The organism is Bacteroides sp. ET336 (assembly GCF_024733815.1).
Classification (GTDB): Bacteria; Bacteroidota; Bacteroidia; order Bacteroidales; family Bacteroidaceae; genus Phocaeicola; species Phocaeicola cellulolyticus.
This window is the reverse complement of the sequence record NZ_JANRHK010000003.1, coordinates 1-57671: the sequence shown is the minus strand read 5'-3', so window position 1 is coordinate 57671 and position 57671 is coordinate 1. Positions and strand designations below refer to the sequence as shown.

General features: G+C 40.4%; 45 protein-coding genes and 1 pseudogene (1 of these 46 running past the window's edge). 31 read left to right on the top strand and 15 right to left on the bottom strand.

Going from position 1 to position 57671, the window contains the following annotated elements:
• The 4 genes from NW213_RS04500 to NW213_RS04485 form a co-directional block, all read left to right on the top strand.
• Positions 1–336: the 3' end of a phosphoribosylaminoimidazolesuccinocarboxamide synthase gene (locus NW213_RS04500; RefSeq protein ID WP_204391103.1), read on the top strand. Its footprint begins 609 nt before the window's first position; only the last 336 of its 945 coding nucleotides appear in the window; its start codon lies beyond the left edge, outside the window; it ends in the stop codon at positions 334–336.
• Positions 337–404: 68 nt separating this feature from the next.
• Positions 405–1145: a bifunctional demethylmenaquinone methyltransferase/2-methoxy-6-polyprenyl-1,4-benzoquinol methylase UbiE gene (gene ubiE, locus NW213_RS04495; protein WP_204391159.1), complete on the top strand. Its 741-nt coding sequence runs from the start codon at positions 405–407 to the stop codon at positions 1143–1145.
• A gap of 18 nt (positions 1146–1163) precedes the next feature.
• On the top strand, positions 1164–1907 hold the full coding sequence (locus tag NW213_RS04490) for a shikimate dehydrogenase (RefSeq protein ID WP_154043014.1): 744 nt from the start codon (positions 1164–1166) through the stop codon (positions 1905–1907).
• 7 nt (positions 1908–1914) lie between these two features.
• Positions 1915–2865: an alpha/beta hydrolase gene (locus tag NW213_RS04485; RefSeq protein ID WP_258321970.1), complete on the top strand. Its 951-nt coding sequence runs from the start codon at positions 1915–1917 to the stop codon at positions 2863–2865.
• A 143-nt stretch (positions 2866–3008) separates the two neighbouring features.
• Here the strand turns inward: NW213_RS04485 and NW213_RS04480 are convergent, their stop codons facing one another.
• On the bottom strand, positions 3009–4946 hold the full coding sequence (locus NW213_RS04480) for an NAD(+) synthase (RefSeq protein WP_258321969.1): 1938 nt from the start codon (positions 4944–4946) through the stop codon (positions 3009–3011).
• A 176-nt stretch (positions 4947–5122) separates the two neighbouring features.
• Here NW213_RS04480 and NW213_RS04475 point away from each other — a divergent pair, with 176 nt between their 5' ends.
• Positions 5123–5545 (top strand): Fur family transcriptional regulator, encoded by a 423-nt coding sequence (locus NW213_RS04475; RefSeq protein WP_258321968.1) that lies wholly within the window; start codon positions 5123–5125, stop codon positions 5543–5545.
• 48 nt (positions 5546–5593) lie between these two features.
• Positions 5594–6145: an NADH peroxidase gene (locus tag NW213_RS04470; RefSeq protein WP_154043018.1), complete on the top strand. Its 552-nt coding sequence runs from the start codon at positions 5594–5596 to the stop codon at positions 6143–6145.
• A 93-nt stretch (positions 6146–6238) separates the two neighbouring features.
• Here the strand turns inward: NW213_RS04470 and NW213_RS04465 are convergent, their stop codons facing one another.
• The 3 genes from NW213_RS04465 to lepA all read right to left on the bottom strand — a co-directional run bounded on the left by NW213_RS04465 (position 6239) and on the right by lepA (position 10507).
• Positions 6239–6973, bottom strand: coding sequence for a UDP-2,3-diacylglucosamine diphosphatase (locus NW213_RS04465; protein WP_239469579.1), 735 nt, complete (start codon positions 6971–6973; stop codon positions 6239–6241).
• 418 nt (positions 6974–7391) lie between these two features.
• Positions 7392–8471: a type I restriction enzyme HsdR N-terminal domain-containing protein gene (locus tag NW213_RS04460; protein WP_258321967.1), complete on the bottom strand. Its 1080-nt coding sequence runs from the start codon at positions 8469–8471 to the stop codon at positions 7392–7394.
• A 254-nt stretch (positions 8472–8725) separates the two neighbouring features.
• On the bottom strand, positions 8726–10507 hold the full coding sequence (gene lepA / locus NW213_RS04455; RefSeq protein WP_258321966.1) for a translation elongation factor 4: 1782 nt from the start codon (positions 10505–10507) through the stop codon (positions 8726–8728).
• A gap of 228 nt (positions 10508–10735) precedes the next feature.
• On the opposite strand from lepA, the gene NW213_RS04450 reads away from it, so the two are divergent.
• The 10 genes from NW213_RS04450 (at position 10736) to NW213_RS04405 (ending at position 19723) form a co-directional block, all read left to right on the top strand.
• Positions 10736–11200: a hypothetical protein gene (locus NW213_RS04450; protein ID WP_258321965.1), complete on the top strand. Its 465-nt coding sequence runs from the start codon at positions 10736–10738 to the stop codon at positions 11198–11200.
• Position 11201: 1 nt separating this feature from the next.
• The gene (locus NW213_RS04445; protein WP_258321964.1) at positions 11202–12188 is read left to right on the top strand and encodes a DNA/RNA non-specific endonuclease; all 987 of its coding nucleotides are present in this window, start codon (positions 11202–11204) and stop codon (positions 12186–12188) included.
• 123 nt (positions 12189–12311) lie between these two features.
• On the top strand, positions 12312–12902 hold the full coding sequence (gene hisH, locus NW213_RS04440) for an imidazole glycerol phosphate synthase subunit HisH (RefSeq protein WP_154043028.1): 591 nt from the start codon (positions 12312–12314) through the stop codon (positions 12900–12902).
• 15 nt (positions 12903–12917) lie between these two features.
• Complete coding sequence (gene hisA / locus NW213_RS04435; protein WP_204391126.1) at positions 12918–13655, top strand: 1-(5-phosphoribosyl)-5-[(5-phosphoribosylamino)methylideneamino]imidazole-4-carboxamide isomerase; 738 nt, start codon at positions 12918–12920, stop codon at positions 13653–13655.
• Positions 13656–13657: 2 nt separating this feature from the next.
• Positions 13658–14413, top strand: a complete 756-nt coding sequence (gene hisF / locus NW213_RS04430; protein WP_154043030.1) for an imidazole glycerol phosphate synthase subunit HisF — start codon at positions 13658–13660, stop codon at positions 14411–14413.
• 38 nt (positions 14414–14451) lie between these two features.
• The gene (hisIE, locus tag NW213_RS04425; protein ID WP_154043031.1) at positions 14452–15063 is read left to right on the top strand and encodes a bifunctional phosphoribosyl-AMP cyclohydrolase/phosphoribosyl-ATP diphosphatase HisIE; all 612 of its coding nucleotides are present in this window, start codon (positions 14452–14454) and stop codon (positions 15061–15063) included.
• A gap of 3 nt (positions 15064–15066) precedes the next feature.
• Positions 15067–15747 (top strand): cell division ATP-binding protein FtsE, encoded by a 681-nt coding sequence (locus NW213_RS04420; RefSeq protein WP_258321963.1) that lies wholly within the window; start codon positions 15067–15069, stop codon positions 15745–15747.
• A gap of 115 nt (positions 15748–15862) precedes the next feature.
• Positions 15863–17182, top strand: a complete 1320-nt coding sequence (locus NW213_RS04415) for an aspartate kinase (protein WP_204404177.1) — start codon at positions 15863–15865, stop codon at positions 17180–17182.
• 104 nt (positions 17183–17286) lie between these two features.
• Positions 17287–18447 carry a diaminopimelate decarboxylase gene (lysA, locus tag NW213_RS04410; protein WP_154043034.1) on the top strand — a complete coding sequence of 387 codons (1161 nt, stop codon included), beginning with the start codon at positions 17287–17289 and terminating at the stop codon, positions 18445–18447.
• Between the two features lie 115 nt (positions 18448–18562).
• On the top strand, positions 18563–19723 hold the full coding sequence (locus tag NW213_RS04405; protein WP_258321962.1) for a glycosyltransferase: 1161 nt from the start codon (positions 18563–18565) through the stop codon (positions 19721–19723).
• A 15-nt stretch (positions 19724–19738) separates the two neighbouring features.
• Here the strand turns inward: NW213_RS04405 and NW213_RS04400 are convergent, their stop codons facing one another.
• On the bottom strand, positions 19739–21874 hold the full coding sequence (locus NW213_RS04400; protein WP_258321961.1) for a DUF5686 family protein: 2136 nt from the start codon (positions 21872–21874) through the stop codon (positions 19739–19741).
• 181 nt (positions 21875–22055) lie between these two features.
• Between NW213_RS04400 and NW213_RS04395 the strand changes: the two genes are divergently transcribed.
• Positions 22056–22757 (top strand): Crp/Fnr family transcriptional regulator, encoded by a 702-nt coding sequence (locus NW213_RS04395; protein WP_154043037.1) that lies wholly within the window; start codon positions 22056–22058, stop codon positions 22755–22757.
• Between the two features lie 88 nt (positions 22758–22845).
• Here NW213_RS04395 and NW213_RS04390 read toward each other — a convergent pair whose 3' ends face one another.
• On the bottom strand, positions 22846–24090 hold the full coding sequence (locus NW213_RS04390; RefSeq protein WP_258321960.1) for an ABC transporter permease: 1245 nt from the start codon (positions 24088–24090) through the stop codon (positions 22846–22848).
• 3 nt (positions 24091–24093) lie between these two features.
• On the bottom strand, positions 24094–25296 hold the full coding sequence (locus NW213_RS04385) for a pyridoxal phosphate-dependent aminotransferase (RefSeq protein ID WP_258321959.1): 1203 nt from the start codon (positions 25294–25296) through the stop codon (positions 24094–24096).
• A gap of 168 nt (positions 25297–25464) precedes the next feature.
• Here NW213_RS04385 and NW213_RS04380 point away from each other — a divergent pair, with 168 nt between their 5' ends.
• The 5 genes from NW213_RS04380 (at position 25465) to NW213_RS04360 (ending at position 30715) form a co-directional block, all read left to right on the top strand.
• Positions 25465–25944 (top strand): DUF4494 domain-containing protein, encoded by a 480-nt coding sequence (locus NW213_RS04380; RefSeq protein WP_154043040.1) that lies wholly within the window; start codon positions 25465–25467, stop codon positions 25942–25944.
• Positions 25945–25958: 14 nt separating this feature from the next.
• The gene (locus NW213_RS04375) at positions 25959–26627 is read left to right on the top strand and encodes a YggS family pyridoxal phosphate-dependent enzyme (RefSeq protein WP_235340320.1); all 669 of its coding nucleotides are present in this window, start codon (positions 25959–25961) and stop codon (positions 26625–26627) included.
• Positions 26628–26640: 13 nt separating this feature from the next.
• Entirely contained in the window at positions 26641–27615 is a 975-nt protein-coding gene (locus tag NW213_RS04370; RefSeq protein WP_154043042.1) for a dihydroorotate dehydrogenase-like protein, read from the top strand.
• A gap of 187 nt (positions 27616–27802) precedes the next feature.
• Positions 27803–29461, top strand: coding sequence for a long-chain fatty acid--CoA ligase (locus NW213_RS04365; RefSeq protein ID WP_258321958.1), 1659 nt, complete (start codon positions 27803–27805; stop codon positions 29459–29461).
• Positions 29462–29464: 3 nt separating this feature from the next.
• Positions 29465–30715, top strand: coding sequence for a hypothetical protein (locus NW213_RS04360; protein ID WP_258321957.1), 1251 nt, complete (start codon positions 29465–29467; stop codon positions 30713–30715).
• A gap of 214 nt (positions 30716–30929) precedes the next feature.
• Here NW213_RS04360 and bglX read toward each other — a convergent pair whose 3' ends face one another.
• The 7 genes from bglX to NW213_RS04325 all read right to left on the bottom strand — a co-directional run bounded on the left by bglX (position 30930) and on the right by NW213_RS04325 (position 43257).
• Positions 30930–33167, bottom strand: a complete 2238-nt coding sequence (bglX, locus tag NW213_RS04355) for a beta-glucosidase BglX (RefSeq protein ID WP_375338112.1) — start codon at positions 33165–33167, stop codon at positions 30930–30932.
• Between the two features lie 41 nt (positions 33168–33208).
• Positions 33209–34321: a family 16 glycosylhydrolase gene (locus NW213_RS04350; protein WP_258321955.1), complete on the bottom strand. Its 1113-nt coding sequence runs from the start codon at positions 34319–34321 to the stop codon at positions 33209–33211.
• Between the two features lie 8 nt (positions 34322–34329).
• A complete protein-coding gene (locus NW213_RS04345; protein WP_258321954.1) occupies positions 34330–35694 on the bottom strand; it encodes a hypothetical protein in 1365 nt (454 codons plus the stop codon).
• Positions 35695–35711: 17 nt separating this feature from the next.
• On the bottom strand, positions 35712–37229 hold the full coding sequence (locus NW213_RS04340; RefSeq protein ID WP_258321953.1) for a RagB/SusD family nutrient uptake outer membrane protein: 1518 nt from the start codon (positions 37227–37229) through the stop codon (positions 35712–35714).
• Between the two features lie 26 nt (positions 37230–37255).
• Entirely contained in the window at positions 37256–40426 is a 3171-nt protein-coding gene (locus tag NW213_RS04335; protein ID WP_375338110.1) for a SusC/RagA family TonB-linked outer membrane protein, read from the bottom strand.
• A gap of 182 nt (positions 40427–40608) precedes the next feature.
• The gene (locus NW213_RS04330) at positions 40609–42312 is read right to left on the bottom strand and encodes a DUF6377 domain-containing protein (protein WP_258321952.1); all 1704 of its coding nucleotides are present in this window, start codon (positions 42310–42312) and stop codon (positions 40609–40611) included.
• Between the two features lie 93 nt (positions 42313–42405).
• Entirely contained in the window at positions 42406–43257 is an 852-nt protein-coding gene (locus NW213_RS04325; RefSeq protein WP_258321951.1) for a patatin family protein, read from the bottom strand.
• Between the two features lie 139 nt (positions 43258–43396).
• Here NW213_RS04325 and NW213_RS04320 point away from each other — a divergent pair, with 139 nt between their 5' ends.
• From NW213_RS04320 to NW213_RS04280, 9 genes are all read left to right on the top strand, one after another.
• Entirely contained in the window at positions 43397–44788 is a 1392-nt protein-coding gene (locus tag NW213_RS04320) for an aminopeptidase P family protein (protein WP_154045016.1), read from the top strand.
• 22 nt (positions 44789–44810) lie between these two features.
• On the top strand, positions 44811–46010 hold the full coding sequence (locus NW213_RS04315; RefSeq protein ID WP_258321950.1) for an aminopeptidase C: 1200 nt from the start codon (positions 44811–44813) through the stop codon (positions 46008–46010).
• Between the two features lie 194 nt (positions 46011–46204).
• The gene (gene recJ, locus NW213_RS04310; RefSeq protein ID WP_204391519.1) at positions 46205–47926 is read left to right on the top strand and encodes a single-stranded-DNA-specific exonuclease RecJ; all 1722 of its coding nucleotides are present in this window, start codon (positions 46205–46207) and stop codon (positions 47924–47926) included.
• Positions 47927–49834, top strand: a complete 1908-nt coding sequence (locus NW213_RS04305; RefSeq protein ID WP_258321949.1) for an ATP-dependent DNA helicase RecQ — start codon at positions 47927–47929, stop codon at positions 49832–49834. It begins immediately after the preceding gene.
• 106 nt (positions 49835–49940) lie between these two features.
• Positions 49941–50519: a helix-turn-helix domain-containing protein gene (locus NW213_RS04300; RefSeq protein ID WP_235340767.1), complete on the top strand. Its 579-nt coding sequence runs from the start codon at positions 49941–49943 to the stop codon at positions 50517–50519.
• Positions 50520–50535: 16 nt separating this feature from the next.
• A complete protein-coding gene (locus NW213_RS04295; protein WP_258321948.1) occupies positions 50536–52188 on the top strand; it encodes an AMP-binding protein in 1653 nt (550 codons plus the stop codon).
• A gap of 390 nt (positions 52189–52578) precedes the next feature.
• Entirely contained in the window at positions 52579–54492 is a 1914-nt protein-coding gene (gene dnaK / locus NW213_RS04290) for a molecular chaperone DnaK (RefSeq protein ID WP_258321947.1), read from the top strand.
• 213 nt (positions 54493–54705) lie between these two features.
• Positions 54706–55269, top strand: coding sequence for a helix-turn-helix domain-containing protein (locus NW213_RS04285; RefSeq protein ID WP_118939839.1), 564 nt, complete (start codon positions 54706–54708; stop codon positions 55267–55269).
• Positions 55266–56528, top strand: a complete 1263-nt coding sequence (locus NW213_RS04280) for a site-specific integrase (RefSeq protein WP_258321946.1) — start codon at positions 55266–55268, stop codon at positions 56526–56528. The genes NW213_RS04285 and NW213_RS04280 overlap by 4 nt, the downstream gene beginning before the upstream one ends.
• 249 nt (positions 56529–56777) lie before the next feature.
• Here NW213_RS04280 and NW213_RS04275 read toward each other — a convergent pair.
• Positions 56778–57671 (bottom strand): annotated as a pseudogene (locus NW213_RS04275) (helicase); the annotation flags it as partial.

Here is a 57671-nt window from a genome sequence, read left to right as displayed (position 1 = left end):
TTCGGTAAGCACAACGGTCAGATTTATCTGATGGACGAAATCCACACTCCTGACTCAAGCCGTTACTTCTACTCAGAAGGTTACGAAGAACGTTTCGAAAAAGGCGAACCTCAGAAACAGCTTTCTAAGGAATTCGTACGCGAATGGCTGATGGCTAACGGTTTCCAGGGTAAGGAAGGACAGACTGTTCCTGAAATGACTCCGGAAATAGTAAACTCAATCAGCGAACGTTATATCGAACTTTACGAACACATCACTGGTGAAACATTCGTAAAGGCTGATACAGCTGAACTTGCATCACGCATCGAAAAGAACGTTACTGAATACTTGAAATAATTATGACAGGGCGGGATTCTTCCCGCCCATCATATATTCTATCCACAAATCCTACACTAACTCACAACATGTCAAACTATCCTCAAGAAAACATCAAACCTTATAATCAAGACGAAAGCAAAGCTGCACAGGTAGAAAAAATGTTCGACAACATCGCTCCTACTTACGATAATCTGAACCACGTACTTTCGCTTGGCATTGACAAGAGCTGGCGACGCAAAGCCATCAACATGCTCAAGCCATACCGACCGATGCACATGATGGACGTGGCTACAGGAACTGGCGATTTTGCTATACAGGCATGCCGTGTACTTCAGCCTGAAGAACTTATAGGTACAGATATCTCGGAGGGTATGATGAATGTAGGACGTGAAAAAGTAAGACAGTCGGGGCTGGACAAACAGATATCCTTCGCCAAGGAAGACTGTACTTCTCTCACATTTCCCGACAACAGATTCGATGCCATAACAGTGGCATTCGGAGTACGTAACTTCGAGAACCTGGACAAAGGGCTGGCAGAGATGCACCGCGTATTGACCACAGGCGGACATTTGGTCATTCTGGAACTGTCCGAACCGGAAACATTCCCGATGAAACAGCTTTATGCCATCTACTCGAAAGTCGTAATTCCAACAATCGGAAAGTTACTATCGAAAGACAACAGTGCATACACATACCTGCCGCAATCCATCAAGGCTTTCCCGCAAGGAGAAGTTATGCAACAAATTCTTTACAAGGCAGGATTCAGCAAAGTGACATTCAAAAGACTTACATTTGGTATTTGCACTCTTTACTTTGCAACAAAATAACTTAAAATTTTTACTACAATGAAGAAATTTGGTTTAATCGGCTACCCTTTGGGACATTCATTCTCTAAAAATTTTTTCAATGAAAAATTTCATTCAGAAAATATTGATGCCGAGTACGTTAATTTTGAAATACCATCCATAGAGGAATTTAATAAAGTTATAAAATCCAACCCTACCCTCTGCGGACTGAATGTGACTATACCATACAAGGAACAGGTTATCGGATACCTGGATGAACTGGATGCCGACGCTGCTGCAATAGGGGCAGTAAATGTAATAAAAATAGAAAAGAACAAGGGCAAACTGAAACTTATAGGCTATAACTCTGACGTAATGGGATTCACCCAGTCCATTGAATCTCTATTGGAGCCTCACCACAAGAAAGCCCTCATTCTGGGAACAGGAGGAGCATCAAAAGCCATCAACTACGGATTGCACAAACTAGGACTGGAAACAAAATTCGTTTCAAGAGCCAAAAGAAATGAAAATACTATTACTTACGACGACATAACTCCGGAGATTATGAACGAATACAAGGTAATAGTAAATTGTACCCCTACTGGTATGTACCCAAAAGCAGACGAATGCCCTAAAATACCATACGAATATCTCACTCCTGAACATTTACTCTATGATTTGCTGTACAATCCTGATACAACACTATTTATGAAAAACGGTGGAGAGAAAGGTGCAGTAGTAAAAAACGGTCTTGAGATGCTTCTGCTTCAGGCTTTTGGAGCTTGGGAAATTTGGAACAAATAAAACAGACATGAAACATAAGAAATTAATTATCAGCCTCACAGTTATTGTAGTAATAATAGTTGGCGGACTGATAGGTGGAAGTCTTTACATGATAGACTACTCACTTCGTCCTGAAAACAGAGGTAAGGATCTGGCCGGATCTGAAGCGTACATGCGCGAGACCTATCCTCAAATAAATGGATGGTTGGACAGCCTTCAGGGAAATCAACTGCTAAAAGATACATTTATAACCGCTAAGGATGGAGTCAAACTGCATGCTTATTATGCTTATGCATCACACCCGACCAAAAAGACAGCGGTAATTGTACATGGCTATACCGATAGCGCCATAAGAATGTTCCACATCGGATATATGTACAATCAGTCTTTGGATTACAACATTATAGTTCCTGACCTGAGATATACCGGGCTGAGCGGAGGCGATGCCATACAGATGGGATGGCTGGACCGTCTTGACGTAAAGGAATGGATAAACCTGACTCCGGGTATTTTCGGCGACTCTATACAGGCTGTTGTGCACGGAATATCAATGGGGGCAGCAACCACTATGATGACTTCGGGTGAAGTCTTGCCTGAATATATAAGATGTTTTGTAGAGGACTGCGGTTATACCAGCGTTTGGGAACAGTTCAAAAAGGAGCTTAAAGAACAGTTCAACCTGCCGGCATTCCCACTGCTATACACTGCCAGCTGGATTTGCGAACTTCAGAACGGATGGAATTTCCATGAAGCTTCTGCTATAGAACAAGTAAAGAAATGCGACAAACCGATGTTTTTCATACATGGCGACAAGGATGATTTCGTTCCTACATATATGGTGAACGAAGTATATGCCGCGAAATCAGAGCCGAAAGAAATATGGATTGTGCCTGAGACTGACCATGCCACATCGTATAAAAACTATCCTGAAGAATATACAAAGAGGGTAAAAGCGTTTACTGATAAGTATATTGACTAATAAAATCACTAGAAACCCTTATATAAAAAGCGTCACACGTACGTGTAACGATCGGAACACGTTCGTGTGACGAGAGTGACACGTACGTGTAACGCGTGTAACACGAACGTGTCACGATGATTTCATCATTGTATTCTATCAAATCAGCCTACAAGTTCCTCACATTCCTTGAGCCACATTGCCGCACTGGCATCACTAGGCATACGCCAATCGCCTCTAGGGCTGAGTGATACGGAACCTACCTTAGGCCCGTCAGGAAGACATGAGCGCTTGAACTGCTGATTAAAGAAACGGCGGCAGAAATTAGTAAGCCATTTCTTTATAGTAGTACTGTCGTATGTTCCTCTGAAAGCAATCTCTGCAAGATAGAAAATCTTTGCTGGACGCATACCGAATCTGAGGAAATAATACAGGAAGAAGTCATGAAGTTCATACGGGCCAACCAAGTCTTCAGTCTTCTGCTTGATATTTCCGTTTTCGTCGGCAGGAATAAGTTCCGGACTGATAGGAGTATCTATAATGTCAAGCAGAGTGTTACGAGAAATTACATCTACACCGGTCTGAGCCACCCAGTTTACAAGATAGCGTACCAGCGTCTTAGGAATGCTGGCATTCACACCGTACATAGACATGTGGTCGCCATTATAAGTAGCCCAACCGAGAGCAAGTTCAGACAAGTCCCCCGTACCAATCACCAGACCGCCAATCTTGTTGGCATAGTCCATGAGGATTTGTGTACGTTCGCGAGCCTGACCGTTTTCGTATGTGACATCATGAACAGACATATCGTGCTCAATATCCTTGAAGTGCTGTATGCAGGCGTCCTTGATGCTTATTTCTTTGGTAGTGACCTGAAGAGAACTCATCAGAGTAAGGGCATTGTTGTATGTACGGTCTGTTGTTCCGAATCCCGGCATTGTGATACCTACTATACCCTTGCGCGGCAACCCCAGCTTGTCGAAAGTCTTTACACACACAAGAAGAGCCAATGTAGAATCCAGACCTCCGGATATTCCTACTACCACAGTCTTGCAGTTGGTGTGCACAAGTCGTTTTGCAAGTCCTGCCACCTGAATGGAAAAAATCTCCTCGCATCTTTCGTCAAGAAGCTTTCCGCCTGCAGGAACAAACGGATGAGGATCGACATATCTTGTAAGCGAGAGTTCGCGACTGTTTACAAGTTCAGTCTGAATATGCTGTACGTCCGCAGAAGAGTATGCCCTGACACTGGCAGCAAATGTGGTATTTACAAGACGCTCGCCACGCAGACGTTCCACATCTATCTCGCTGGTTACTAACTGCGCATTGAAAGAAAAGCGTTCAGCCTCAGCAAGCAAGGCTCCATTCTCATAAATAAGCGCATTGCCGGCAAACACCACATCAGTGGTAGACTCGCCAAAACCGCTTGAAGCGAAAACATATCCTGCCAGACAGCGTGCAGACTGCTGTGCGAGCAATGAACGCAGATACTGATGCTTTGCAATGTTCTCTGTATCGGCAGACATGTTGAATATTATCTCAGCTCCCTTCAGCACCAGTTCAGAGCTTGGAGGAACCGGAGCCCATACGTCCTCGCATATTTCTATTCCAAAACATGTATCCGACGTATCGAAAAGCAGATTCTTGCCAAACGTCACAACCTGTCCGCATAATCTTATTGAAGAAACTCCGGTATATGTAAGTGATGATGCGAACCATCTCTGCTCATAGAATTCCTTATAATTGGGAAGATAAGTTTTAGGCACTACTCCAAGAATCTTTCCTTTCTGAAAGACTACAGCACAATTTGCCAAAGTTGAGTTAACCACTACCGGCATGCCTACTATAGATATAATATCCAGTTGGCGTGTATTATTCATAACCTGCATCAAAGCCATTTCAGCCTGTTCTATCAGCAGTTTATGCGAAAAGAGATCGCCACATGAATATCCCGTTAAATTCAATTCAGGGAAAATCACTATCTGCACACCTTTACCGTCAGCCACCATAATCTGTGCTTCTGTCTGTTGCGCATTGAATTTACAGTCGGCCACCTTTACCGCCGGTATAGCAGCCGCCACTTTTACAAAACCAAATTTCATATAATTTGTTATATATAATGTATAGTCTGTGCAAAAATACAAATTATTCCTTTGCACAGCGGTTAAGTTAAAAGTAAAAAAAACAAAAAAGTAAGTTTGGAACTTGTAGTTTAGAAAAAAGTTTGTATCTTTGCCATTGAAATAAAATTGTAATAATTACATAATTGAAAGAGAGTATGAACGTTTACGAATATTTGCTTAATTACAACATCAAGCCATCCGTACAACGCATCGCAATTATGGACTATCTCCTAAAGAATCATACTCATCCGTGTATTGATGAGATTTATATGGCTTTGCATGATGATATTCCTACCCTTTCAAAAACAACAGTATATAACACTTTGAAGTTGTTTGTTGAACATGGAGCCGCAAAGATGCTTACGATAGACGAGCGTAATGCTTGTTTCGATGGCGATACATCTGCCCATGCACACTTCCAGTGCAAATGCTGCGGTAGGATTTTCGATATGCCAATGCATATAAACGAAAACGAAATGAACGAAATGACAGAAAAAGGTTTTAGCGTGGAAGAAGTTCACAGCTATTACAAAGGTGTCTGTCCTGAATGTAGAAATAACAACTCCGACAAAAACTAAAGTCGGACTGAAAATATTAATTTAACAACTAACTAACTTATTACTATTATGAAGAAATTTATCTGTACAGTATGTGGTTATATCCACGAAGGTGATTCAGCTCCAGAAAAGTGTCCATTGTGTAAAGCTCCTGCTTCTAAATTCAAAGAAATGGAAGAAACAGAAGGTGGTCTTCAGTTTGCAGACGAACACGTTATCGGTGTAGCTAAAGGTTGCGACGAAGAAATGATTAAAGACCTTAACAACCACTTCATGGGCGAATGTACAGAAGTAGGTATGTACTTGGCTATGAGCCGTCAGGCTGACCGCGAAGGCTATCCAGAAGTAGCTGAAGCTTTCAAACGTTACGCTTGGGAAGAAGCTGAACACGCTGCTAAGTTTGCTGAACTTCTTGGCGACTGCGTATGGGATACTAAGACTAACCTTGAAAAGCGTATGAACGCTGAAAGCGGTGCTTGCGCTGACAAGAAACGTATCGCTACTCGCGCTAAAGCTCTTAACCTTGACGCTATCCACGATACAGTTCACGAAATGGCTAAGGACGAAGCTCGTCACGGAAAAGGTTTCGAAGGTTTGTACAACAGATACTTCAAGAAATAATTTACTATTACAGAATAGGTTTATGCCAGGCATACCGGAAGGTATGTCTGGTATTTTTTTATTATCACATCAAAAAAAAGGAATAAATCAGAATTATGCCATCAGGACTTTCCAGTTCTGATCTTCATCTTCTATCAGAACTGATTTATTCTCAATCCAGTCACCGGAATTAAGATAGCGGATATTTCCAAGATGAGTATCTTCAGGGTGATGTATATGTCCGCATATAATGCCGTCGTAATTATTTTTCACGGCAAAGTCTGTTATCTGTTTCTCAAAATTAGTAAAGTTTGAGACAAGTTTTTTTGTCCATCGCTTAATTACCTGAGCGAAAGAGAACGGCTGTTTATGGCGAAAAGCCCTGTATTTGTTATAGAATTCATTCAAGAAAAGAAGAAACTCGTAGCATGAAGCTCCAACTTTTGAGAGCCATGTGGCTTTACGGTTTACGGTATCGAAACAATCACCATGCGTAACAAGGAACTTCTTGCCTCCACTTGAGAGAGTAAAGTCTCTGAATACTTTTATACCTACTATCACCTTACCTACATACCTCTGCATGAAGTCATCGTGATTGCCGTATGTATAAATAACATCAGACGTGCTATTCTTCATCATCTCCGATATGGTACGGAACAGACGCATAAGGTCACTTCTCCAAGCGCACTTTGGATGCTTGTGTATGTACCACCCGTCAATAATATCACCGTTCAGAATCAACCGTTCGCATGACACGGAACGAAGAAACTGAATAAGCTCATTTACCTTGGCATGAGGCATTCCCAAATGAAGGTCTGATAATATTATTGTCTTGTAATGTTTTTTCAAGTGTATGATTGTTTCTAAATGACCATACAAACTTACGGAAAATTTCTGGAATATCAACCATATTACAGCATATAAACACAGTATTCTGAAAATATAGAGTTAGGAGAGAATCGCAGAAGTTGGACAGACAGTCTAAAACTGTTTAAAAGCTGATTAAAGTAAAAGAACGGTTTCATAATCATTTCCAAATAAGATTACTTATTCCATAGCTTATTATAACATTTTTCTAATGCAGTTTAGGTACCACTTAAACGTACAATGAGATACACCACAACTTACTTAAATCAAACTTAAATCAAAGTAGCAAGTATCCATAGGGTTACCTAAATATATATGAATTATACCAAATAACTCAATTTCTTTATAGTAGAAGTTTTATGTTTAAGCCATACCCCGATAGGCAATCCGTATCTATTATTTATTTGTATTCTACAACATTATAACCTTGTGAGTTTGCAAATTGAAGAATGGATCCTATATTAAAAATTCCCCATTGATTGCATACAACAAATTTTATTCCATCTTCACTTCTTAAATATTCACTTTCTCCAACAAAATAGTTACGATATTGATTCATTTCCAATGAATCATAAGGTTTTATCACACCCAAAGAATCTGGTCTAAGGGCATTAAGTACTTTAGAAAGTTCAGCGTATGATTTGGGATTTTCTGCTACAAAATGCCTTACTACATTAAGTACGAATTTTCTTTTAGACATAGGTTTACTACCTAAAAAACCATATTTTGTTTTATCATGTGTTGTTATTGAATGTTCAATACTTTGTGTAGATTGAAATGAACTGACAAGATCTCTTGTTATTGTACTTTTATTTGTAGAAGTTATCGTTAAGTTAATTTGATTTAATACAGAATCCACCCATTCTACAGAATGTCCTTCGTTCAGATATTTTTCTTTTAATGCATCTTTAAATATCTGACCGCTTGTATCAGACAATATCTTATCAATTTCATACTGTATTATTTTGTGTGTTTGTAATTTAGCCTTTTGTTCATTGCAAAAATCTATCAAGGTCTGCATATTGAATAAATCTTTGGAAAAAAGTTCCACAAACTTAATTCCATCAGGATTGTTTTCTTCTATGTTTAGAGAAAAGACCTGTTCTGGAAGTTGTTGGGACGCAACGTCATCATAATATAAACAAATTTTATCTCCCACATAAAGTCCAAAAATCACTTGATGCTTTAAAAGACGCATGTAAGAAAACAATTGCCTTTCATCTTCTTCTTGCAATGTGTGATTTGGACGCTTGATTTCAATCACAAATTGCTCTACGTTGTCTTGCTGAACCACAATATCAGCATACTTATTTTCATGTCCGGCCCTAACAGGGTATTGTGTTACAATTTCTCCTTTAAACTTCTTCCAACCTAGAAGCATTAAACAATTACATACTATGTTCTCATATTCTTTCTCCAAAACATTATTCCTAATGCAAGTCTTTAACTCAAAACATATTTCATTCCAAATTTCATTCATTTGCTCTTTTTGCGCAAAGGTAATGAAAAACAAGCATCTTCTAGTACATTAAATCCGTTTTTTATTTTTTCATCAAGCCATGATTCTTCTTAAAATTATTATCTGATACACTTCTGTAAACATAAAAGCTATACAAGATGCTTAATTAGCAATTCAAACAATTAGAACTTATTCAAAAAAATTATACAAAAAAACGAACCCACAACGGCATAAAATCATCCGTCATGGGTTCGTTTCACTATTTAGTAAGTATATTAGTCAAGTTTCAATACAGCTAGGAATGCTTTCTGCGGTACCTCCACAGTACCAATCTGCTTCATACGTTTCTTACCCTTCTTCTGTTTTTCAAGAAGTTTACGCTTACGGCTCACGTCACCACCATAACACTTGGCAGTTACGTCCTTACGCACTGCCTTGATAGTTTCGCGGGCAATGATCTTCGCACCGATTGCAGCCTGAATTGCGATTTCAAACTGCTGGCGTGGGATAAGTTCTTTCAGTTTCTCACACATGCGTCTTCCAAGGTCGTATGCATTGTCGAAATGGGTAAGAGTAGAAAGCGCATCCACAGACTCACCGTTCAAAAGAATATCAAGTTTGACTAGTTTTGAAGGACGGAAGCCAGACTGGTGATAATCAAATGAAGCATATCCCTTGGAGATACTCTTCAGCTTATCATAGAAGTCAATCACGATTTCACCAAGCGGCATCTTGTAATGCAATTCCACACGGTTACCAGATATATAATCCTGACGAACCAACTCACCACGCTTGCCAAGACACAAGGTCATGATTGGACCGATATAATCGGTAGTAGTAATTATGGAAGCATCGATAAACGGCTCCTCAATATGGTCAATCAATGTTGGATCAGGCATACCGCCAGGATTATGCACTTCCTGTACTCCACCCTGCTTGTCATATATCATATACGATACGTTAGGCACAGTAGTAATGACATTCATATCGAACTCGCGGTCCAGACGTTCCTGAACAATTTCCATGTGAAGCAATCCTAAGAATCCGCAACGGAAACCGAATCCCAAAGCCAATGACGATTCAGGCTGGAATGTCAACGAAGCATCGTTAAGCTGCAGCTTTTCCAATGATGCTCTAAGGTTCTCGTAATCTTCTGCCTCGATAGGATAAACACCTGCGAAGACCATAGGCTTGACTTCCTCAAAACCTTCGATTGCCTTATCACACGGATTTGCTATATGAGTAATAGTATCTCCTACTTTTACTTCTCTGGATGTCTTGATACCGGAAATGATATATCCAACGTCTCCTGTACGAAGTTCCTTGCGTGGCACCATGTCCATCTTCAAGACACCAATCTCGTCAGCATCGTATTCCTTTCCTGTATTAAAGAATTTTACCTTATCACCTGTACGCAATACTCCGTTTTCAATCTTGAAATATGCAATGATTCCGCGGAAAGAGTTGAATACAGAGTCGAAGATAAGAGCCTGCAGAGGAGCCTCTTCGTCACCTTCCGGATGAGGGATACGTTCAACAACAGCCTTTAGTATTTCCTCAACACCCATACCTGTTTTACCAGACGCACGGATAATCTCTTCACGCTTGCATCCTAAAAGATCGATAATCTCATCTTCCACTTCCTCAGGCATAGCGCTAGCCATATCACACTTGTTCAGAACCGGAATAATCTCCAGGTCATGTTCTAGTGCCATATAAAGATTTGAGATTGTCTGAGCCTGCACTCCCTGCGAAGCATCTACTACAAGCAGAGCACCTTCGCATGCAGCAATTGAACGTGAAACCTCGTATGAGAAGTCCACGTGTCCCGGAGTGTCAATAAGATTAAGGATGTATTTTTCACCGTTGTAAGTATATTCCATCTGGATGGCATGGCTCTTGATTGTTATACCACGCTCACGTTCCAGATCCATGTCGTCAAGCATCTGTCCTTCAGTGACCTTGATTGTCTGTGTGTATTCCAGCAATCGGTCAGCCAAAGTAGATTTTCCATGGTCGATATGTGCGATGATACAGAAATTGCGTATATTCTTCATTCGTTTTTAATGCGTAAAATTAATTTTGAGTGCAAAGATAGCAAAAAATCACCTATTTTCAATGTATGGGAAAAGACATTTAAACACTAAACGCCTGATATTTCTCTAATTTATCAGTAATTGTTTCTATCATCATAGCAATGAAAAATCAGAATGAAGAATAACAATTCTATCAGAGTAATGAATATTTTTAGTTAATTTGCAGAACAAACAATAATGTAGTTAATTATGGAACCATCAACTCAACTTAACGCACACAACAAACAGGAATTTCCTCCTATGCACACCTGCGAACACATAATCAACAGAACAATGATAAACCTCTTCGGATGCGGAAGAGCTGTTTCGGCACATATAGAAAGGAAGAAAAGCAAACTGGACTATGCCCTACCACAGCCTCTGAACGATGAAGATATTACAAGAATAGAAGATACCGTAAACAGTGTTATTGCACGACATCTTGATGTGACAACAGAATTCATAACACAGAAGGAAGCAGCAGACAGATTTGACTTGAAACGCCTGCCGGAAAATGCATCAGACACAGTGAGAATAGTAAAGGTTGGCGATTACGACGAATGCCTCTGCATAGGACTTCATGTTAATAACACATCAGAAATTGGAACATTCAAAATTATAAGCCACGACTATAACGATGGCATTCTGAGGATAAGATTCAAACTTATTAAGTAATATGGCAAAAAAGAAAAAAGCGAAAAGCGGTATTAAGTGGAAACCGTTGCTGCTAATCATACTTATCGGATTATGCGCCGGAGGTTACTATGTTTATTCTGAGAATAAAAACATAAATCTACCGGAACTCCCGGACAATAAGGAAATACAGAAAACTTTAAAGAAGACTGTTCAGGAAGCCGACAAGATTAAGGATGAAATAGTAGCACAGGCAGAAAACCTGAAACCGGTAATTGAAAAGATAAGATCAGGAAACAAGGAAGAGACAACCTCATCTGCCGAAACACCTAAACTTAATCTGGAAATACCTGTTTATACATATCCGGGAAGATACGAGAAGGAAATCATCATAAACAGAACAGGCTATACCCTATCATACAACCAGTATTATAAGAGCCCCAATTGGGTGGCATGGGAATTGACTAGAGAAGAGACCAAAGGAGAAGCCGACAGATACGACAAGTTCATGCCCGATCCGGATCTACCAGAACCAAGGGTAGTACATAAAGATTATACCAAAAGCGGATACGACAGAGGGCACATGGCTCCTGCTGCGGATATGAAATGGAGCAAACAGGCTATGATAGAATCGTTCTATATGAGCAATATATGCCCTCAAGTAGGCAATCTGAACCGTGGTGACTGGAACGATCTAGAGGAACTTTGCAGAAACTGGGCAGACAAATACGGAAGGATATACATTGCATGCGGACCTATCTTCGATTCAAAATCACCAAAGAGAATTGGTGTACATAAGGTTGCCGTACCTGACAGATTCTTCAAGGTTATACTTATATATAATAGAAAAAATCCTATAGCTATGGGATTTATTTTCAAAAACACCGCCCATTCACAAGATATAGAGAAATACATGGTGACTGTGGATAGTGTGGAAAATGTTACTGGGATGGATTTCTTCTCAAAACTGCCGGACGATGTAGAAAATAAAATAGAGAGTACAGTTCCTGAGTTACCTAAAAAGAAATAACCATATCGTATATTGTAATAAAATATGCTATAAAGCAAACTTTTTGATATAAAAGTTAGGAATTAAATATTATTTAGTTACTTTTGCAAAAACGAATCAGGTAGGCAGAAATAAGACAAATATATGAATGTAGCAATCATAAAATACAATGCAGGAAACATTTTCTCAGTAGATTATGCTTTAAAGCGTATTGGAGTGACACCTGTCATAACATCCGACAAGGAGACACTTCTTAAAGCTGACAAAGTGATATTTCCAGGCGTAGGTGAGGCTGAAACCACAATGAAATATCTGAAAGAACAAAATTTGGATATATTGATAAAGGATTTAAAGCAGCCGGTTTTAGGAATATGCTTGGGTATGCAGCTTATGTGTAAATATTCCGAAGAAGGAAATACAGAATGCCTCGGAATTTTTGATACAGATGTAAAGAGATTCTGTCCGCAAAGACACATTGACAAGGTGCCACACATGGGTTGGAACACTATCGAGAATACCGTAAGCCCTCTATTTAAAGGGTTCGACAAGGATGAGTATGTTTATTTTGTCCACAGCTATTATGTTCCGCTGAACGATTTCACAGCCGCACGTACCAACTACATTCTTCCTTACAGTTCTGCGCTGCACAAAGACAACTTCTATGCCACACAGTTCCACCCTGAAAAGAGTGGAAAAACGGGAGAAAGAATCTTGAGAAATTTCTTAGAACTATAAACACATAATAATATTATGATAGAAATAATTCCTGCCATAGACATAATCGACGGAAAATGCGTCCGCCTCTCAAAAGGAGACTATGACTCTAAAAAGATATACAATGAAAATCCTGTTGAAGTAGCAAAAGAATTTGAGGCATACGGTATAAGACGATTACACGTAGTTGACCTGGACGGAGCCAAATCAAAACATATTGTCAACTACAGGATCTTGGAGCAACTGGCCGGAAGAACCTCTCTTATTATCGATTTCGGAGGAGGAATAAAATCGGATGAAGACCTTATTATAGCTTTCGATAACGGCGCACAGATGGTTACCGTGGGAAGTATAGCAGTAAAAAATCCTCAACTGTTCGAAAAATGGCTGAACAAATACGGTCACGAACAGATAATCCTGGGAGCCGACGTTAAAGACAACAAAATAGCTATTAACGGCTGGAAAGAAGAAAGCGACATTATGCTTGAAGATTTTCTGAACGATTATACAGCCAAAGGAGTATCTAAAGTTCTTTGCACAGACATAAGCAAGGACGGAATGCTGGAAGGCCCGTCAATAGAACTTTACAAAAACATAATGGCAAACCATCCGGACATGCATCTGATAGCCAGTGGAGGAGTAAGCTGCCTGGATGATATATACAGACTGGATGAAGCAGGTATTCCTGCAGTGGTATTCGGGAAAGCCATATATGAAGGTAAAATCAAACTAAAGGACTTATCCGATTTATCAAACTCTGACAAACAAGACTGATTATGCTTGCAAAAAGAATTATTCCATGCCTTGACATAAAAGACGGACAGACCGTAAAAGGTACAAACTTCGTAAATCTGCGTCAGGCAGGCGACCCGGTGGAATTGGGAAAAGCTTATAGTGAACAGGGCGCAGACGAGCTTGTTTATCTTGACATCACAGCCAGCCACGAAGGAAGAAAAACATTTACAGATCTTGTGAAGCGAATAGCTGCACAGATTAACATTCCCTTCACCGTAGGCGGCGGAATAAACGAGCTTAAAGATGTTGACAGATTGCTCAATGCCGGAGCTGATAAGGTATCTATAAACTCCGCAGCAATAAGAAATCCGATGCTTGTGGATGAAATAGCAAAACACTTCGGATCACAAGTTTGCGTTGTAGCCATTGATGCCAGACAGACGGCCAATGGCTGGAAATGTTATCTTAACGGCGGAAGAGTGGAAACCGAAAGATACCTTTACGAATGGGCAAAGGAAGTCAATGACCGTGGAGCAGGAGAAATCCTGTTCACAAGTATGGATCATGACGGAGTGAAAACCGGATATGCCAACGAAGCATTGGCGCACCTGAGCGAGACACTGGACATTCCTGTTATCGCCTCAGGCGGTGCCGGAAAAATGGAGCATTTCAGAGACGCATTTACTTTGGGTAAAGCAGACGCTGCACTCGCTGCAAGCGTGTTCCACTTTGGAGAGATACCTATAATGAAACTGAAAGAGTATCTTCATAAAGAAGGTATTTCCGTAAGACTTTAAATATACATGCATATTAACCGAAAAAAGATTATAGAATTATGGAATTGAATTTTGATAAAATGAACGGACTGGTTCCTGCCATCATACAAGACAACTACACTCAGAAAGTACTTATGCTGGGCTTCATGAACGAAGAAGCATACCAGAAAACAGTAGAAACAGGCAAGGTAACTTTCTTCAGCCGCACAAAGAACAGACTTTGGACCAAAGGTGAAGAAAGCGGAAACTTCCTGAACGTGGTATCTATAAAGGCCGACTGTGATAACGATACTCTCCTCATAATGGTGAACCCTGTAGGACCTGTCTGCCACCTTGGCACAGATACTTGCTGGGGAGACAAAAACGAGCAGGACATAATGTTCCTTAAAGAGCTTCAGGACTTCATCTGCAAACGACATGAAGAAATGCCTGAAAAATCATATACAACAAGTCTCTTCCAGTCGGGAGTGAACAAAATGGCGCAGAAAGTGGGTGAAGAAGCCGTTGAAACTGTAATCGAAGCATGCAACGGTACCGACGAAAGACTTATTTATGAAGGAGCTGACCTACTCTATCACCTTATAGTATTGCTTACTTCGAAAGGTTACCGTATAGAAGATCTGGCAAGAGAACTGAAAGAACGCCACAGTGAAACCTGGAAAAAACATTAATCGATGAGCGAAGCACCACTTATATCATACAGCAATGTAAGTATCTGGCAACAGGAACAGGAGATTCTGGAAAATATCAATTTCAGCATCAATCCAGGAGAGTTTGTCTATCTTATAGGTAAGGTAGGAAGCGGAAAATCCACTTTCCTGAAATCCATATATGGCGAACTTGACATAAAGGATGGTAATGCTACAGTGCTGGCTTATGACATGAAAAGTATAAAAAGAAAACATATCCCTGCACTAAGAAGAAGAATAGGTATCGTTTTTCAGGACTTCCAGCTACTTACAGACCGTACGGTAAAAGAAAATTTGGAATTTGTACTGAAAGCAACCGGATGGAAAAACAATAACGACATCCAGGCCAGAATAACAGAAGTTCTTACGCAGGTAGGGATGGAAACCAAAGGATACAAGATGCCTAACGAACTGTCCGGAGGCGAACAGCAGCGAATTGTAATAGCCAGGGCAATCCTGAACAAGCCTGAACTTATTCTGGCAGACGAACCGACAGGTAATCTTGATGTAGAAACCGGTCATCGTATTGTTGAACTCCTCAGGGAAATATGTTCTCAAGGCTCGGCGATAATAATGACCACTCACAATATAAACTTGCTTTCGGAATACCCTGGCAAAGTATATAAATGTGAGTCGCACAAGCTGGAAGAGCAGCAGAATTCATAAAAAAATCAAACATGAACGTAAAATCGGCATAAAAACAAAAAGAAATTGATTATTATTGCTAATTTTGCATTCTGATATTTAATTATTAACAATCCATTAAAATTCGAAACGTAAAATGAAGGTTTTAAAGTTTGGAGGAACATCAGTAGGCTCTGCACAGAGAATGAAAGATGTTGCCAAATTGATTTCTGACGGCGAGCAGAAAATAGTAGTACTCTCCGCAATGTCGGGTACAACTAACACATTAGTTGAAATTTCGGATTATCTGTACAAGAAAAATCCTGAAGGTGCGAATGAAATCATCAATAAGCTGGAATCAAAGTATAAACAGCACATAGATGAACTTTATTCTACTGAAGAATATAAACAGAAGACATTGGAATTCGTAAAGTCAGTATTTGACTATATCCGTTCATATACAAAAGACATTTTCACTTTGTTCGAAGAAAAAGTTATCCTGGCTCAGGGAGAAATCATTTCTACAAACATGGTGACAAACTACCTTTGCGAACAAGGAATCAACGCAGTTCTTCTGCCAGCATTGGAATATATGCGTACTGACAAGAACAGCGAACCTGACCTGACTTACATCCGTGAGAAACTGGCTCTCCAACTTGAAGCAAACCCTGGATATGAAATCTATATCACTCAGGGTTACATCTGCCGCAACGCTTACGGCGAGATAGACAACCTGCAGAGAGGCGGTAGCGACTACACAGCATCTCTTATCGGTGCGGCTGTCAACGCTTCTGAAATACAGATATGGACAGATATCGACGGTATGCACGACAATGACCCTCGTATCGTTGAGAAGACTTCTCCTGTACGTCAGTTACACTTCGAAGAAGCTGCAGAACTGGCTTACTTCGGCGCAAAGATTCTTCACCCTACATGCGTACAGCCTGCCAAATATGCAAATATCCCGGTAAGACTGCTCAACACTATGGAGCCAAGCGCACCTGGTACTCTTATCTCTAACGAAACAGAGAAAGGCAAAATCAAGGCAGTGGCAGCAAAAGACAATATCACTGCTATCAAGATTAAGTCAAGCCGTATGCTGCTTACTCACGGATTCCTCCGCAAGGTATTCGAAATATTCGAAAGCTACCAGACTGCCATTGATATGGTTTGTACTTCAGAAGTTGGCGTATCGATGTCTATCGACAATACAAAACACCTCAACGAAATTGTTGATGACCTGAAGAAATACGGTACAGTTACTGTTGATCAGGACATGTGTATCGTATGTGTGGTAGGTGACCTGGAATGGGAAAACGTAGGTTTCGAGTCAAAAGCTCTTCAGGCTATGAAAGAAGTTCCTGTTCGTATGATTTCATACGGAGGAAGCAACTACAACATTTCTTTCCTTATCCGTGAAGAAGACAAGAAACGTGCACTGCAGTCTCTGAGCGATGTTTTATTCAACAATAAATAAACATCTATAATATAAAAGGCGAATGGCTGTGGATTGATATATCCAGACCATTCGCTTTTTTTGTAAAAACAGCTACAAACGAAAATAAAAAAACAGAACACTTTATGAAAGGTACATTCCCTATCGGAAAATTCCGCGAAATGGAAACTCCATTCTATTATTATGATGCAAATCTGCTTCGCGAAACTCTTCAGACTATAAAGGATGAAAGTGGCAAATACAATAAATTCTGCGTTCATTATGCCGTTAAGGCAAATGCCAATCCTAAGGTTCTCAGTATTATCCGCGAAAGCGGACTTGGTGCCGACTGTGTAAGCGGCGGAGAAATCAAAGCGGCTATAAAGGCTGGATTTCCTCCAAGCAAAATAGTATATGCAGGAGTAGGTAAAACAGACTGGGAAATCAATCTCGGACTGGACTACGATATTTTCTGCTTCAATGTAGAATCTGTTCCTGAACTTGAAGTCATCAACGAACTTGCAGCAGCCAAAGGCAAAATTGCAAGAGTGGCTTTCCGTATCAATCCTGATGTAGGTGCACATACTCACGCCAACATCACAACAGGTCTTGCAGAAAACAAGTTCGGTATCAGCATGAACGATATGGACTATGTCATCGACCGTGCACTGGAGATGAATAATGTGAAGTTTGTAGGACTTCATTTCCACATCGGTTCACAGATTCTTGATATGGGCGATTTCGTTGCTCTCTGCAACAGAGTGAACGAACTGCAGGAAAAACTGTTCGCACGTCAGATCATCGTTGAACACATCAACGTAGGTGGCGGACTCGGTATAGACTACGCTCATCCTAACCGTCAGCCGATACCTGATTTTGCAGAATACTTCAAGACATACCACAAACATCTGCGCCTTCGTCCGCAGCAGACACTGCATTTCGAACTGGGACGTGCAGTAGTTGGACAGTGCGGTAGTCTCATCACAAAGGTTACTTACGTAAAACAGGGAACAAACAAACAGTTTGCAATCGTTGACGCAGGTATGACAGACCTTATACGTCCGGCTCTGTATCAGGCATATCACAAGATAGAAAACATAACTTCAGACGAGGCTATGGAAACATACGATGTAGTGGGCCCTATCTGCGAATCATCAGATGTTTTCGGAAAAGCTATCGACCTTAACAAAACAAAGAGAGGCGACTTGATAGCCCTTCGTTCGGCAGGCGCATACGGTGAAATAATGGCATCGGCATACAACTGCAGAACACTTCCGCAAGGATATACATCCGACGAACTTATTTAAGAAACAAAACACACAAGCTAAGGCTCCTTCATGGCTAAATAAAAACCATTGAAGGAGCCTTTTTTCTGAAATTTTGAACTACTTTTGCATGACTTTTCAGAAAACAAAATAAGATATGATAAACATAGACTATAATTCGGCTATTCTATTTTTGCAGATATTCTGCGGACTGATGTTCTTAATACAGTTATACTATTTTCTTGTTCCGTACAGCAGATTATTCAAAAGCAACAAAATACAGAACAAACTTCAAGAAAACACAAACTGTCCTCCCCTATCTGTCATTATAGTTACAAAAGACTCTGCCAGCATGCTTAAAGACAACCTGCCGGCAATCCTCGAACAGGATTATCCGGAGTTCGAAGTAATCGTAGTAAACGATGAATCGGCAGGTGAAGATGAGGATATACTTAAGATTCTTGGCAGCAGATACCGTCATCTATACCGCACATTCATTCCTAAATCTGCACGATACGTCAGCAGAAAGAAACTTGGAGTGGCAATGGGTATCAAAGCCAGCAAATACGACTGGATTGTTGTGACAGAGCCTTATTGTAAACCTGAAAGCAAAGACTGGTTAAAAAGTTTGTCAAGAAACTTTGTACCGGGAACAGACATTGTACTGGGCTACTGCAATTACAGCTATGGCAAAGGAATATTCGCTAAAAGAATAATAACGGACATGCTGATGGTTTCAATGCGCTTCCTAGGAAAAGCTATCGGCGGAAATCCGTATATGGGAATAGGAAGAAATATGGCATACCGCAAGGATATATACTTGCAGCACAAAGGTTTCTACACTCAGCTTACACTGTCAAGAGGTGACGATGATTTGTTTATCAACGAAATCGCAGACAGCAGAAACACAAAAGTATGTGTAGATTCAAACAGCATAATGCGTATGCCTTTACCTAAATACAGGAAGACATGGAGAGACGACAAAATAGGATATGAAGTAACCGGAAACCATTATAAAGGAACAGCCAGAATATCAAACAGCCTGGAAACATGGTCTGCCTGGCTGTTTAATCTATCGGTAATAGTAGCTTTGTGTATTGGAATATTGAATAAAGAATTGATCTTCACCTCATGTATCTTCGCTGCATGGCTGATAAGAACAATAACAGCTATGACAGTTTTCTTCAAGACAGCAAAAGCCATGGGAGAAAAAGTTTCTGCATATCTTTTTATATATGATATTATGCGCCCACTATACAGTCTGAGCCTGAAAATAGGATATATCACCCGCCACAAGAGTGACTACATGAGAAAATAGTCACACACTTATACATTATTTATTGAACAATTCGAACGTAAACTTACAACCTACAGAGGTAAATTTTCCACGTTCATTCCCAATAAATACACCGGCATCAAATATGTGTGTACCTATACCATAGCCTATTTCGAAATAAGGATTAAGGTGAGGCATAAACAATATTCCGGCATATATTCTTTCCTTCTGAATGAAGGAAAGAAGCTTGCTGACAGGATAAAGCAATATGAACGGTGATTCATAAGTCATATTTCCACGTACATAATGGCTTGAAGCATTATACCATCTTCCATCGAGCATCTGAAAAGTACCTCCAATATCATCATTCCATCCCTGAGGAAGATTTCTGTTTGCAAAATTTACATAGTCCACAAAATACACATCCTCCTGATTCAGAAAGAATCCGCATCCTACATGATATGCAATGTTGTGAATATCCCTGACCTTGATAATTTGTTCTGCAGACAACTCCAGACGCTCATACTCACCTGAGCTTTTAAAGACCTTGATACCACGCTCATAATCAACTATGAAAGTTGGATAATACGAACCCACATTAACCTTTCTGTTTCCATTCATATAATAATACATTCCAGGAGTCCATTCTATCCTCACACGTGGAGCGAAACTGTTATATTTTGAACGAACCCTTGCATCCAACTCCGGAGTGCTTTTCGTATATCTCCAATGCATTGAAAGACCCGTCCAAAGATTCAATCCGTTTATTATCTCTATATTATGTGAAAGACTTACGTATATATCCTTGAAATAATCCAAATTCAATCCGTCAAAAGAAAATGTACTGTCAGGCATAGCAGCAAGCTGATCAAGCACAACACTACTATAAATTCTGTTACCGTTTCCAACATGCAATTCCAAAGCGCCGTGTTTCCTTGGATTATAAACATACTCTACGTCAGCCTTAGCGTACAGCTCCTTCTTGGTAAAATTGAAACCTATCTGGGGGGCTATCCTCAACAAACGCCCGTCATAAAACAATTTGTTATATTTATAAACCTGCCTGTATGATATACCATTGCGATGACTGTAACTAAGCAACAGAGGATTAATTATAGGCGAACAGTTAATACTTCCCACTTTGGGCAAGTCAATATCATAGGAGTTTATCAAAGCATCACCCACCTGTCCCAGGAAGACCTGACTTTTCGGCTTCTTCAGGTTCTCTATAGAATCTTTCACCCATTTTTGCCTGTCAATCATCTTCCTGTCTATTTTATCCTTATAGAGCATCTCTTCTTCATATGTAAGCGGGAAAGGCCTTATTTTTGAAAACGAATCAATATCGGTCACCAGACGTGTGGTATCACAAGTCAATGTATATGAATTCGACAGATTATATTTACTTCTGTCTTTTTTCAGATATATAATCTCTCCAAGTTCAGTGAATTTTACCTCAGTATAATCCAGCCATCCATAATACCTCATCTGCAAATGATTTTTCAAAAACTTGAAATTCATATCAATATCCATATAGCACGGGAGAAATTTCGTCTGCGGAGTATTACCCATGTTAGCCTTTATCCTGAAATCAATCAAATCATACTCTCCTTCAAAATCAAAACTGTGTACTGACCAATCATCGGCATAAAGCCACATATAACCGTCAACAAGTTTCGTACTCTTATACTTAGGCTGAACACGTATCTTACAGCAAGGCTTATTATCTATTATCGACACACTGTCCAGCATATATTTATAATGAACTTTAGACTGGCTGTTTAACGGCGACAACACCTTATCGCCCATTAATGACGACGAATAAACATTGAACTTCATATAGTCCATGATATCAAATATCTGCCCTCTCTGGCTCCTGAAAGTAGATACCATAGCCTTTATCTTTCTGTCATAAATGGAAGGAGCAGTATATTGAAGTTCACTTATTGACTCGTGCATATAGTTACGGATACTATCCTCAAGCTTGAACATCGACGGGATATACTTTATAATCCTGTTACGGTTATGCACTGTTATAGTACCTTTCAGATACATATTTGCCTTGTAACTCTTTACCTCATTGGAATAAATGGATGCCGACGAATACATCTTACCCAAAATAGAATCAGGAACAACACGGTCTTTGGGAAATAGCGAAACGATATTCTCCGATTTCCCAAACCACGGCATCATTATACAAAAGCATATTAAAAACAGACGCACTAAATTCAACCTGGTATATTTTAGCATATACGACATAACAGAAACAAAAATAATCAAAACCCGTTGAAACTGTTATTTTTAATCGTAAAAAAACAGTTTTTTAATTTTTTATTCTTACCTTTGTGCTATATAACACGTTTTTATAACATCTATGGTAAAAAAAGAATTATCTGAGACTGAGATTGCCGAAAGTATTCCCGATTTATGGCAACCATTAACAGACGCTCAAAGAGATTATCTAGCGCAAAACTTTACAATTCAAAAGTATAAGAAAAACGAAACAATCTATTGTGAAGGGGAAACTCCTAAGCACTTAATGTGCCTGCTTAAAGGAAAAGTAAAAATCTATAAAGACGGGGTCGGCGGAAGAAGCCAGATAATAAGAGTTATCAAAGACAAAGAATACTTCGCCTACAGGGCATATTTTGCCAATGAAAATTTTGTTACTGCAGCAGCTGCATTCGAGCCTTGTACAATATGTCTTATACCAATGACATGTATAGTAAAGCTTCTGGAGGAAAATGCACAGCTTGGACTTTTCTTCATCAGACAACTTTCTATAGATTTGGGTATTTCGGATGAAAGGACAGTAAGCCTTACACAGAAACATATACGCGGAAGACTTGCAGAATCTCTACTGTTCCTAAAAGATACATACGGAGTGGAAGAAGACCAATGTACACTTAGTATATACCTCTCACGCGAAGACTTGGCAAACTTGTCGAATATGACAACATCGAACGCAATACGTACGCTTTCAAACTTTGCCTCAGAAAAACTTATAATAATTGACGGAAGAAAGATAAAACTTATCGACGAAGAAAAGCTGAAAAAAATCAGCAAGATAGGTTAATCCCACCAAAAGATGATATATAAAACGAAATGTCCGATACAAGGTAAAATAACCATTGTATCGGACATTTCGTTTTATATCACTTTTATTATTCATATCTGATGGAACGCGCAGGGTGAATTCTGCTTATAAGATAAGATGGGCCCACGAGCATCAATACAGATACAATCAATGTAAATAGATTAAGCAAAATATAAATCAGAACATTCAGCTCAATAGGCACAGAGCTTACATAATATACAGACGGATCAAGCTTCACCGGTTCGAAGAAATACTGTATCAGACAAAGTGATAGTCCAATCACATTTCCCCACAACATTCCCCTGCCTATCAGGAACACTGAGAATGAAAGGAATATTTTCCTTATGGAATTATTGTCCGCCCCCATAGCCTTCAGCACACCAATCATGTTGGTACGTTCAAGTATTATTATCAGCAAACCTGAAATCATGGTAAAACCTGCCACTCCGGTCATAAGTATCAATATCACCAAGACATTAAGATCAAGCAAATCGAGCCATGCAAATATCTGTGGATTTGCCTCAACTATGGTACGCGAGAAATAGTTCTGTCCGTATTTGTCAGAGGATTCAAATAATCCGGTACGAATATCATCATTCACAGCATCAATACGCGAATAATCATCCACATTTATTTCTATACCGCTCACCTGATCAGCTTCCCATTTATTGAGACGGTTCACTGTATAAATGTCTGTCAGAAGGAAATAATCATCAAAAGCCGAGAAATTTGTCTGGTAAATAGCAGAAACAGTCAATCTTCGTGCACGCACATTATCATCCACATAATATGTATAAATCCTGTCACCGGTCTTAATATTCAGCTTGTCGGCTATAGATTTTGAGATTACCACACTATTGGTGGCAACAGTATCAGTAAAAACCGGTATCTCTCCTTCAACGATATGCTCGCGGATGTAACTCAGGTCATACTCCTGCCCCACTCCTTTCACTACCATACCCTGGAAATTGTCTGATGTCATTATCATACCCGGTTTGACCGAATACCGCTGCACATGAGTTATATCAGACTTTTGGGACAACGCCTCCATCAGGCTGTCGCTTGTCTGTATGGGAGCCGTCATATAAAGCTGCGCATCGTCAAGGCTGGTTATGATAACCTCAGAAGCAAGTCCCACCACCTTGTCGCGCACCTGATTTTTGAAGCCGATAACCACTGCTACCGAGACAATCATCACGGCAAGACCAATAGAAATGCCGGCCATGGCAATGCGCACAGCCGGCTTTGATACCTCTTTGTTTCCGTCGTTATTCTTGTAGATACGACGGGCAATGAACAATTTCCAATTCATATTCTATTCGTCAACTCTTCCCGGATATGCCTCCAGTGCCTTTCTCAGAACGAAAAGCGAACGAACCAAATCTTCTTTCTTCAACACATAAGCCAGTCGGACTTCATTTTTTCCGGCTCCCGGTGTAGTATAGAAACCGCTTGCAGGGGCAAGCATAACTGTTTCACACTCATATTCGAACTCAGACAGACACCATGCGCAGAACTTCTCACTGTCGTCAACAGGAAGTTTAGCTACAGTATAGAAAGCACCCATAGGTATAGGCGAATATACACCTGGGATTCTGTTCAGTCCGTCTATCAGACATTTTCTGCGCTCGACATACTCGTCATAAGTCTCACGTGAGTATTCTTCAGGCTCGTCAAGTGAAGCCTCGGCAGCAATCTGACCAATCAATGGAGGACTAAGCCTTGCCTGACAGAATTTCATCACAGCTTTACGTACCTCAGGATTCTTAGTAATTAGGGCACCAATACGGATTCCGCATTCAGAATATCTCTTCGATACAGAGTCAATAAGAACCACATTCTGTTCAATACCTTCAAGATGACATGCAGATATATAAGGTGAACCTGTATAGATAAACTCCCTATAGACTTCGTCCGAGAACAGGAACAGATCATACTTCTTCACCAAATCGCGTATCTGGTTCATCTCCCTGCGTGTATAAAGATATCCGGTCGGATTATTAGGATTACATATAAGGATACCTTTCGTACGTTCGTTTATGAGTTCCTCGAACTTTTCTACCTTAGGCAATGAAAATCCTTCCTCAATGGTAGTTGTTACGGTTCTGATAATAGCACCTGCTGAAATTGCAAAAGCCATATAGTTGGCATATGCAGGTTCAGGAACTATAATTTCGTCACCCGGATTAAGGCAACTCATGAAAGCGAACAATACAGCTTCCGATCCACCTGTAGTGATAATGATATCGTCAGCAGTAAGATTTATGTCGTATTTTTTATAATAACCTACCAGTTTTTCACGATAGCTCCTATATCCCTGGCTCGGACTGTATTCCAGAACAGTACGGTCAATGTTACGAATTGCCTCAAGGGCCGCTCGTGGAGTAGGCAGGTCAGGCTGACCTATATTCAAGTGATACACATGAATACCTCTTTCTTTCGCAGCTTCGGCCAATGGTGCCAATTTTCTGATTGGCGATTCTGGCATTTCGTTTCCTCTAATGGATATTTGTGGCATAATTTATTATGTTATATAAAATTTTGACTGCAAATATAAACTGATTAGCTAAATAAAACAACTAACCGACAAGAAAGTTTTGTCCGTTTTCGTACACCGTTAACAAATAAATACTATCTTTGTCAAACTAAATTATACGTACTATTTAATTTAAAAAAGTAAAAAGACATGATGCATAATTGGTTTGAATGCAAAATCAGATACGAAAAAGTAGCGGAAAACGGTATGAACAAAAAGGTGACAGAACCTTATCTGGTAGATGCCTTGAGTTTTACTGAAGCTGAATCAAGAATAATAGAAGAGATAACACCATTCATAAGCGGTGAATTCACTGTCTCAGACATAAAGAGAGCCAACTACAGCGAACTCTTTTTCTGTGAAGACGATGAAGCCGACAAATGGTTCAAATGTAAATTATATTTCATCACTCTTGACGAAAAGAGTGGAGCAGAAAAGAAAACGGCAACAAACGTACTTGTACAGGCTGCCGATCTGAAGGATTCAATCAAGAAACTTGACGAAGGCATGAAAGGAACAATGGCAGACTATGTCATAGCATCTGTAGCCGAAACAGCTATCATGGACGTGTATCCATATTCAGCAGAGCCTGACGTGAAACCTGAGTTTCCGGATGCAGCAAACAGATAAGGAGAAAACCAATCATGGATATAAAAGCAATATTGAGTGAGATAAAGGCAGAGTTGCCACAAACCACACAACTCGTAGCAGTATCGAAATTCCATCCGGCAGAAGCCATAAAAGAAGCTTATGATGCAGGACAGAGAATTTTCGGAGAAAGCAAGGTACAGGAGTTGGAGGAAAAACACACCATCCTTCCGAAAGACATTGAATGGCATTTCATAGGTCACTTGCAGACAAACAAAGTGAAATACATTGCACCATATATATCTATGATTCATGCCGTAGATTCGTACAAGCTGCTGGCAGAAATAAACAAGCAGGCGGCAAAAGCAGACAGGATTATACCTTGCCTGCTTGAAATACACATTGCGCAGGAGGAAACAAAATTCGGATTCACTCCCGAAGAATGCACAGAAATGCTCAAAGATGGCAGCTGGAAAGAGCTGAAGAATGTATGTATAAGCGGAATAATGGGTATGGCAACAAATACCGATGATGACGCAATGATAGAAAGCGAATTCACCAAGCTTGCCGCATATTTCAACGAGCTGAAGTCAACAGTTTTCAAGGACTGCGACTCATTCAGAGAACTGTCAATGGGAATGTCGGACGACTATCATCTGGCAATAAAACATGGCAGCACACTTGTAAGAATCGGAAGTAAAATTTTTGGAATAAGAAACTATTAAAATCATATTTATTATGACACAATTATCAACAACTTTTGCAGGATTAAAACTTAAAAATCCTGTTATCGTAAGCAGTTCAGGTTTAACTAACAGCGTAGAGAAAATCAAAAAACTGGAAGCTGCAGGTGCAGGTGCCGTTGTTCTGAAATCAGTATTCGAAGAACAGATAAACATACATGCAGGACAGATGAGCGGATACGGAGCTCCTGAAGCCGACGATTATCTTAATGCATATGTACGTTCGAATGCGTTAAACGAACACATCGAACTCATTAAAGAAGCCAAGAAATCTTGCAGCATACCTGTAATAGCAAGCATCAACTGCTACTCGACAAGCGAATGGACAGACTTTGCAAAGCATATGGAAGAAGCAGGTGCAGACGCACTTGAAATCAATATCCTTTCATTGCAGTCAGAAAAAGACTATACATACGGAAGCTTCGAACAGCTGCACATCGATGTATTGAAAAACATCAAGAAAGCTGTAAACATTCCTGTGATAATGAAACTGGGCAGCAACCTTACTAATCCTGTAGCACTCATCAATCAGCTTTATGCCAACGGAGCCGCAGCAGTAGTATTGTTCAACCGTTTCTACCAGCCTGACATCAACATCGACACAATGACTTTCACAAGCACTAACGTGATGAGTGAATCAAATGAACTTGCTGAAAAAATCAGATGGACAGCTATAGCTTCTGCATCAGTTCCACAGATAGATTACGCTATCTCAGGTGGTGTTCACTGCGGTAAAGGTGTAATCAAATCAATTCTTGCCGGAGCAAGCGCCGTAGAAGTATGCAGCGCAATCTACAAGTACGGCGAAAAGGAAATAGCTGAAATGCTTAAAGAGCTTACTTCATGGATGGAATCAAAAGGCTACGAAAACATTGAAAGCATGAAAGGCATCATGAACGCTAAAGCTGCAGGAAGCGTAAACCCATTCGAAAGAACACAGTTCATGAAATACTACAGCAACCACGAATAATGTAAATATACAAGCTTGATATACACAGAAAGGTGTTCCCGATAATAGTTAAAAAACATTATAAAAACTATTATTCGAGAACACCTTTCATTTTATTACGTTTTATTGACAAATAATTGGAATAGTAATAACTAAATTGTATATTTGCACTACACACTGAATTTTGTGCACAATCAAATAATCAATTATGGAAAAAAGTTTTATAGCTTTCATCGAAGAAAGTATCAAGAAAAATTGGGATCTTGATGCTCTGACAGACTATAAAGGCGCCACACTCCAATATAAGGACGTAGCCAGAAAAATCGAAAAACTCCATATTCTTTTAGAAGAAAGCGGTGTCAAACCGGGTGACAAAGTAGCCCTGTGTGGCAGAAACAGCTCGCACTGGGGAGTAGCATTTCTGGCAATTCTTACGTATGGTGCCGTCGCAGTACCTATTCTTCACGAATTCAAGCCGGACAATGTACACAATATAGTAAATCATTCTGACGCACGTATCTTGTTTGTAGGTGATATGGCATGGGAAAACCTCAATGAAGCAGAAATGCCGTCACTCGAAGGTATCATACTTATGACAGACTTCACTCTGCTGGTATGCAGAAGCGAAAAGCTCCTTTATGCCAGAGAACATCTTAATGAAATGTTCGGTAAGAAATTCCCTAAGAACTTCCGACGCGAACATGTGTCATACCGTCGCGACAATCCTGAAGAACTTGCAATCATAAACTACACTTCAGGTACAACAAGTTTCTCTAAGGGAGTAATGCTTCCATACAGATCATTGTGGTCTAACACACAGTTTGCATTCGAAGTGCTGTCACTCAAACCAGGCGACAGAGTAATATCAATACTTCCTATGGCGCACATGTACGGTCTGGCATTCGAATTCATATACGAAATGTGTACAGGATGCCACGTATATTTCCTTACACGTATGCCAAGTCCGAAAATCATATTCCAGGCATTTGCAGATGTCAAACCGAACATTGTAATATCAGTTCCTCTGATTATTGAAAAAATAATCAAGAAAAATGTACTTCCTAAACTGGAAACCCTCAAGATGAAAATACTGCTCAAAGTACCTATCATCAACGACAAGATAAAAGCTACTGTCAGAGAGCACATGGTACAGGCCTTCGGAGGAAATTTCTACGAAGTAATCATAGGAGGTGCAGCATTCAATCAGGATGTGGAAAAACTGCTCAATAGTATAGAGTTCCCATACACGGTAGGCTACGGAATGACTGAATGCGGTCCTATAATCTGCTACGAAGACTGGCAGCGTTTCAAGCCGGGCTCATGCGGTAAGGCCGCTCCGCGTATGGAGGTAAAGATAGACAGTCCCGATCCTGAAAACATTGTAGGTGAAATCATTACCCGAGGTGATAACGTGATGCTTGGATATTACAAGAATCCGGAAGCCACAGCCCAAGCAATAGATAAAGACGGTTGGCTTCACACCGGCGACCTTGGAATAATGGACAAGGATGGCAATATCACAATAAAGGGAAGAAGCAAAAACATGCTTTTGGGACCTTCAGGCCAAAACATATATCCTGAAGAAATAGAGGATAAACTTAACAATATGCCATTCGTTTGCGAAAGCATTATCATACAACAGGAAGACCATAAGCTGGCTGCTCTGATATACCCTGATTTCGATGAAGCCTATTCACACGGAATGAGCAATGCAGATATAGAAAAGGCTATGGAAGAAAACAGAAACACACTCAACTCCGAACTTCCGGCTTATTCACAGATTGCACGAGTTAAGATCTACCCTGAAGAATTCGAGAAGACCCCTAAGAAGAGTATAAAACGATTCTTGTATCAAGACGTTAAATAATAAATGAAAAAACACTCTACAAATATCAGAATGTTCCTGTCAGCTATAATCCTGACAGGAACAATGTTATCCCCGATATATGCTCAAGAATACGGCTTAAAGAAGGGAAGGAATATTTCCTTGAGCATAAACAGCCACAAACCCGATACACGCAAGACATATTTCAATCTTGGCTTGTTCAGTAATTACCAGAATCTTAACGGAGCCAGCATCAATATTATCTCCGATGTAGTACACCAAAGATCATCAGGACTCCAGTTGTCAGGATTTGTAAACATCGTAGGCAACAGAAGTTCCGGAATGCAGGTGGCAGGTTTGGCCAATATATCCGGAATAAAATCTCACGGACTAAGAATTGGAGGACTATTCAACATCAGCGGACGATCAACATTCGGTGCCCAGATTTCCGGTATAGGTAACCTGGCAGGCAACAACCAGAAAGGTCTCATGATTACCGGACTCATGAATATGGGCTCAGTTGATATGAAAGGTCTTATGATATCAGGCCTTGCCAATATAGCAGGAAACGAGCATAAGGGAATTGGTATAAGCGGTCTTACAAATGTAAGTGGTGGAGACATGCGTGGAGCACAGATTTCATCATTGATGAACATAGCCGGAAACAGTAATAAAGGTTTACAGTTTGCGGCACTGAGCAACGTGAGTGTAATTAATCAGGGAGTACAGATCGGTGCTATTGCCAACTACTCCGGCGATAACAAAGGATTGCAATTGAGTATAGCCAATGTAAGCAATAAATGCAGCAAAGGTGTACAGATAGGAATATTGAATATAAACGGCGACAGTTGCGCACGTCAGGTAGGTATAATCAATATAAAACCACAGACACGTACACAACTCATAATATCCGGCGGCAATCTGAATAAAGCCAATGTTGCCGTAAGATTCAAAAACAAAATGATTTACACACAACTGGAAGCCGGAATGATACTTGGTGAACTTACCGACAAAGCTTCTGTGGCAGGTACATACAGAACAGGTCTTGCATTTCCGCTAATAAAAAACAGACTTCACCTGAATACCGACATAGGATATAGCCATATTGAAACACTTGGCAATACCAATGTACCAAACAGGTTATATTCAATTCAGCCGAGAATAGGACTGGAATATAATCCTCTGAGGAGATTGGGCGTTTTCATTGCCGGTGGTTATTCATGGACAAGAACATATAAGAATAACCAGGCATACTCAAAAAATCCAACTGTTGAAGCAGGTTTGGTAATATTCTAACAAATCATTTTATAAAAAATCAAAACGGCATTCAAGCCTTTTTCATAGCCGAAAAAAAAGTGCGCACGTTCAAAGTGAAATGTGCGCACGCTTTGTATTGAATGTGCGCACGTTTAAAGTGAAATGTGCGCACGTTTTATTTTTATCTATAAATATAAAGTAAAGAAGCATTTTCAACTATGAAGTTGAAGTTGCAAAGCTTAAATAATCAGTATCAATCAATGACTGTAAAATCAGCCGACAATCCTTCAGCACTGTTTGTTCCTACCCACAGTTTGAAGTCTCCCGGTTCCACACCGTATGTCATATCATAACGCCAGAAAGCAAGATCCGATACAGGAAGCGTGAATGTAACAGTTTTGCTCTCCCCTGCTTTAAGTTCCACTCTCTGGAAAGCCTTAAGCTCTTTAACCGGGCGAGTGACAGAGCCAACCTTATCCTGTACGTACAATTGTACTACTTCAGTACCGTCATACTTGCCGGCATTCTTAAGGTTTACACTCACATTAACCTCTCCGTCAACTGTAAGTTTATCAGAAGCCAGTTTCAGGTCACTGTACTCAAAGTTTGTATATGACAAACCGTATCCGAATGGGAACAAAGGAGAATTTCCCGCATCAAGATAGAACGAACGGCATCCCACAGAAGTCTGTCCGGCCTCAACAGGGATTTCATCAATAAGCATCTCTGTAGGATTTGCAGGACGTCCTGTATTGTTATGAGCATAATAGATTGGAGCCTGACCTGTCATACGAGGGAATGTAACAGGAGTCTTACCACTAGGATTAACCTTTCCGAAAAGAATGTCCGCAATGGCAGGGCCACCCATTGTTCCCGGATGGAACGAGTAAAGAACAGCATCCGAAGCCTCAACCTCATCAGAAATAGTAAGCTGACGTCCCGCCATAACTACAGTAACCACAGGTTTGCCAGTTGCGGCCAGCGATTTGATCAGCTGACTCTGTGCTCCCTGCAAATCAAGATTTGCCAAAGAATGAGCCTCACCCGAAAGGATTGATTCTTCACCTACAAAACATACCACAACGTCTGCACGGCGTGCCGCATTTACAGCCTTTGCAATGCCTGCAACATTCTTGTCGCGGCTGTATGCCAATCCTTGTTCGAAGATTACGTTCACCTTGTCGCCATACATTTCCCTGATAGCTTTCAGAGGTGTCTGTGTATGTTCTTTTTCACCATCGAATACCCATGTACCCATCTGCTCGTATGGAGCATCAGCCATAGGGCCAACCACTGCAACAGTCTTAACCTCGTCCGTAAACGGCAATGTCTGTGCATCATTCTTCAGAAGGATAACCGACTGCTCTGCTGCTGTCTTTGCAATTTGCAAATGTGCATCGGCATATTTCACAGTCTGAGGAGTGACAACATAAGGATTTTCAAACAATCCCAAACGGAATTTCAGACGAAGGATGTTTCTCACCGCATTGTCTATAGTCTCCATTGAAACCTTCTTCTCTTCAACTGACTGTTTCAGATTTTTAATGAAAGTTTCGCTCACCATTTCCATATCTACTCCGGCATTTACAGACTTCTCTGCTGCATCCTTACCGTCAACACAGAAACCATGATTAATCATTTCTGCAGCCGAAGCCCAGTCTGTAACCACCATACCGTCGTATTTCCATTCGTCACGAAGAACATCTTTCAGGACAAACTTGTTGGCTGTAGAAGGCACACCGTCATTATCATTGAACGAAGTCATGAAAGTGGCACATCCAGCTTCAACAGCAGCCTTGAAAGGAGGAAGATATACATTGCGTAGTACACGTTCAGGAATGAAAGTCGAGTTGTAGTCCTTACCGCCTTCGGCAGCACCGTATGCCACAAAGTGTTTTGCACAAGCAGCAATGGCTGTAGGATCATTCAAAGAATCTCCCTGATACCCCTTAATCATGGCAGCGCCCATCACAGAACTAAGATAAGGATCCTCACCACAGCTTTCGGCGATACGTCCCCAGCGCGGATCACGAGATATATCTATCATAGGCGCAAATGTCCAACGGATACCGTCTGCCGATGCTTCTATGGCAGCCACACGGGCACCGTCTTCAGCAATCTGAGGATTGAAAGTAGCAGCCTGTCCCAACGGTATAGGGAAAATAGTCTTATAACCATGAATGACATCGCGCGAAACAAGAATAGGAATACCCAGACGAGATTCCTCAACGGCTATTTTCTGTATCTTATTTATCTCTTCCGGATTGACAACATTAAGGATGGAACCTACCTCACCCTTGCGCACACGTGCAGCCAGTTCTTCAAAATCCCATGGACTAAGCTGGTTCATCTGACCAAGTTTTTCTTCCATTGTCATCTGACTGAGCAATGATTCAACTCTGGATTCGATATCCGAATCTTTATTGATATTACTTTTCTCTGAACATGCCATCAATGACATTGCAAGAAAAGCTGATGTAATAATTTTCATTTTCATAATACAATTAACTATTACGGCTTATTTAAACTCTATTATTTCTTTTGAAATACCCTTACATAGTCTATCTGGTAAGTTGCAGGCAAAGAAGTTTCGTCAACTCCCTGTGCTCCTCCCCAAAATCCTCCCCATGCAAGATTCAATTTCAGATAGAAAGGAACATTGAAAGGCCATGTGTCCTTATTGCCTTTTTTATCATTGGGATAATAAAACAGTTCCTTGCCGTCAACATAAGTCCTGATGTAATCTTCAGTCCATTCCAAAGCATAAACATGAAACTCTGACTGGCTTCCTTCAACCAATATTTCCTTAGTCTTCTGTGTTCCTATGCTATGGTTATATGCCTTGGTATGAATGGATGATGATACATATTCCGGATTATATCCCACTTCCTCCATAATATCAATCTCGCCATCATCAGGCCACGCATTGAACTCCTGAGGCAACATCCAGAAAGCAGGCCATGTACCCTTACCCTTCGGCAGTTTAAGTCTTGCTTCAAAATATCCGTATTTCCAGCTTTCTTTGGAATTAATTCGAATGGAATAAACTTCGTCTCCTGCTTTTTGGGCAATAATACTGAAAATACCCTCACTGACTTCTGCGCATGTCACGCCATTTTTCGAACCTGCAATATAATTCTGAATTTCGTTATTACCCCATCCGTTATCACCAGTTTCATAATACCAAAGCGATTCATCAGGTGAGGCCAATTTAGAATCATTAAATTCATCATGCCATACCAGACGATATCCTTCCGGAATAGGTATATCAGAAGTATCAAATTCCGGAGCAGCTTCCTGAACAACAGATATTTCTTTTCTTGTTGTACCGGACTTAACAGTTATATCTGTTGTGCGCGCCTCAAAATTTTTATTCTCATCTACTATAATATCTACTGTCCCATTCTTTTCTGTGCTTCCATTGACATTACACACTATCCAATCGGCATCAGAATAAGCGGTCCATTCACTACCTGCCTCAACGGAAACAGTTTGTTTGCCTCCGGTGTAAGGAATTTCAATTTCCGTGACAGACAGTTCAAGCAATGTTTCGGCAGCAGCACTTTCACTACTGCCTCCACATCCGCTTATAAGAATAATACCTATAGAAACCAGTGATTTATGTAATACACTTTTTATTTCCATATTAAAAATTATTCTCTATGAGTTTGAAGTATAATATCTTTTATCACAACATCTGTAGATGCCGGGTTACCTCCAAAGTCGAATACCAACTTAGCTTTTGTAATATCTACCCCAGGAACATTTATAGCCTTTACCACTACATCTTCACCAGCCAGCAATTGAGCGTTTTTCTGGAATAAGAACAAATCATCATTGTCTGTCTGCGCCAGTTTTACTGTTGCAGAAGCTATTTCATTAGTAGAATTAAGAACTATCTTAAAATCATATTCCTGTTCAGGATCAAGAGCCAATGCCTCTGTTGTAAATATTACCTGATTTTGCCATTGTTCGCTTGTAGCTTCAGGGAAACTAAGTGAATATTCATTTCCGTTAGTCTGCATTTCAGGATTATCAATCTGTGCCCATCCTGGTGCATAATAGAATGAAGCTGTAAAGTTTGCACTCTTCCACATATTATCATCACTGTCAACATCTACCCAAGCCGGTTCCGGAGTATCATCAACTTCAGGAACTACAGTTCCGTCATCATTTGCGTGATCTTTCAGAACGATACTTTCAACTGTAATATCCGTTGAAGCCTGATTGCCACCAAAATCCAGAACCAACTGTAGATTACTAATGTCCTTACCCTGCATATCACTCTTCCAGTAGCATAAAGGCTCATTGGCTGTAAGTGATACTCTCTCTGCAAAATAATAAGATTCTGCATCATTCGGATCGGTCAGTTTAACAGTAACCCCAGGGTGATCTGTTGTAGAACTGATAATTACAGAGAAATCATAATTTGAAGAAGAAACTGTAGCCATGTCAGTATTAATAAACATCTGAGCCTGCCACTGTTCTGATGTAGCCTCTGTCAGACTGACAGTAAAACCACCTTCTATTGCTGTATATGACGGATCTCCTATTTGCGCCCATCCCGGTGCATAGTAGAAAGTAGGTTCATTAATAGTAGCCGTTTTCCACATATTGAAATCAGAGTCATAAACGAAACCTCCGAAACCATTCATGATTGTCTTGTCTATATGAAATGTTTTTACAACAGAGCCATCGCTTACGCCATTATAATTCGACACCTTTACTTCTATACTGTAGTCACCGGCCTTGCGATAATATTTTGTAAATGACTGAAGGGTAGAATATTGCTTACCGTCAATAATCCATACAGGCATTGCACCTTTTCCTGTAAACGAGAAAGTTACATTATTAGTTTCCTGATCTACAGTAATAACGATATTGTCTTCATAATCTGCAATAAAAGGCAGACCAGCTTCTGTCGGTGCTTCAATTTTGTCGGATGTACATGATGACATGCCACAAGAAAGAGTAGCCGCAAGCACCATGCAATTCAAAAATCCATATATATTTTTCATACTTGTAATTTTAAGAATTAATAATTATTTTGAGTCAATGTACCTTGTGCCGCATCTATTTCACTCTGTGGTATAGGCAGATATTTTTTACTCTCTGTCCATGTATTTGTACGATAGCCATAGCTGTCAGGAACAAGAACAGTTGAGGCTTTGCCTGTACGTATCAAATCCCAATAACGTTTTCCTTCGCCTACAAATTCCAGATGACGTTCATTAATAATATTGTCAATAGTAGGTTCCAGTTCTGTCTGAAGACCTGCACGCTTGCGAACATCATTCAGATATTTCTTTGCATCTGTCAGATTTCCGTTTGTTCTTACCAACAGTTCAGCAGCATTAAGCAATGTTTCCGAATATCTGTAAATACGTAGATTGTTATTCCAGTTCAACTGTGCATCAGCTTTCTGATCCTTGTTATTACCAGAAATTGCAGCATATTTTTCGAGGAACAAACCTGTGTCCTGATAACGCTTGTTGTAAGTCACTCCTGTAGCTCCAGCATTGAAACAAGTTGCATCGCGACGTGTGTCATTGTTGGCATACATATCGTAAGTTTCCTGTCTTACAGGGCAGAATCCCCAGCCCTGGTCATGTCCTTCCGTTCCGTCAGGCCATGTATGAGGACTAATCAATGTAGGAAGAACTGTTCCTCCTGCAACCAATGGAGAACTCCATGAACGTACGGCGTTATCGTCCTTATAAATAACTTCAAATATTGATTCCTTACTCCATTCACCTTCTTCTTTAAAAATAGAAGTATAATCTTCTACCAGATCATAATCCGGAGAAGCAATTATCTCCTGCATATATTGAAGAGCTTTGGCAAAACGCGATTCATCATTCTGATACATTACAATTTCTGCATAAAGCATATAAACCATGGCTTTTGTAACTCTACCATAATTATCTGAAGTTTCCTTCATAGGCAGAACGTCCATGTCAATAACAGTTTCAAGATCTGTAATGATATTGTTGTAAACATCATCAGCCTTCAGCTGTTCTGCCAAATATGGAGAAGTCAGATTATCTGTATAATATGGTATATTCCCCCAGAACTTCCACAACCAATTATAATAGAATACTCTCAAAGTCAATGCCTGTGCTTTATAGTAATTTGCATTCTCTTCTGTTACATCCTCAGCCCATGTAAGATAAAGCATAACATCATTACAGCGTTTCACTCCACTATACGCATCAGTCCACAATCCTGCCATTACATAAGTAGGAATAGCCTCATAGTTCATCATCAGATGCCATGTTCTGTTGTCTGTCTTATCCTGTCCTCCTACCCATATATCATCTGCCATAATATCACTCATGATATTTACAGGATTATATTCATTATTAGCCCAATCCGGCCAGTGTAAAGGATCGTATGCTGCAACTACAGCTTCCTGTATATGTTCGTCTGTGGTAAAATAAGACTCTATTGTTTCATTTACCGGTGATTCTACTTCAAGGAATGAATCAGAACATCCGGAATTTATTAAAGCTAATGACAATGCGCCTGCCAAAAGGATATTATATTGTTTCATATTACTTCGATATAGATAATTAAACATTAGAAACTAAGATTTGCTCCGATTGTAAATACTCTGGCCTGTGGATAAACTCCATAGTCAATACCAAGTGATGTACCACCTGAAGAAATTTCAGGATCAAATCCATGATATTTTGTAAATGTCAGAAGGTTTTCAGCTGCCACATATACTCTCAATGAAGAGATGAATACCTTGCTAGTCAGACTCTTAGGAAGAGTGTATCCCAACTGGATATTTTTCAGGCGGATGTAGCTGCCATCATAAACATACAAATCAGAAGACTGCCAGTTAACATTATCACCTACAACAAATCTTGGAACTCTGTTTGATGTTCCTTCACCAGTCCATCTCTCAAGCATCCATGAAGGTAGGTTACTTGCTGAAATATCTGTACGGCGTGTTGCATCGAAAATATCATTTCCTGCTGTACCCTGCCACATCATAGAAAAATCAAAATTCTTCCATGAAGCATTGAAATTCAAGCCAAATGTCCAGTCAGGCATACCTTTACCTATATATGTTCTGTCATCTTCATTTATAACTCCATTGCCATCAACATCAACAAATCTTACATCACCAGGAACAGCGTCAGGCTGAAGCAATTCTCCATCAGCGTTTGTATATGAATTTACTTCTGAATAATTCTGGAAAATACCGTCTGTCTTATATCCATAAAAATATGGGAAAGGCATTCCATTCTGAGCACGGCTTATAGTACCTGCTCCCTGAAAAGAGTCAAGATTTGCCCAACCGGAATCATTGCCATATTCAATAAGTTTGTTCTTCAGATATGTAGCATTTCCTGCTATTCTGAAATTCCAGTCAGAAACATTAAACTTATAAGATAATTCCATTTCAAGACCACTGTTTTCCATCTTACCAACGTTTCCTATTGGTTTAGTTTCACCCACATATGAAGGGATATTCATAGTCATCAACATACCGTTGGTAGTTTTCTTATAATAATCGGCTGTAAAAGTCAATGCATTATTGAAGAAACCGAAATCAAGACCGAAGTCAATCTGTTCAGATTCCTCCCATCTTAAATCAGGATTGGCAAGGCCACTTGCCTTAACACCATTAACAACAGATTCTGACGCTCCGAATATAGCATTGTTACCTGTAGATGTAAGTACTGTATAACGGAAGTTACCGATATTCTCGTTACCGTTCTTACCCCAAGAAAGACGTACTTTAGTAGAAGACAACCAATCCGGACGTTTCTGCATAAACTCTTCATTAGTAAGATTCCATCCTAATGAGAATGACGGGAACACAGCATAGTGATTATTCGAACCAAAACGAGATGAACCGTCACGACGTACTGTAACCTGCAACATATAACGTTCATCATAGTTGTAGCTTGCTCGTGCAAAAAGAGATGCCAAAGCTGACGGTTCTGTTGGAGCACCTGCCGAATCACGGTCACCATTTTCTGCAAGACCACTACTTGCATCTATATACGGACGGTCATAATTGATGATGTCATTTCTTGAGCCCCACAAATATGAACCTGTAGTTTTTTTGGCTGATTGTCCCAATATCACAGAGAAACTATGTCTATCAAGTGTCTTATCATACATCAGCACATTTTCCAACTGCCAAACCAAACCGTCATATTTATCAGAATAAGCAGTAGAACGTGTTGAATAGCCTCCATTTCTCAAATAATATTTAGGAGTATATCCGTCATTTCCCCAGAATGAAAGGTCTGCACCGAAAGAAGATTTAAACTTCAAATTATCCCATATCTGCAGTTCGGCAGAGAAATTAGCTACAAATTTATGACTCCATCCTTTACTTCCAGGCAAAGACAAGTTTGCCAAAGGATTTGTCATTTCACCATACTCTGAACCAGGAATACTAAATAACTTGCCATTATTAGGATCGTACATCGGAGTATATCCTTCTGTATTTGCATATTTGTCCAACTGCGCTTGCGCTGCATCGCCTTCGTCATAAACTGTCAATATTGGAGAAAGAGCCAACGCAGAACCCAAAGGAGAACCCCATGTAGAATTGGCATCTATAGAAGTACTCTCGATATGAGCATATGAAAGATTTGATGTAACTTTCAGACTGTTCAGCCAATTTCTATTTTTACTTTCATCAAATAAAGTATAAATAGTATTACTTCTTAGGGTAAGTCTATCATAATTTGAACGACCGTAATTACCTCCGACAATACCATCCTGAGTGTAATAACCAGCCGAGAACAGATAACTTACTTTTTCATTTGCACCGCTTACACTCAACTGATGATTCATTACAGGAGCATTGCTATTGAATACTGCATCCTGCCAGTCTGTACCTTCACCGTATGAATAAGGGTCACTATATTTAGGAGCCAACCCTGCATTCATATATCCCTCGTTAATCATCATGGCATATTCGGATGCATTGAGAACATCACGCTTCTTCCAGGCATTCTGCCAACCGTATGAGAAATCATAGTTTACCTTAGTTGCTCCAACTTTACCTGTCTTTGTCGTTACCAAGATTACTCCGTTCGCTGCACGGGCACCATATACCGCACCAGAAGCAGCATCCTTCAATACTTCTATAGAAGCGATATCATTAGGGTTCAGATAATCCAATCCACCTTCAATTGGCATTCCGTCAACGATATACAACGGATCTGAATTGTTGATTGTTCCGACACCACGAACTCGTATCTGTGCAGCAGCACCAGGCTGACCGGATGATGAAGTGACTGTAACACCAGCAGCCAAACCTTTCAAAGCATTATCCATACGTACAGGAGCTGCTGCCGCCAAATCGTCTGATGAAACTTTGGCTATTGAAGCGGTTACAACACTTTTTTTCTGAACGCCATAACCTACAACCACCACCTCTTCCAAAGTTTCAGAATCTTCTTTCAACACAACATTAATAGGAGTCTCATCGTTTACTGTCACCGATTGTGTCACATATCCTATATAAGATATTTCCAATACAGCACCTTTATCTACACCATTAATCATAAAGTTACCGTCTATATCGGTTATAGTACCGACAGTAGTACCTTTTACCAATACACTTGCTCCTATTACATATTCACCAAGAGCATCCTTTACATTACCTGTAACATTGATCTGTTGTGCAAAAGCACCCAACGAGAAGAATAACATCAGGCAACAGAGAATGAACTTCCGTCCATTTGCCTGCATAAAATTTACTTTTTGTCTCATAAATAAATTTTAAAAGTTAACACTAAATAAATTAATTTCTCTGACAGCAAAGGTAGGTCCTAATTTAATTGTCTGTATATATGAGTAAACTGCAGAAGTAAACTAAAAAGGATATTATACTACTGATTATCAGCAATATAACATCCTTTACAAGTAAACTATAAGTAATATCTTATTGTGCTTTACTTCTGCATTTTACCCAATGAACGGACAGTTTCGGCAAACTCTTCTTTAGGTATAATGGCCTTGTTGCGTGTCCTCAAACGATTATTATAAACTGTCTGAGGAGAACAATGCAAGAATTCGGCTATCTTCACGCTATCGCTTATACCCAACCGTACCAGTGCATATATTCTAAGTTCAGTATTGAGCAATTCTCCATCTTTAAGCACCACTCTTTCTTCCGGTCGCAATAGTGAATTGAAATCTTCAACGAAATCCGGATATACATGAAGGAAGATTGCATCGAAACTGTGATAGAATTCTTTAAGTTCACTCTGAACTATTGTTGTACTTGAAGTCAGTGATTTTATATCATCTATCTGTCCTGCCTTTAACTTTCTGTTGATACTCTTTCTGTATTCTTCCAGTTTACTTATATAGCTTGAGCATATTGAAAATACATAACCTATATATTCTTCTTTTACATAATTGGATTCCTGAAGCTTACTGTTACTTATCTTCAATTTCTCGTTTACTTCGCTCAGTTCTTTGTTTACATCTGCAAGCATCTGATGGGCTTCGGAAAGTTCATCTACATGACGGTTAAGCAAACGATTGCTTTCATCCAATTCTTTTCGTGACTTGACAAGCCTTCTATACTGGACATATATAAACAATATAGAAATCAGCAAAACTACCGACATTATACTCATTGCATAAAGTGATGAACGAAGTTTACTTTCCTGCTCGGCGTTCCTTTGCTGGTAAGCATGACGTAATTTATCCATTACTGAAGAAATATTTGCAAACCTTACCCTGCTTGGATATAACAAAGCAGCTTTAAGACAATATCCGATATATGTATATCCCCTGTCTATATCATTACATGAATATAGTATGTTTGATAATTCTTCCAAAGAAGCTATATCTCGATTGCTTATCTTTATATCTGCAATTGCAGAATAAACCAGATATTTTATATAATTGTATTCATCACCCTCATTAAAAAACATAATAGCCAGATGGTATGAATTAATAGCATCTGTTCGCGACGACAGTCTTGATTTTTCCACTATTTTCTGGAGTTTAACCTTAATACTGTCTCCAAACGCAGACCTCGGATAGTCTTTATGTAATGAAGCATAAAAGCTATAATACGACGGATTGTCAGGAGTTATAAATTCCTGTGCTTCGCGTTTTAATTCCGCTTCGCGCTCATAATAGGCTCTGGTAAGTCCCGGACGTTCTCCTATATATTGTCCCAAATGAGAATACAGATATATTTTACTGTCATAATATCTGAACATCAAATCTTTATTCAAGTTTTTAATATCTATATCTTCAATAACTCCTTCTGCCTCACTAAGCAAACCTGTAGCAGCAAGTAAGAAAACTTTATTCAGAAGCCATTCCTGCTCCCAGTCTTTTCTTCCAAGTTCTTGGGAAATACTGATGTTATCAGTTACATAGACCATTGCAGAATCTACATTATAAACATAATATTCATCATAGAACATCTTGTTAAGCCACAATCTTTCCTCCGGTTTTAAAGCCGAAGACTTCCTTTTCCTCAGTTCCTCTAATCTGGCTTCTTTCTCCGCTACATATTTATCACTGAATGCCAATACAGAATCAAGCCTTAATAACAATTGTTCCAATTCAGAATCAATAGAATAGGCTTCCACCGAAACCAATAACAATAGCAACATCAAGATATTTCTCATCACTTATCTTAAATCTTAAAAGTTAGCAAACTCGGTATATAATCAGACAGCACCATATAGTGCTGTCTATTCTAAGCTCATTTCACATATGAATTAATCCTGCATCAAAGGTTTAAGCACCTTTTCAGCACAAAGATATCCTTCCTCATAAAGTTCCGTCAGTTTCTTTATATCCTTCTCGATACGGTTTACAACGACTTTCTTTTCCGGACGGATTGCTATAATCTTTCCCTCATCTTCCATTTTTTCTACCATCTCCAGCTGTTCATTATATACACGGCAACGGTTACTCAATAGTACACGCAAACGAGGATATCTGGTATATATGAAATGAGGAACCTTTATGTCTTTCTCCGTCTTACGGTAACCACGATTACGGGTAAGAACGACAACATTCTTCTCATATCCCTGCTCTATGGCTCTCAACACAGGAATGGAATCTATTATTCCTCCATCAAGCATTGGACGTCCATCCACATAAACTATCGGACATACATAAGGCAAACTACTTGAAGCCTTGGCTATACGCAACAATCGTTCCTTATCATGCTTTTCTTCAAGATAACAAGCCCTACCGGTTACACAATTCGTTGTGACCATCTCAAACCGGTTAGGATTCTTCATATAAACATCGTAATCGTACGGAAGAATTTCTTCAGGAAACAGTTCGTACAGAAGCTTCTGATCTAAAATACTGCGCTGATGAAAAAGATATTTAAAGCTTATATAGTTATACTTTTCAAGCATATCTATATTACTGTATTTGGCACGACCTCGCTGATGCGACATATACGAAAGTCCGTTGCAAGCACCGGCAGACACTCCTACCGCATAAGGGAATTCGATATTGTTATCCATCATAAAATCAAGCACGCCACAGGTAAATACACCACGCATGCCACCGCCTTCAAGCACTAAGCCCATTTTACTAAAATCTACTTTCATAACATATTTCTTTTAAAACAGACACGCCAAATGCAAATATATGTTTTTTAAATACATTCAGATAGAAAATAAGACATTTTTTTCTTACTTTTGCAACATAAATAACATATTCTATAAATTACTGTATAATATTACTGTTATGTTTGAAACCTTAACATATCAAAAAAGACGCCAAGCCTTGAGGGAAAGAATGAGCAACGGTCTTATTCTTATCCTAGGAAACAACGAGGCTCCGGCAAACTATCCTGACAATACATACAAATTCAGACAGGACAGTTCGTTCCTATATTTTTTCGGACATTCCCACCCGGGATATGCCGGAGTTATTGACATAGACAATAACGAAGAGTATTTTTTCGGCAATGATGTCGATATGGACGACATTATATGGATGGGACCTCAGCCTAGCATAAAAGAACTGGCTGCAAGAGTAGGTGTAAGCAAAAGCTTCCCATTCGACAAACTGAAGGATGTTATAGGAAAAGCTTTATCACAACGCAGAAAAATCCATTTCCTGCCTCCATACCGTTATGACAACATGATGCTTCTGGAAGACCTGACAGGTATTAAGGCATCTATGGTTAAAACTCATGCCTCTGTAGAATTAATCAAGGCCGTCGTGTCATTAAGGGCTGTAAAGGAACAATGCGAGATTGAAGAAATTGACAAAGCGTGCAACATTGGTTATGAAATGCACACAACAGCTATGCGTCTGTGCAAGCCGGGAGTATCGGAACAATACATAGCAGGTATCCTGGAAGGTATCGCAGCTTCATACGGAAGCATGACTTCATTCGCCACTATCCTCACTCAGAACGGACAGACATTACATAACCACGACCACAGCCACATTCTGCAGGAAGGAAGACTGATGCTTACAGATGCCGGTGCAGAGAATATAAACAACTATTGCTCTGACCACACACGTACTGTCCCTGTAGGAGGAAAATTCACCCAGCGCCAGAAAGACATTTATAACATTGTTTATGCATGTCATGAGAAAGCCCTGGAACTGGCAAAACCTGGAATAACATACAAGTCCGTACATCTTGACGTATGCAAGGTTCTGGCTCAGGGACTCAAAGATCTTGGACTGATGAAGGGCGATGTGAACGAAGCTGTCGCAGCAGGTGCACATGCTCTGTTCATGCCTCACGGACTTGGACATATGATGGGACTTGACGTTCACGACATGGAAGACCTGGGACAGATATACGTGGGATATGATGATGAAGTACGTCCATCCGACCAGTTCGGGTTGGCATCTCTGCGTATGGGTCGCCGTCTGCAACCGGGATTTGTCATGACCGATGAGCCGGGATGCTATTTCATTCCAGCACTGATTGACAAATGGAAAGCAGAAGGAATGCATACCGACTTCCTAAACTACGACGTTATAGAAAAATATAAAGACTTTGGCGGTATCCGTCTGGAAGACGATATACTCATCACTCCTGACGGTTCAAGATTTACAGGAGAAAAGCGTATTCCTATCAAGGTGGAAGACGTAGAGGAAATCATGAAGAATTAATACTATAAATCCAATTAATAACATGAACAAATTTATCACACTGGCTGCACTTGGACTTTGTTTCAGCAGCATCAACGCTCAGGAAGCGAAAGAGGAGAAAAAAGCTGAAGAAGGCTTTGTGTTTACAACTATCAAGGAAAACCCTATCACATCTATCAAGAACCAGAACCGTTCAAGCACTTGCTGGTCGTTCTCGTCTGTAGCATTCCTTGAATCTGAATTGCTACGTCAAGGTAAAGGCGAATTCGACCTTTCTGAAATGTTCATCGTTCACCACACAATGGAAGATCGTGCCATAAACTACGTACGTTATCACGGTGATGCTTCGTTCTCTCCTGGCGGTAGCTTTGAAGATATGGTAGTTTGCTACGAAAAATATGGTATGGTGCCACAGGATGCAATGCCTGGTATCATGTACGGCGACTCACTTCCTGTACACAACGAACTTGACGCTGTAGCAGGAGCATATGTTGAGGCAATCGGTAAAGGCAAGTTCTCAAAACTTACTCCGGTATGGAAGAACGGTCTGCGCTCTATTTATGACACATATCTTGGTGAATGTCCGAAAGAATTTAATTACAACGGCAAGACTTACACTCCAAGAACATTTGCCGACGAAGTTTTGAAACTGAACATGAACGACTATATCTCTTTGACTTCTTATACTCACCATCCTTTCTACACTCAGTTCAACGTAGAAGTACAGGACAACTGGCGTAATGCTCTTTCATACAACCTGCCTATAGAAGAGTTGATGGAAGTTATGGACAATGCCGTAAGAAAAGGATATACATTCGCATGGGGTTCTGACGTAAGCGAACAGGGATTCACTCGCGACGGTATAGCCGTATTCCCAGATGCTTCCAAGGGTGCAGAACTTACTGGTTCAGATATGGCACACTGGTTGGGACTTAGCGCAGCCGACAAGCGTAAGGAACTTACAAGCAAACCTCTTCCTGAAGTAACTGTAACACAGGAAATGCGTCAGACAGCTTTCGACAACTGGGAAACTACTGACGACCACGGTATGCTTATCTACGGTTTGGCTAAAGACCAGAACGGAAAAGAATACTTCATGGTAAAGAACTCTTGGGGTGAAGCTGGAAAATACAAAGGTATATGGTATGCTTCAAAGGCATTCGTTGCTTACAAAACTATGAATATCCTTGTACACAAAGATGCAATCCCTTCAAAAATTGCCAAGAAATTAGGCCTGAAATAATCGTAATATAGACTGATTACAAATAATATGATGCCGGTTTAGTTAAATTTTATACTAAACCGGCATTTTTATTCTTTCTTTTTCCTAACTTTACAAATTGAATTGAACCGGCATACCAAGTAATGCCACACAAAAAGACAGGAACATTATGTTCCACCCCATCATACTCAGGAAAAAAGAAAAAAAATAATATAATGAGATACAAATGGAATTATCAACCTCCTACTCTAGAGCAAAGAGAAGAAGCCAGGGCTCTGGCAAAGGAAATAGGTATTAGCCCGATCCTTTGCCACTTATTGCGACAGAGGGGCATAAAAACAGCCGATGCGGTAAAGAAGTTTTTCCGTCCGCAACTGCATGACCTGCACGATCCGTTCCTGATGAACGACATGGATGCGGCTGTGAAAAGGCTCAACAGCGCAATGGGCAGGAAAGAGCGTATCCTGATATATGGCGATTACGATGTTGACGGCACTACAGCCGTGGCATTAGTCTATAAATTTTTACAGCAGTTCTACTCAAACATTGATTATTACATTCCTGACAGATACAACGAAGGATATGGAGTAACGACAAAAGGAGTTGACTATGCATACGAAACAGGAGTAAAACTTGTGATTGTGCTCGACTGCGGAATAAAAGCCGTAGAAGAAATTGCGTATGCCAAAGAAAAAGGAATTGACTTCATAATTTGTGACCATCACGTACCCGACGATGTACTGCCTGATGCTGTAGCCATACTCAACCCCAAAAGAGCAGACTCTACATATCCCTACGAACACCTTTCAGGATGCGGCGTGGGATTTAAGTTCATGCAGGCATTTGCATTGAACAACGGTATAGAATTTCACCAACTCACCCCATTGCTTGACCTTGTAGCAGTAAGTATCGCTTCGGACATCGTTCCTATCATGGGCGAGAACAGAATACTGGCATACCACGGACTGAGACAGCTCAATGCCAATCCTTGCATGGGACTGAAAGCCATAATAGACGTGTGCGGACTCACTGACAAGGAAATAAACATGAGCGACATAGTGTTCAAGATAGGTCCGAGAATAAACGCCTCGGGAAGAATACAAAAAGGAAAGGAAGCTGTTGACCTGCTCATTGAAAAGGACTACAAACAGGCACACGAGAAAGGCAATCTGATAAACGGATATAACGAACAGCGCAAGGATCTGGACAAGACTATGACCGAAGAGGCCAACAAGATTGTCGATTCTCTTGAAAACCTTTCGGAAAGAAGAAGTATTGTGATATACAACGAGGAATGGCACAAAGGGGTAATAGGTATTGTAGCTTCAAGACTTACAGAAATTTACTATCGCCCTGCAGTGGTGCTCACCCGTACCGAAGGTCTTGCTACAGGCTCGGCACGTTCAGTCTCAGGATTCGACGTATATAGCGCAATAGAGCATTGCCGCGACTTGCTTGAAAACTTCGGCGGACACACATATGCTGCCGGGCTGTCCATGAAAGTGGAGAATGTGGAAGAATTCACAAGACGATTCGAGGAATATGTGACAAACCATATATTACCTGAACAGACAAGCGCTACAATTGATATTGACGCACAACTGGACTTCCGCGACATAACTCCCAAATTTTTCTTCGACCTGAAAAAATTCAACCCGTTCGGACCGGAAAACCACAAACCTGTGTTTGCCACACTTAATGTTTACGACTATGGCACAAGTAAAGTGGTGGGACGCGAACAGGAGCATATAAAACTTGAACTAGTTGACAACAAATCGAACAATGTGATGAACGGAATTGCTTTCGGACAAAGCTCACAGGTGAGATACATCAAGACAAAGCAATCGTTCAACATCTGCTACACGATAGAAGAGAACTCACACAAGCGCGGTGACATTCAGTTACAGATAGAAGACATTAAGCCAAGCGGATTTTAAATGACAGACGATTACCGTAAAATACTTAAAGACTATTGGGGATATGACAATTTCCGTGGAATACAGGAGGATATTATCCGAAGCATAGGAAGCGGACGCGACACACTTGGACTGATGCCTACGGGAGGTGGAAAATCCATTACATTCCAGATTCCCGCCATGGCGAAAGACGGACTGTGTATTGTCATAACTCCACTGATAGCCTTGATGAAAGACCAGGTGAGAAACCTTCGCGACCGCGGCATAAAAGCCATTGCCATATATTCCGGCATGACTCGCGAAGAAATCATCATAGCTCTTGAGAACTGTATTTTCGGCAATTACAAGTTCCTTTATATCTCGCCTGAAAGACTTGACACGGAGATTTTCCGCATCAAACTCCGCAGCATGAAAGTCAGCATGATAACTGTTGACGAATCGCACTGTATCTCTCAATGGGGTTATGACTTCCGCCCCGCATATCTCAAAATTTCAGAAATAAGAAACCTGCTGCCAGGCGTTCCCGTTCTGGCACTGACAGCCACAGCCACTCCCGAAGTGGTAAAGGACATACAGCAGCGTCTTGCCTTTAAAGAGGAGAATGTGTTCCGAATGAGTTTCGAACGCAAGAACCTTGCATACATTGTCCGCAGAACAGAGAGCAAGCAGGAAGAACTCCTTCATATTCTGAAACACGTAGATGGCTCAGCCATAGTATATGCCCACAACCGCAAACGTACAAAAGAGTACGCCCAGCTATTGAACGAAAACGGAATTACGGCTACGTTCTATCATGCCGGACTCAACAACGAAACAAAAGACCAGCGACAGAAATCGTGGGTGAAAGGAGAAACCAGAGTTATGGTTGCCACCAACGCATTCGGTATGGGTATAGACAAGCCTGATGTACGACTAGTAGTGCACGTTGATATACCGGATTCTCCGGAAGCATATTTCCAAGAGGCAGGTCGTGGCGGACGAGACGGTAAAAAAGCTTATGCAGTATTGCTTTATGCAAGAAGCGACAAAGCCACCCTGAAGAAAAGAATAACAGACACATTTCCCGAAAAAGACTATATCCGCACAGTTTACGAGCATCTGAACTATTACTATCAGATGGCAATGGGCGACGGACTTGGTTGCACCAGAGAGTTCAACATTGATGAGTTCTGCCGTAACTTCAAGCATTTCCCTATCCAGGTAGATAGCGCATTGAAAATACTTACCCGTGCGGGATATCTGGAATACACAGACGAGCAGGACAACAATTCTCGTCTGATGTTTACTCTGACAAAAGAAGAGCTTTACCGCATACATGAGACAAGCCCCGAAACCGAAAAGCTGATAAACATCATACTCCGTTCATACACAGGAGTATTCACCGAATATGCCTATATAAACGAAGAAACTCTGTCACTGCGCACCGGCATGACACGCCAGCAGGTATATGACACACTTATCTCACTCACCCGCCGACGCATTCTCCATTATATACCGGGAAAGAAAACTCCTTATATTATATATACGCGCGAAAGACAGGAAGCCAACCGTCTGATATTCACAAAAGAAGTATATGAAGACAGAAAGGAAAGCTTCATCCGCCGCATTGAGGCCATGACTGAATATGCCGAAACTGAAGACAAATGCCGAAGCCGTATGCTCTTGCTGTATTTTGGAGAGAAAAACGAACATAACTGCGGACAGTGCGACGTATGCCTTTCGTCACATTCATCAGGAATCAAGCAGGGAGTGTTCGACGAGATATCGAGAGCCATAGAAGAAACTCTCAAAGAAAAGGACATGACAACATCCGCACTCATGGAAAAACTTGAATCATACGACAAAGAGAATGTTACAAAAGTATTGTCATACCTTCTTGCGGAAGAAATCATACATCAGAAAAACGGTATGCTTTCATTGCCAAAATAATCTTATCTAACATATTCAAGCTACAAAAAGTAAGAAAAAACCATTGTGTTATAAAATTTTGACTATATTTGCGCTTACAAACATATAAATCAAAACTTTTTTTACCATGGATTACACTAATATCATCGGCGAAAAAATCAAATCGCTTAGAAACATAAAAGAGATCAGTATAGAAGAATTGGCAGAAAATACAGGCTTGACTACTGAACAAATCACACGCATTGAAGAGAATATCGATATTCCGTCGCTGGCACCGCTAATCAAGATAGCACGTGCCCTTGGTGTACGCTTGGGTACATTCCTTGACGACCAGGACAGCGAATCCGGTCCGGTGGTATGCCGCAAAGGTGAAGCTGACGACACTATAAGTTTCTCAAACAATGCTACTGACTCACGCCAGCACATGCACTATCACTCACTTTCACGCAGCAAGACCGACCGCCACATGGAGCCTTTCATCATAGACATTGATGAGAACGATGAAACCGTGTTCAACCAGTCGGCTCACGAGGGCGAAGAATTCATAATGGTAGTGAAAGGTATGGTGGAAATCACTTACGGAAAGAACACTTACGTTCTTGAAGAAGGCGACACAATTTATTACGATTCTATCGTGCCTCATCACGTTCATGCCTACGAAGGTCAGGCAGCACGTATTCTTGCAGTAATCTATACACCAATCTAATCAAAAGCCGGAAACCATGTTACAGTTATCAGAAAGAACACTTGGCGACTGGCTCGAACATTGGGCCGAAGTCACCCCCGACAAAGAATATATAGTCTATTCCGATCGCAACCTGCGCTTCACATGGAGCCAGTTCAACAAGCGCGTGGACAATATGGCAAAGGGTCTGCTCGCCATCGGAGTGGAAAAAGGAACTCACGTAGGTATTTGGGCAGGAAATGTGCCCGACTGGCTGACATTCCTGTATGCATGTGCCAAGATTGGTGCAGTGGCAGTCACAGTAAACACCAACTACAAACAGGCAGAGCTTGAATATCTGTGCCAGAACTCTGACATGCACACCCTATGTATCGTAAACGGAGAGAAAGACAGCGATTTCGTCCAGATGACATACAATATGCTCCCGGAACTGAAAACCTTCAGCCGCGGACACATGAAGAGCAAACGCTTCCCGTGTATGCGTAATGTTGTCTATATCGGTCAGGAAAAATTCAGAGGAATGTATAACACTCCGGAAATTCTTCTTCTAGGAAACAACATAGACGATGAGGTTCTTGAAAACGCCAAAAAGCAGGTAAGCTGTCACGACACTGTAAATATGCAATACACATCAGGTACAACAGGATTTCCGAAAGGAGTTATGTTGAGCCATTATAACATCACAAACAACGGCTTCCTGACAGGTGAACACATGAAGTTTACATCAGACGACAAACTGTGTGTGTGCGTACCGCTGTTCCACTGTTTCGGTGTAGTGCTTGCCACAATGAACTGCCTCACACACGGATGTACACAGGTAATGCTGGAACGCTTCGACCCGCTGCTCGTCCTTGCATCAGTGCATAAAGAACGCTGTACGGCACTATACGGTGTACCGACAATGTTCATCGCCGAACTCCACCACCCTATGTTTGATATGTTCGACCTCAGCAGTCTGCGCACCGGTATCATGGCAGGTTCTCTCTGCCCTGTGGAACTGATGCGTCAGGTTGAAGAAAAGATGTTTATGCGTGTCACCAGCGTTTACGGTCTGACAGAAGCATCGCCTGGTATGACACACACCCGCATAGACGACCCGTTTGAAGTGCGCTGTACAACAGTAGGACGTGATTTCGAATTCACCGAAGTGAAAGTTCTCGACCCGGAAACAGGCGAAGAATGTCCTGTAGGTGTTCAGGGAGAAATGTGTAACCGCGGATATAATACCATGCAGGGTTACTACAAGAACCCTGAAGCTACAGCTGAAGTCATCGACAAGAATGGTTTTCTTCATTCAGGCGACCTTGGTGTGAAAGACGAAAACGGCAACTACCGCATAACAGGACGTATCAAGGATATGATTATCCGTGGTGGTGAGAATATCTATCCGCGCGAAATCGAAGAATTCCTCTATCAGATGCCTGGCATAAAGGACGTGCAGGTAGCCGGAATTCCGTCGAAGAAATATGGAGAGGCAGTAGGCGCATTCATCATCCTGCACGAAGGATGCGAAATGAACGAATTCGACGTTCGCGAATTCTGTCAGGGCAAGATTGCAAGATACAAAATACCGAAATATATCTTCTTCGTAGATGGTTTCCCTCTGACAGGAAGCGGAAAGATTCAGAAATTCAAGCTGAAAGATATAGGTTTGGAACTCTGCAAACAGAAAGGTATAGAAATTATCTGATATTATACATTATTATATCAGATATGGAGCCACGGTGGCATAATTACCACAGTGGCTCCATTTTTTTGTTTCTACCGAAACAATACCTCGTTCTTCCACATAAAAACATGTTTTCGTGCTGACATTTTCTATAAATATAACAGATAAAATACTTTTATCTCCAACAAAAGAGTCTCTTCTACCCTATATATTTTATCAATGTACATAGTTTAAAAGATGACAGGAATCATGTTTTGTCAGTAAAATTAAGATAAATTTCAGCCAAAATGTCAGTTTTTGTCTGTGCCAAAACATTTTTACGCTGTGGCACACGGTTTGTTTATAATACAGCGTAACGCAAAAGTTACAGAAATAACTTAATTAGATAATAATAAAAAAACAGATAAAATTATGGGAAAGATTATTGGTATTGACTTAGGTACAACAAACTCATGTGTAGCAGTGTTCGAAGGTAACGAACCAGTTGTAATCGCTAACAGCGAAGGTAAGCGTACTACTCCATCAGTAGTAGGTTTCGTTGACGGCGGCGAACGTAAAATCGGTGACCCTGCAAAACGTCAGGCTATCACAAACCCAACTCGTACAGTTTACTCAATCAAACGTTTCATGGGTGAAACTTACGAACAGGTAGCAAAAGAAATAGAACGTGTTCCATATAAAGTAGTTCGTGGCGAAAACAATACTCCACGTGTTGACATCGACGGACGTCTTTACACTCCACAGGAAATCTCAGCTATGATTCTTCAGAAAATGAAGAAAACTGCTGAAGACTATCTTGGACAGGAAGTTACAGAAGCTGTTATCACAGTTCCGGCATACTTCTCAGACTCACAGCGTCAGGCTACAAAAGAAGCTGGTCAGATTGCAGGTCTTGAAGTAAAACGTATTGTAAACGAACCGACAGCAGCAGCACTTGCATACGGTGTTGACAAATCAAACAAGGATATGAAGGTTGCAGTGTTCGACCTTGGTGGTGGTACATTCGATATCTCAATCCTTGAATTCGGTGGCGGTGTGTTCGAAGTACTTTCTACAAACGGTGATACTCACCTTGGTGGTGATGACTTCGACCAGGTAATCATCGACTGGTTAGTTCAGGAATTCAAGAACGACGAAGGTGCTGACTTAACTCAGGACCCAATGGCAATGCAGCGTTTGAAAGAAGCAGCAGAAAAGGCAAAAATCGAATTGTCTTCTTCTACTTCTACAGAAATCAACTTGCCTTACATCATGCCTGTAGCAGGTGTTCCAAAGCACTTGGTTAAGACATTGAGCCGTGCTAAATTCGAACAGTTGGCACACAACTTGATCCAGGCTTGTCTTGAACCATGTAAGAAAGCTATGAGCGATGCAGGTTTGAGTAACTCAGATATCGACGAAGTAATCCTTGTAGGTGGTTCTTCACGTATCCCTGCAGTTCAGAAACTTGTAGAAGACTTCTTCGGTAAAGTTCCTTCTAAGGGTGTTAACCCAGACGAAGTAGTTGCAGTAGGTGCAGCAGTTCAGGGTGCAGTATTGACAGACGAAATCAAGGGTGTTGTTCTTCTTGACGTAACTCCATTGTCAATGGGTATCGAAACAATGGGTGGTGTGATGACAAAACTTATCGACGCCAACACTACTATCCCTTGCAAGAAGAGCGAAGTGTTCTCTACAGCAGCCGACAACCAGACAGAAGTTACAATCCACGTACTCCAGGGTGAACGTCCTATGGCAGCACAGAACAAATCAATCGGTCAGTTCAACTTGACAGGTATCGCTCCAGCTCGTCGTGGTGTTCCTCAGATTGAAGTAACATTCGATATCGACGCAAACGGTATCTTGAAAGTATCTGCTAAGGATAAGGCTACAGGTAAGGAACAGGCTATCCGTATCGAAGCTTCATCTGGTTTGAGCAAGGAAGAAATTGACCGTATGAAAGCTGAAGCTGAAGCAAACGCAGAAGCTGATAAGAAAGAAAAGGAACGTATCGACAAATTGAACCAGGCTGACAGCTTGATCTTCTCTACAGAAAATCAGTTGAAAGACCTTGGCGATAAGATCCCTGCAGACAAGAAAGCTCCTATCGAAGCAGCTCTTCAGAAACTGAAAGACGCTCACAAGGCTCAGGATTTGGCTGGTATCGATGCTGCAAGCGCAGAACTCCAGTCAGCTTTCCAGGCAGCAAGCGCTGAAATGTATGCTCAGTCAGGCGCACAGGGCGGTGCTCAGGCAGGTCCTAACGCTGGTCAGGCAAACAATGGTGGTGCTAACGACAAGCATGGAGACAATGTTCAGGATGCTGATTTCGAGGAAGTCAAATGATTCCGATAAGTAAACAAATAATAAACAATAAGCAAAAGCGTGCAGCTCAACGAGTTGCACGCTTTTTGCGTTTATAGGGTTCATGGTTTCTATGTGTTTTCTATAGGCTTTTTTATCTCTTATTTGCGACATATTTGCGACAAGACAAAAAAGTAGATAATGTGGAACTAAATTCTACTTATCTATACTAATACATACTTAAAAGTAGATAATATGCCAACAATCGGATTTGAAATCAAAAGAAAGTGCAAAGTCTGCGGCAAGGTTTTCGTCGCAAAGACACTTGACAGTTATTATTGTTCCCCCCAATGTGGTAAAGTAGCTTGGAAGCGCAAAAAGGATGTAAAAGATAGAAATGCAAAATTAGAAGCCATTGCCCAACAAGTACCAGACATCAGAGAATATATTTCTGTAAAGGAGGCAGTAGCAATGTTTGGGGTAGAACGTAGTACTCTCTATCGCTTAATCAAATTGGGACGTATTCCAGTCATCAATTTGGGTACAAGGCTCACGCGTATCAAACGCTCCGAAATGGAACAGCTTTTCCTAAAGAGACCGGAAAGTATTGCCGAAAAAGAAAAACCTGTTCCTAAAACATATAGCTTAGAGCCAGAGGACTGTTATACCATTACAGAGATTTGTGAAAAGTACCATATTAATGATAGTTCAGTATGGGCGCATGTTAGAAAATACTCTATTCCTTCAAGACAAATAGGAAACTATGTATATGTACCCAAACAAGAAATAGACAATCTATATAAATCAGAAGTAGAATGAAGAAAGCATTACCAAACACCAAAGTGACCGTCAAACTCAGAAAATCAAATTATAAAGATGAGTGGTATCTGATTATAGAATCATACCCGGTTTACAAGCGAGGCTCTAAACAGGCAAGCCGTGTGGTTGAATCAATTAACCGGACTATATCCACACCAATTTGGGACAAGTCTTCCATTGCACGAATCTTGCCGGATGGAACATTCAATTACAAACCTAAGCGTGATTTGAATGGAATCATCCAATGCCGTTCAACGATAGATCAAGAGGCTTGTATCTATGCCGACAATGTGCGTAAGTTACGGCAGTATGAATACGATAGCGCAATTCTATATACAGATAAAGAGAACGAAATCGCTGCACAAAACGAGCGGAGCGAACAAGACTTTATCAAGTACTTCAATAGCATTATCAGTAAAAGGCATCCCAACAGTTCCGATTCAATTATAGTCAACTGGAGACGTGTGGTCGAACTGTTGAAGATTTATTCTAAAGGACAACCAATCCCATTCAAGGAAATCTCCGTTAAACTACTCGAAGATATTAAGATGTTTCTGTTACGTGCCCCCATGGGAGGAAATAAAAAAGGAACGATCTCACAGAATACTGCATCTACCTATTTCTCTATACTCAAGGCCGGATTAAAACAAGCGTTCGTTGATGAATATCTTACCGTTGATATAGGTGCAAAAGTAAAGGGGATAACAAACATTGAGAAGCCTCGTGTTGCACTTAGTATGAATGAAGTGCAAATGTTGGTTGATACTCCTTGTAAGGACGATGTTTTAAAACGTGCGTTCTTATTCTCTATTCTCACAGGATTACGACATAGTGACATCCAGACTTTGAAATGGAAACAGATTCAGCAAACAAGTAAGGGTACATGGCAAGCAGTTATAGTTCAGCAGAAAACAAAAAGACCAGATTATAAGCCAGTCATACAACAAGCTCTCCAACTCTGTGGAGAACGCCCAAACGATGAAGAATCTCTCGTTTTTGAGGGATTGACAGATGCCTCCTGGATTTCACGTCCTCTGAAAGTTTGGATAGAAGCATCCGGTATAAAGAAGCATATCACCTTCCATTGCGGCCGCCATAGTTTCGCTTCGCTATTGCTGGAAAATGGTGTTGACATATATACAATAAAAGATTTAATAGGTCATACAAATGTCAGAGCCACGCAGATTTATACGCATATCGTGAACGAACAGAAAGAAAAAGCAGCTAATACATTACATATAGACAACCTGAATTTATAAGTCATGTAAAAATACAACTATTGAAATTCAGCAACTCAGGTTAAGTAAATTACATATTTATCGTTATTTGCCCCTCATTAAGCATCAGCTTTTTGAGGGGGATTTTGTTACAAAACGCTCTAAAATTGCAGCGCGCTAAAAAGTTTTACAATTTAGCAGTAATTACATCTGTTCTGCAAGAATTATTACACTTATAATACTGTCATTAGAGAGTAAAACGATGATTATTTTCTACTTATTTGCATTCCACTATTTGGGGCTATCGTAAATGACATCAAGTAACTCATTTGCAAGTTTACCATCTGTGATTTTAATAATGTTGTCTTCCTCTGTTACATAGCCAAGTATATTGATACTGCCATACCAGACAGTGGACCTATCTATGATACACGAGGATAAAGATAGTTTAGGTACAATCTTTACATATAATCCCAAACTTTTTAGATAATTCGTCTGACTGCTTTCCTCTGATGTAAGAATTGCAACTTGAACACCACTTACATGAAACTCTCTGAGCATTTTAACAAATGTGTTTCGTTCTGTACGATAGAGTTTTGGAGAGGATATGACAATAGATTGTCTTGAACTTTTCAAATTTTGCATAAATGCCAAACGGAATGTGTTGCCATTGAAAATCTGTCCTTCATATGATGATATTTGTAAGTCATCTGTATTATCAAACAGCGTCTGAGTATCTTTTGACAGTACACGATAACCGATGGCAAAGTATCCTTTTAGGCGTTTACGATACATATTCTCACAAACAGGTTCGTGTATATCAATATAGTCATAAATACGAACATCTTTCTTGCCCTCATTCTCACGGTGCAAACGTCCGGCATATTGTGCCACCAATCCTTTCCATGAGATTGGTAGTGCCAAAAACAGTGTATCAAGTCGTGGATAGTCAAATCCCTCTCCCACATATTTTCCCGTGGCTACTATTACAAGAGGGGCATCTTTGGGTATATCCTGTAACTTTTGCAGCGTTTCTCTCTTGTTCTTTGCAGTCCCTTCTCCTGTGAGTTGTATGATGTTGGCTACATGCTGCTTCAACATTTCGGCAAGCAATTCTACATGAGAAGTTCTGGCAGTAAGTATTATAGGCGTTCGGCCTGCAGCCACAACATTAAGAACATCCTC

Coding starts and splice junctions, on each gene's coding strand:
- NW213_RS04360 (WP_258321957.1), top strand. CDS start 29,465: ATGAAAAAACACTCTACAAATATCAGAATGTTCCTGTCAGCTATAATC.
- NW213_RS04490 (WP_154043014.1), top strand. CDS start 1,164: ATGAAGAAATTTGGTTTAATCGGCTACCCTTTGGGACATTCATTCTCT.
- NW213_RS04295 (WP_258321948.1), top strand. CDS start 50,536: ATGTTACAGTTATCAGAAAGAACACTTGGCGACTGGCTCGAACATTGG.
- NW213_RS04280 (WP_258321946.1), top strand. CDS start 55,266: ATGAAGAAAGCATTACCAAACACCAAAGTGACCGTCAAACTCAGAAAA.
- NW213_RS04385 (WP_258321959.1), bottom strand. CDS start 25,296: ATGCCACAAATATCCATTAGAGGAAACGAAATGCCAGAATCGCCAATC.
- hisF (WP_154043030.1), top strand. CDS start 13,658: ATGCTTGCAAAAAGAATTATTCCATGCCTTGACATAAAAGACGGACAG.
- NW213_RS04365 (WP_258321958.1), top strand. CDS start 27,803: ATGGAAAAAAGTTTTATAGCTTTCATCGAAGAAAGTATCAAGAAAAAT.
- NW213_RS04370 (WP_154043042.1), top strand. CDS start 26,641: ATGACACAATTATCAACAACTTTTGCAGGATTAAAACTTAAAAATCCT.
- NW213_RS04420 (WP_258321963.1), top strand. CDS start 15,067: ATGAGCGAAGCACCACTTATATCATACAGCAATGTAAGTATCTGGCAA.
- NW213_RS04375 (WP_235340320.1), top strand. CDS start 25,959: ATGGATATAAAAGCAATATTGAGTGAGATAAAGGCAGAGTTGCCACAA.
- NW213_RS04445 (WP_258321964.1), top strand. CDS start 11,202: ATGGCAAAAAAGAAAAAAGCGAAAAGCGGTATTAAGTGGAAACCGTTG.
- NW213_RS04305 (WP_258321949.1), top strand. CDS start 47,927: ATGACAGACGATTACCGTAAAATACTTAAAGACTATTGGGGATATGAC.
- NW213_RS04460 (WP_258321967.1), bottom strand. CDS start 8,471: ATGAATGAAATTTGGAATGAAATATGTTTTGAGTTAAAGACTTGCATT.
- lysA (WP_154043034.1), top strand. CDS start 17,287: ATGAAAGGTACATTCCCTATCGGAAAATTCCGCGAAATGGAAACTCCA.
- NW213_RS04475 (WP_258321968.1), top strand. CDS start 5,123: ATGAACGTTTACGAATATTTGCTTAATTACAACATCAAGCCATCCGTA.
- NW213_RS04340 (WP_258321953.1), bottom strand. CDS start 37,229: ATGAAACAATATAATATCCTTTTGGCAGGCGCATTGTCATTAGCTTTA.
- ubiE (WP_204391159.1), top strand. CDS start 405: ATGTCAAACTATCCTCAAGAAAACATCAAACCTTATAATCAAGACGAA.
- NW213_RS04345 (WP_258321954.1), bottom strand. CDS start 35,694: ATGAAAAATATATATGGATTTTTGAATTGCATGGTGCTTGCGGCTACT.
- NW213_RS04330 (WP_258321952.1), bottom strand. CDS start 42,312: ATGAGAAATATCTTGATGTTGCTATTGTTATTGGTTTCGGTGGAAGCC.
- dnaK (WP_258321947.1), top strand. CDS start 52,579: ATGGGAAAGATTATTGGTATTGACTTAGGTACAACAAACTCATGTGTA.
- NW213_RS04485 (WP_258321970.1), top strand. CDS start 1,915: ATGAAACATAAGAAATTAATTATCAGCCTCACAGTTATTGTAGTAATA.
- hisA (WP_204391126.1), top strand. CDS start 12,918: ATGATAGAAATAATTCCTGCCATAGACATAATCGACGGAAAATGCGTC.
- NW213_RS04350 (WP_258321955.1), bottom strand. CDS start 34,321: ATGGAAATAAAAAGTGTATTACATAAATCACTGGTTTCTATAGGTATT.
- NW213_RS04300 (WP_235340767.1), top strand. CDS start 49,941: ATGGATTACACTAATATCATCGGCGAAAAAATCAAATCGCTTAGAAAC.
- NW213_RS04320 (WP_154045016.1), top strand. CDS start 43,397: ATGTTTGAAACCTTAACATATCAAAAAAGACGCCAAGCCTTGAGGGAA.
- NW213_RS04405 (WP_258321962.1), top strand. CDS start 18,563: ATGATAAACATAGACTATAATTCGGCTATTCTATTTTTGCAGATATTC.
- NW213_RS04335 (WP_375338110.1), bottom strand. CDS start 40,426: ATGAGACAAAAAGTAAATTTTATGCAGGCAAATGGACGGAAGTTCATT.
- bglX (WP_375338112.1), bottom strand. CDS start 33,167: ATGAAAATTATTACATCAGCTTTTCTTGCAATGTCATTGATGGCATGT.
- NW213_RS04285 (WP_118939839.1), top strand. CDS start 54,706: ATGCCAACAATCGGATTTGAAATCAAAAGAAAGTGCAAAGTCTGCGGC.
- lepA (WP_258321966.1), bottom strand. CDS start 10,507: ATGAAGAATATACGCAATTTCTGTATCATCGCACATATCGACCATGGA.
- NW213_RS04395 (WP_154043037.1), top strand. CDS start 22,056: ATGGTAAAAAAAGAATTATCTGAGACTGAGATTGCCGAAAGTATTCCC.
- hisH (WP_154043028.1), top strand. CDS start 12,312: ATGAATGTAGCAATCATAAAATACAATGCAGGAAACATTTTCTCAGTA.
- NW213_RS04380 (WP_154043040.1), top strand. CDS start 25,465: ATGATGCATAATTGGTTTGAATGCAAAATCAGATACGAAAAAGTAGCG.
- hisIE (WP_154043031.1), top strand. CDS start 14,452: ATGGAATTGAATTTTGATAAAATGAACGGACTGGTTCCTGCCATCATA.
- NW213_RS04325 (WP_258321951.1), bottom strand. CDS start 43,257: ATGAAAGTAGATTTTAGTAAAATGGGCTTAGTGCTTGAAGGCGGTGGC.
- NW213_RS04470 (WP_154043018.1), top strand. CDS start 5,594: ATGAAGAAATTTATCTGTACAGTATGTGGTTATATCCACGAAGGTGAT.
- NW213_RS04450 (WP_258321965.1), top strand. CDS start 10,736: ATGGAACCATCAACTCAACTTAACGCACACAACAAACAGGAATTTCCT.
- NW213_RS04390 (WP_258321960.1), bottom strand. CDS start 24,090: ATGAATTGGAAATTGTTCATTGCCCGTCGTATCTACAAGAATAACGAC.
- NW213_RS04415 (WP_204404177.1), top strand. CDS start 15,863: ATGAAGGTTTTAAAGTTTGGAGGAACATCAGTAGGCTCTGCACAGAGA.
- recJ (WP_204391519.1), top strand. CDS start 46,205: ATGAGATACAAATGGAATTATCAACCTCCTACTCTAGAGCAAAGAGAA.
- NW213_RS04480 (WP_258321969.1), bottom strand. CDS start 4,946: ATGAAATTTGGTTTTGTAAAAGTGGCGGCTGCTATACCGGCGGTAAAG.
- NW213_RS04400 (WP_258321961.1), bottom strand. CDS start 21,874: ATGATGCCGTGGTTTGGGAAATCGGAGAATATCGTTTCGCTATTTCCC.
- NW213_RS04315 (WP_258321950.1), top strand. CDS start 44,811: ATGAACAAATTTATCACACTGGCTGCACTTGGACTTTGTTTCAGCAGC.